The sequence below is a fragment of the Arthrobacter sp. B1805 genome, from assembly GCF_002929745.1.
Taxonomy (GTDB): Bacteria; Actinomycetota; Actinomycetes; order Actinomycetales; family Micrococcaceae; genus Arthrobacter_D.
The window spans coordinates 280,726-336,547 of sequence record NZ_PJIQ01000001.1 but is presented as its reverse complement, the minus strand read 5'-3'; the positions used below and the strand labels follow the sequence as shown (position 1 = coordinate 336,547).

Genomic DNA, 55,822 nt, shown 5'->3' with positions numbered 1-55,822 from the left:
CAGGTGCGCGTCCCGCCACCGAATCCGCGTGCCTCCATCGCGGTCGCGAGTCGGGTGGCCCGGCGGATCGCCTGCACGATCAGCCCGAAGGACTGTCCCAGCAGGTTGCGCGTCCGGGCGACGATCGAGCTGTCGGACCCGATGCCGCGCGCGTGGCGCGCCAGCCCCAGCGTCTCCCACTGCTCCACGAGCAGGCCCGCGAGCCGTAGCGATGCCAGGCCGCCCAGGACGAAGCGGTGGGGCAGGTGGAGCTTCTGGGCCAGTGCGTCGGCGAGGTCGGTGGGGTCCGTGGTGAGGAGGATGAAGATTCCCGGCAGCGCGAGCGCCAGTGCCCTCAGCCCGACGGCGATTCCGGCGGTGACGGATCCCTCGGTGAAGAGGAACGGACCGACGTCGAGCAGGACACCGCCGGTCTTCTCGGCGAGCAGTGCCGTGCCGTAGGCGCCGATCACCGCGGCGACCAGCAGGGGCCAGATCCTCCGCGCCAGGCCCCGCACACTGATGCCCAGCATCGGCATGAGCGCGAGTTCGCAGGTCAGGACCACCGCCGCGCTCACCCAGTCGATGCTCACGAGGAGGGCAAGGGTGATGGCGACGGCAGCGAACAGCTTGGAGACGGGATTGGCCCGCACCAGCGTCTTCCCGGTCAGCACGGGTGTCAGGTAGTCGTTGCTCACTGCGCCACCAGCCGTCCCGCGCCATCCGCGATGCGCAGGGTCGCGCCGCCGAGCTCCGCGATGTACTCGGTGTCGTGGGTCACCGAGAGGACGGCGACGCCGTCGTGGATCAGTTCCCGCAGCAGGGTGACGAGCTCTGCCCAGGTTCCGGCGTCCTGCCCGAAGGTCGGTTCGTCGAGGATCAGGATCCGCGGTGCCGTGGCGAGCATCGTCGCCACGGACAGCCGGCGCTTTTCCCCACCGGACAGCGTGAAGGGATTGGCTTCCAGCAGGTGGGTGAGTCGGAGACGCTCGGCGATGTCGGCAGTGCGGCGTGGATCGTAGCCTCCGCCGACCCTCCGCGGGCCGAACTCGAGTTCCTCGGTCACCGTCGCGGTGAGGAACTGGTGCTCCGGCTCCTGGAAGACGGTTCCGATGCGCTGCACGAGCTGCGACGAGCGCCACCGGAAGGGGTCGGCGCCGGCCGTGCCGGCGAGGGCTTCCGACGCGTCGAGCCTTCCCGAGCGCGGGCGGAGCAGACCGCCGAGGGTGAGGGCCGCCGTGGACTTCCCGGCGCCGTTCGGCCCGGTGATGCTCAGGGCTTCCGCAGCCCTCACCTCGATTTCGAGGCCCTCGACGGCGGCTGGTCCCCGCTTCGTCCGGGCGACGGTCAGGTCGCGGCTGGACAGCAGCACCTCCCCGCCTGTGCCCGGCAGGGGGCCGCCGACGGGCGGCTGCCAGCCCGGGACCCACACGCCCGCGGCGGCCAGGCGCTCGCGCGTGCGTTCCTGACCCAGCACCGCTGCGGGCGCGCCGTCCGCGAGGACCCCTCCCCCGGCGTCGAGCACGATCACCCGGTCGACGACGTCTGCCCACACCGCGACCCGGTGCTCCACGACGACGAGCGTCGCCCCGGTGCGTTCGAGGACACGGACGACGGCGTCGCGCACCTCGAGCACGCCGTCGGGGTCGAGGTTCGCGGTGGGTTCATCGAGCAGGAGCAGCCCCGGTTCCATCGCGAGGACGGCAGCGAGCGCCAGGCGCTGCTTCTGCCCGCCGGACAGCGCAGTGGTCGGGTGGTCGAGTGGAAGGTCCAGCCCGACGTCGTCGAGCGCGCGTCCCACGCGCTGCCAGATCTCGTCGCGGGGCACGGCGAGGTTCTCGGCGGCGAAAGCGACCTCGTCACCCACCCGCGCCAGGACCACCTGCGTCTCGGGATCCTGCAGCACGAGCCCTGCCCGTCCCCGTGCGGCGGCGGGCGCGGCGTCGTCGAGCAGCAGCTCGCCCTCCTGCTCGCCTTCGTCGCTGGAGCCGAGCACCCCTGCGAGCCCGTGCAGCACGGTGGACTTGCCGGCGCCGGACGCGCCGAGAAGCAGCACCCGCTCCCCCGCCTGGATGTCGAGGTCGAGGCGGCGAGCCGCGAATGCTCTGCGGCCGGCATGGCGCCAGCCCCAGCCCCGGGCACGGACGTGCACTGCTCCCGGGGCCGGAGCGTGCGCTGGTGTCACACGTCCGCCGTGCGGCCGGCCGCGAACGAGGACAGCACCCCGGTCTTCGCGAGTCCGCGCATCGCCAGCCAGGAGAGCAACCCTGCGATGACGACTCCCGAGATCGCGGCGAAGAGCGTGTACATGAGCTTGAACTCGATGGTCCAGAGCGCGTTGTACATGATGTTCTCGCTGATCGCGAGGGCGAGGCCTGCGACGAGGCCGGCGAGCAACGCCACGGGCAGGTTCCACTTCCGGTACAGGAACAGCAGGAAGACCAGTTCTGCCCCGAGTCCCTGGATGAGCCCGGACACCAGGACGAGGATGCCGAACTGCGTGCCGATGAGGGCCGACACCGCTGCTGCCAGCACTTCGCAGTAGAGCGCGGCACCGGGCTTGCGGATGATGAGTCCGCCCAGCACTCCGGCGATGAGCCACCCGCCGGAGTACAGGCCCGCCAGGGGCGGGAACCCTGCGGTGAGCAGGCTGATGCCGGAGTAGCCCGCGGACCAGGCGAAGAAGAGGACGCCGACGGCGACCGCGATGACCGAGGCCACCACGATGTCGACGACGCGCCACTGGCTGGAACGCGGAGTGGTGCCCTTGAGGGCTGTTGATGAAGTCATGATGATTCCTCCTGAGGTACAGGAGGGGATAGTGCAGGGCTGCCGCGAAGGCAGCGCACAGCACTCTGAGAACTCGACTCCCTTCGCCGGTACTAGCCGGATCAGGTTCGAGGGTCTGCGGCGGTCCGCACTCTCAGCGCCCGCTCCGCAGCTCGCTGCGGATCGGCGCTCCCCTGTCGTTTGTTGGTTGAGCGCTACCGATCCTACACCTGCCGACTACTACCTGCATGGCTCCTGAGCCGCGGTTAGGCTAGGCGCAGGACTATCGAATCAGAAGGAGAGACCATGCAAGTAGTGTTCAAAGTGCTCGGTGTGGGCATGAGCGTCGGTGCCGGATACGTGGGGACGAAGCTCGTGGACTTTCTCTGGGAGAAGATCACGGGCGAGGCGCCCCCCAAGAGCAAGGACGGGCTGGAGAACACCCTGCGCTCCGCCCTGGTCTTCGCCATCATCTCCGGAGCCGTCAGCACCACCATCCAGGTGCTGACCAACCGCTCCACGCAGAGGGCGATCGAGCGGTTCGCCAAGACCCGCGACCTCACCTGATACGCGTCATCGGGAGGAGAGGTACGCGCCGTCGTGCCTCTCCTCCCTTTTTCATGCCTCCGTGTCCGACCGCCGCGAAAGTCCGGCAGGTCACCGGCGGACTCCCTCGAGCGTTGGTTCGGTGAGGGATAGTGCGTGTCCTGCTCCCGTACGGGCAGTGCGCTCGCAGGGATGACACCGTTCGCATGCCGTTCCTACTCAGGGATGACGCGCCGGCCGCACCATCGGCCTAGCATTGAAGGGTCGGAAGAAGGAGGAGACATGCGGTTCGTCCACAGCAGGGCCCTCTGGTTCCTTGCCACCATCCTTGTCGTGACCCCGATCCTCGTCGCAGCGCACACCGAAACCGGCCGGGCGCTGCAGTCCGCGGTCCTGTACAGCCTCGTGACGGCAGCGGCCATCGGGAGCTTGAACGCTTCGCTCCTGGGCCGGAAGCAGCCCGCCCGCTCGTAGCCGGTGGACTGCCGCACCGGCGGAAGCAGGACGGAGGACCGCCCGCTACCGAAGGCGACCAGTTCAGCACCGCTGTCAAGGCGGCGTCCGTCACTGTCGGGGATGGTGTGATCCGCGGCAGCAGGGCGCACACTGGAGGAACTTGGCTGTCACCGGATCACGGTACGCGCGATTCAGTCGGAGACATTGCCGGACTTTGAACATGGCGGTGGGTTTCCCTCTCGCGGTCAAGAAGCCGGCCGCCTGAGGGAAACACTAAAATTGCCCCTCCTCCATAGTCCTCTGCCGATCCTGCATCCGGACTCACCTGTTCGGCAATCTGGCGAGATCGCCCCGGCGGACGTCCCTGCGGCGTCAAGCATGTCGTCCTCTTCATGCGGCAGGAATGACAGGTCGTGTGGCGGCCTGGGCTCGGTCGACGTAGGCACAGGGTTCGGGGCCGCGGGGAGATGGGACCGTAGCGAGCTCCTGCGACCAGGTCAGCAGCGCGCGAGAACATCGGCCGGCCCCCTAGCAGGAGGGAACCGGCCGTCGTCGTCCTGCTGGTTGGAAACGGACCTAAGCTTCGGACACCTGCGCTGCAAGATTGGCCAGCGTCGAGTCCAGCGCCTCCTGCGACACCTCAGGGAAACTCAGCTTCTTCAGGGTTTCCTTGTCAGTGACGCCGGACCAGTCGTAGGTGACGGACACCTCGGTGGCACCGGGACCGGCTGTCTCGAACCGCCAGACCCACTCCCAACCCGGAGGCTCCTCCCCCGCCGGCGCGGTTTTCCATGCGAGAAGCTTGTTCTCGTCATAGCCCACCACATGGTTGTCCGTCTGATAGTCGCCGCCCATCTTGTCCCAGCTCTGGTTCATGGTGAACACCTGGCCCACGGCGGTGATGCGGTCGGACTTGCTGTCCGACTGCACCATCCCGGAGCCATCCAAGGCAGCGTGGTGCGCCGGATTCGAAAGAAACATGAAGATGGCGTCGGCCGGTGCATCGATCGTGCGGCTTGCTGAGATACTTGTGTCGTTCATCGGACGTGCTCCTTCGGATTGTGGGCGACGGGTTTTACTTCGCGTCGCCCGGCGAAGACTCGTCGAGGATCGAGCCTGCCATCGACTCTATGCCCTCGCGCGTCGTGCGTGTCCTGCACCCGCGCTGCCTTCGGTCCTGTTTGTCCTGCAGAAGGCGGACCGACGCCGCTCCACAGCAGGCGTTCCGATTCCCTTCCCGGGTCGGAGGCGTGCCCCTCGCCGCGGGTGGCGCTGGTGGTGTCGGCACCACGAAATCCGAAGAACACGACCGGTACCGACACCGCAGACAGAGTCAAAGCCCTTCCGCACCTGGCTGATGGGGGGACAGCCAGGACCGTTGCCACTATAGGACAGATGCAGACCAGTCTGTCTACTGGTGGCGCTCATCAGGTAGTAGGTACTCCATCGCTTCACGCGTTCGGTCAAGCAGCGCGGAGGCCCCATCAGGTCCTGGCAGCAGCTTCCAGGGACTCTGCTGGTGAATGTAGGGTGATCAGCATTTCGCCGAGCTTCCGGATCCTGGTTCCGCTGTCGGGGTCTACGCCGACTCCCGAGACGACGGCTCCCTGCATGAGGACCAGCCAGCAATAGGCGAAGTCCTCAGGATCGGTGAGGCCCATTGCAGTCGCGGCGTCCTCGACGCTGGTGCGGATCTCATTGAGGTAGGCCATGCTGGCCGCACCGATGGGGTGCTGCGGGCCCGTCTCGAGGAGTGCGCGAATGTAGGGGCACCCCGTGAAGCCAGAAGCGTGGAACCACTCGTCGAAGATGTCGAAGATCGCCAGCAGTTGTTCCTGCGGCGTACTGCCCCGCCGCTGGGACTCAGCCGCAAGGTACCCGGCGGTGAACACCTGCTGCCTGCGTGCGAAGAACGCCAGAACCAGGTCGTTCTTGGACGGGAAGTGGCTGTAGAAAGTGGCCTTGGCGACTGCCGCGGTGGAGATGATTTCGTTCACGCCGACTGCGCGAATCCCCCGCTCCACAAAGAGGTTGTAGGAGGCCGCGAGGATCCGCTCACGCGCATCCTTCTCCGATGCCGTGACCTTCGTGCTCATTCGGGCTCCTTAGAGGGTGAACTCCCTTCTGATCTTACGATAGACAGACTTGTCTGTATGTCGTCTAGAATGAGGTTCCGGCTATCCCCCCAACGGCCGGGAATACGCGGAGACGGTTCAGACCAGGTCCGCGGTGCTGGCACCGGTGGTTCTTCTGGGACCATTCGGTGCCAGCACCATCCGCCGTCATACCCATGGAAATGGTGGATCGCGTTGGATCACGAGTTCCCCGCGAGGACGGCCCCTGCACCGCCGGGCGGGATGGGCAGGCGTCTGCCTCCCCCGGGCCTTCTCATGCCGCCGGGAGAAGGACATACTGACGGCATGAGCATCCTCGACACAGCGCAGATCCTCGACGCCGGCCTCGACGATTGGCGCAAACTGGCACAGGCGCTGCACGCCCGCTTCCTGACCCGCGACTTCTCCGCGGGCTTGGCCCTCGTCTCGGCGATCGGTGAACTCGCCGAGGAGGCGAACCACCATCCGGACATCGTGCTGACGTATACACACGTCGACGTGAAGCTCATCAGCCACGACGCGTCGGGGGTGACGGATCGGGACGTCGACCTGGCCCGCGGCATCAGCGCCCTGGCCCGCGAGCGCGGCATTCCGGCCGACCCTTCGGCCTCCGTCGTCGTCGAACTCGCCCTCGACACCGCGGACGTAGCGGCAGCCGGACCGTTCTGGGCCGCACTCCTGACGGGGGATGCAGGCGCCGTGGACGGGGACGACGTCGCCGACCCGACCGGCCGCGTCCCCCTGCTGTGGTTCCAGCACACGGATGCGCACGAAACCCCACGGCAGCGCTTCCATCTCGACGTCTGGGTCCCGCACGACGCCGCTGAGGCGCGTATTGCGGCTGCCGTCGCCGCCGGCGGCACCATCGTCGACGCAGCCCAGGCACCCGCCTTCACCGTCCTGGCCGATCCCGAGGGCAATCGGGCCTGCGTCTGCACCGTCCTTGAACGCTGAGAATCCCGCTCCGGTGACCGCGGTGGAGGCTGCGGACCACCGGAACGACGAGGTCGAGGTCCTCGTGGTGGGAGCCGGACCGACGGGACTGATGCTGGCGAACTGGCTCGTGAAGCTCGGAGTCCGCGTCGCGATCATCGACGGCAAGGACGGACCCACGGTGGAGTCGCGTGCGCTCGGCGTCCAATCGCGCTCCATGGAGATCTACGACCAGCTCGGCGTCTCCGACCTCGTGCTGGGGCAGGTTGTCCGCGCGGAGTCCATGCGGCAGGGTTTCGGGCCCGTCGCTTTCGCGCCGGTCCCGCTGACCGACCTCGGCAGGGGGATCACGCCGTACCCGGGGATGTACATACTGGAACAGAGCGCCAACGAGCGGATTCTCGCCGACAACCTCCAGGCGTTGGGTGGTTCGGTCCGTTGGCGGCACCGGCTTGTGGAGCTGCACCGGTCGGAGTCCGCCGTGCGCGCGGTCGTCGAGAGCGCGGATGGACCGCGAACCATCAGCGCGCGGTTCGCCGTCGGGTGCGACGGCGCATCATCCGCCGTCCGCTCGCTGAGCGGTATCCCGTTCGAGGGCACGACCAGCCGGCAGACGTTCTACCTCGTCGACGCGGTCGGGGTCCGCGGCCTCGCCCCCGCTTCCGTGAACATCCGTCAGGGAACCGCCGAATTCCTGCTGGCCTTCCCCATGAAGCCGGACGATGCCGGCAGGAGCGGCCAGCGCCTCATCGGGGTCGCGAGCGACGACGACGTCGCCGCCGTCACTGAGGAGTTCGCACGGTACCGATTGGCCGAAGCGTTCGGCGTGACCTATGAGGACTACCGCTGGTTCTCCACCTACCGGTTGCATTACCGCATTGCCGCACGCTTCCGTGCCGGACCGATCTTCCTCGCCGGCGATGCAGCCCATGTCCATTCGCCCGTTGGGGCACAGGGCATGAATACCGGCCTCCAGGACGCACACAACCTGGCGTTCAAGCTCGCCGACGTCGTCGCCGGCCGCACTTCCCCGGCATCGCTCGACCGCTACTCGGCAGAACGCAGGCCCGTAGCCCTGCACCTCCTGAGGACCACGGACAGACTGTTCCGCGGCGTCGTATCCCGTTCCCCGGTGGTGACCGTGGTCCGGAGGTTCGCACCGCGCGTGGCGCTGCCCATCGGCGTCGCCGTCCTTCCCCATCTGCCGATCGGGCGCCGCCTCGCCGGGTACCTCGGGCAGATCCGCATCCGCTACCCGATGGAGGAGTATGCGCGTCGACGGCGCCGTCACCCCGTCGTCGGGCGCCGCCTGCCCTGGACCGGAGCGAACTTCGGGGTGCTTCGATCTGCCGAATGGCAGGTGCACGTCTATGCGGCGGATGTAGGGCGCATCCACGAGGCGGACGCCGTCGCACGCCACCTCGGTCTTGCACTGCACGAATTCACGACCACGGGCCGGACTGCACTCAAGCCCGGCATCCTCTACCTCGTCCGGCCCGACGGCTTCGTGGCCGCCGCGTCGCTGCCCGAGGACGCGGTTGATCGATTCGCCGCGTCGGCAGGAGTAGCTTTTCCGAAGGACCACCAGAAAGGACGACGGGAATGACGAACGACGCCATCGATACGAGCGCAGCACCATCGGGTACGGGATGCTCCGAGTGCGAGAGCTCCGGCGGATGGTGGCTGCATCTGCGCCGCTGCGCCGCTTGCGGGCACGTCGGGTGCTGCGACAGCTCGCCCGCGCAGCACGCGTCGGCCCACGCCGCCGGCAGCGGTCACCCGATCGCCATGTCCTTCGAGCCGGGGGAGGACTGGTTCTGGGACTATCGGAGCCAGGAATTCCTCGACGGTCCGCCTCTGACCGAGCCCACCAGTCGGCCGTTGGACCAGACCGTGCCAGGTCCTGCGGGCCGAGTTCCCGCTGACTGGCGGCGCCGCATCCACTGAGGCGACCGGCGAGCGACCGGCTTACGGACAGGTGGCGTCGCCCAACCGATACGATCCGAAGACGAACGGGGCAACCAACCGCCGCCCCGTCACCTTCCCTTCGTCAGGAGAACGCAATGTCCTCGTTCGGTGAGGTGCTCGCTCCGCGCCGGTTGGGCAGCAGCTTCAGATGGTTGCTCGCGTCCACCTGGACGAGCAACATCGGTGATGGGATCGCCCTCTCGGCCGCTCCCCTGCTGATCGCTTCGGTGACGTCATCGCCGCTCCTGGTCGCGTCCGGGGCCATGATGCAGGTCCTGCCGTGGCTCCTGTTCGGACTCCTGGCGGGCTCGATCGCCGACCACCATGACCGGCGCCGACTCGTGATGCTTGCGAACGGTGTCCGGGCCGTCATCGTCCTCGGCCTCGTGACCGTTCTCGTGACCGGTCACGTGAGCATCTGGGTGGTGCTCGTCTCGGCTTTCCTCTACGGAACGGCCGAAGTCTTCGCGGACACGGCCGGCAGCACGCTGCTTCCCATGACAGTGCCGTCGGCCGATCTCGGAATCGGCAATGCCCGCATGCAGGCCGGATACCTCGTAGCCAACCAACTCGTCGGGCCGCCGCTGGGCGCTTTCCTCTTCGCTGTCGGCTCGTTCTGGCCGTTCACCGTGCAGATCCTCTGCGTGAGCCTCGCCGTTGTCCTCGTCTCGAGGATGGCGAGAACGCCTCCTCCGCAGCAGGACGTACCTGCCCTCGTCGACGGCGTCAAACACCGGCCTATCCGGGAGGGTCTTTCCTGGCTGCGGGACAACGCGCCCGTCCGGACGCTGATCCTCATCGTCCTGATCTTCAACGTGACGTGGGCGGCCCCCTGGTACGTCCTCGTGCTCTACGCCACGGAGTACCTGGGCCTCAGCGCCGTTGGCTACGGCCTGCTCGCGACCTCGGCAGCTCTCGGCGGACTCGTGGGAATCAGCTGTTTCGGCTGGCTCGAACGGCGCGTTCGTCTGGCAACCATGATGCGGGTCTGTCTCAGCCTCGAGGTGGTGATGCACCTGGGCTTCGCTCTCACGACGTCGGCCGCCGTCGCCTTCGCCATCATGTTCGGGTTCGGCGTCTACGCCTTCATCTGGGGCACCATCTCGACGACGGTCCGCCAACGCCTCGTCCCCCTGTCCCTGCAGGGGCGCATTGCCTCTGTCAACATGGTGGGCGTCTTCGGTGGGCTCGTGATCGGGCAGCTGCTCGGCGGTCTGATCGCCCAGGTGTGGGGACTGACCGGGCCGTGGTGGTTCGCCTTCGCGGGCTCCGCCATCACCCTGGCCCTGCTGTGGAAGGCCATCTCGAACATCTCCGCAGCGCCACCCGCTCTGGAATCAGGGGCCGCGACCGGTTAGAGCCTGGGCTGGAGATCCACCGGTTCGCGGGCGGATCCACGCCGGTTCCCCTGAGTCGACCAATGCGGTTTCCTCTTCCTAGAGTGGAGGCATGACCCGCTCTCCTGAGACCTCGTCCGACTGCGATAGACCCGGCGCCCGGCGGAGGCCGGGCCGGACAGCTCTTCTCGAGGTGGCCCGATGAACGGTGAGCTGGGCTTGAACATCGCACTGGTCGTGGTGTTCGTCCTCATCGGTGGCGTGTTCGCCGCGACCGAGATGGCGTTGGTGACGCTCCGCGACAGCCAGGTCAACGCGATAGCCCAGCGTGGAAAGCGGGGCGAGAAGGTCGCCGCGCTGGCTCGCAATCCGAACACGTTCCTGTCCGCGGTGCAGATCGGGGTGACAGTCGCCGGGTTCGCGTCGGCCGCGTACGGGGCTTCGTCGATCGCTCCGTCCGTCGCACCTTGGTTGGTGTCACTCGGGTTGGCTGAACCGGCCGCCCTCACCCTTGCCACGATTCTGCTCACTCTGGTTGTTGCCTACCTGTCCCTCGTCCTTGGTGAACTCGCACCGAAACGCCTGGCGATTCAACGCAACGCACAGTTCGCCTACGCAGTGGCACCAGTGCTCAGTGGGTTCGCGGTCCTGATGCGGCCGGTGATCTGGTTGCTGTCGGTCTCGACGAATGCGGTCGTGCGCCTTCTTGGCGGTGATCCGCACCGCACGAGCGAGGAGATGACGGAGGAGGAACTCCGAGACATCGTGACCAGCCATGAGGGACTGCCCGAGGATGAACGCCGTATCCTGGACGACGTGCTCTCGCTGCGCGACCGCCAGATCAGCGAAGTCATGCGTCCACGGCCCGAAGTCGTTGCCATACCAAGCAGTGACACCGTCAGTGAGGCCATCACCCGCATCCAGGAACTGCCGTTCTCCCGGTACCCGGTTGTAGACCAGTCCATCGACGACATCACTGGCTTCGTGCATGTGCGTGATGTGTACGACGCCGCTGCCCACGACCCGAGTGCGCCACTCGAACAGGTTCTCAGACCGATCCCGTACCTGCCCGCTACTGCTCGTGTCCTGCCCACACTCACGAAACTCCGTGCCCGGAACACGCACATCGCCGTCGTCATCGACGAATACGGCGGCACCGACGGCATCGTTACTCTGGAGGATCTCGTGGAGGAAGTCGTCGGCGAGATCTTCGACGAGTACGACACCGACGCCGCACCTGTGCGGCTCGCTGACGGTGGAGGTCTCGTGGACGGGCGACTGAACCTGCAGGATTTCGCCGAGACCACCGGCATCGAGCTTCCCCGCGGCACCTGGGACACCGTAGCCGGTTTCGTCCTCGACCGCCTCGGCCGACTCGCGACTCCCGGAGACACCGTTGAGGTAGACGGCGCGACCCTCCAGGTCACCAGCATCGATCGACGACGGATCGCCGAGCTCCTCGTCCTCCCGGTTGAAACACAACATCACGACGAGCAAAACGTTAGCTGAGCGTACGAAGGCGAGGACGAAGAACGTGCCGATCCTGATTTACCATCCAGCGATACGATTGCGGCATGAAGACGGACGAAAAGACCCTGACCCGGGTCTACCGGATGCCGTTCTCCGCGGTGTATCCCCACTACGTCACGAAAGTGGAGAAAAAGGGCCGCACGAAAGCGGAGTTGCACCAGGTCATCAGGTGGTTGACCGGCTTCGATGACATCGATCTCGAGCGTCATCTAGAGCGGGAAACTCCGTTCGAGGCATTTTTCGCCGATGCACGCCTGAACTCCAATGCGCCGCTGATAACCGGCGTCGTGTGCGGGGTGCGGGTCGAGGACATCGAAGACCCTGTGATGCAGAAAGTTCGCTATCTCGACAAGCTGGTCGATGAGCTGGCCCGAGGCAAGAGCATCGAGAAGATCCTGCGATCCTGATCCCTGCTACGACCGCGGATCTCACGCTGGGCGAAGGCCCCATCATCTATGCTGGTCGTCGTCAGTTCGAGCATGCGGGGGTCCCCCATCCAGGAAAGCTTACGTTGAGCCGTCTCTAGCGGGACGCGGCCGCTGACCAAGTCAATGTCACTTAATCAACGTCTGCCGGTTGTCGCTGCAAGACCGACCACCCCTCCCTTGCTCAGTCCTGCCGCATGCAACTCCCGCCAGGACGTCGAGAAGTTCGAACAGACCGGCGAACAATGTGTAGCGAAATTCAACACACGCAGGCTGGAGTAGACCGTAGATTCTGGTACGGAGTATCGCTACGCCGAAGAGGGTCCCAGGAGCCAGGTAGGAGCGTCCCCGCAGCGCGTCGCAAATACCTTTGTTCTAGGTGCATCCCGTACCCGGGCAAGTAGATCCACTCCCAGAAACGAGGAGCGCCGACGTGATGACCAGCAGAAGCCGCTCCCGCAGAAGGGTAGCGTGAGCGCTGCATGCTACCCTTCCACTAGTGTGAAGGTTGGTCTGGAGTTTAGGTTCGATTGCAGGAGTGGGTATGCGTATAGGCGAATTGGAACAGAGGTCTGGGGTGCCGGCTCGGATGCTCCGGTACTACGAGGAGCAGGGTCTGGTGACGCCGCGCCGCCTCGACAACGGATACCGGGAGTACGACGAATACCTTGTGGACCGCGTGGCGAAGATCCGCGGGCTCATCGATTCAGGGATTCCGACCAGGATCATCGGTAACATCCTGCCGTGCTTGAACCAGCCGCAAAGAGTCGTCGTCGACGACGCTGACCCGGAACTCCTGGAGATCCTGCGAGAGGAGCGGGACCGGATGGCCCACAAGATCGACGTCCTGTCGCAGAACCGGGACGCCATCACCCGCTACGTCCAGGCACTCGAAGCCGCCGGTAGCAAGCACGGCACTCGCGAACGGCAATCGGCGCAGCAGTAGGCGCACGATTTGACCTTGTCACTAATGAGAAGGTTGCACTATGGGTAGGTGACTTCTTCCTCTTCAAAAATGATCCTCGGTCTGCAGCTCGGCAATGGGTACGGAGCTCATGGGTCGGCTTGGCGTGGCGCCGGCGTGAACCCAGCCAATTACAGTGACTTCGACGCCCAGGTGCGCTACGCCCAGGCGGCCGAACGGGGCAAGTTCGCGTTCCTGTTCCTGCCCGACTTCCTCGCTTACAAGGCAGACGGTGTGCAGGAAGCACCGATGCTCACTCTGGAACCCATGCTGACCCTGGCGGCCATCGCCCGGGCAACCGAACGCATCGGTCTTGTAGCAACTGGTTCCACCACCTTCAACGAGCCCTACAACCTGGCACGCCAGTTCAAGGCCCTGGACGTGATGAGTCACGGCCGGGCCGGATGGAATGCCGTGACGACCAGCGACCCAGACTCCGCCGCGAACTTCGGGCAGGAAATCGCGCCCCGACCGCAGCGCTACCAGCGCGCGCATGAGACGATCCAGATCACGCAGGCGCTCTGGGGTAGCTGGCAGCAGGACGCCTGGATCCGGGACACCATGAACGCCCGGTTCCTCGATCCGGAGAAGATCCAGGCCATCAACCTGCAGGGAACCTACGTCGCCTCCCGCGGGCCGCTGCCCATACCTCCCTCGGAGCAGGGCCAACCCGTGGTCTTTTCGGCCGGTGGAGGCGCGAACGGCCTCGAGATCGCTGGCCGGTACGCCAGTGCCGTCATTGGCGCGGTGTTCACCATCGAAGACGCGCGCGCCCAGCGCGAAGCCGTCCGCGACGCTGCGCGCAAGGCAGGCCGTAACCCGGATGAGGTGAAGTTCATCGCCGGAGTCATGCCGGCCATCGCTGCCACCAAGCGGGCGGCCTTGGACCGCCGTGCAGCCTTGGGTGACCGAGCCGCCCCGGCGATGGTGCCCTATCTCGGGTCCATGCTGGGACTGACGCTGGATGCGAGCCAGATCGACGAGCCACTCCGGCCCGCCCAGCTGGAAGCAGTCCGGCCCAGTCCCTTCGATCCCCGCTCCCCCAAAGTGCTCGAGGTTGCCCGAGAAGGATGGACGCTCCGCGACATCCTCGCCCACGGGGTCATCGACTACCACCCCACTCCTGTGGGCCCGGCATCGGTCACCGCGGATCACATGCAGGAATGGTTCGAAGCTGGCGCCTGTGACGGCTTCTGGGTGTCCATCGATGTCTACGAGGATGGGATCGATACCTTCGTGGACGAGGTCGTCCCCTTACTGCAGGAACGCGGTCTCTTCCACGACGACTACGAGGGTACGACCCTACGCGATCACCTCGGCGCCCCGGCCCAGTACGGCTTGGACACCCGGCTTATGGAACCCACCGAATGACGACAACTATCGGCAACCCCAGCCAAAGTCACAGCCAGGGTCAGGGCCACAGTCAGAGCTCCAGCATTGATCACGACCTCTTCCGCAGTACTGCTGGCCGATACGCCTCAGGGATCACGATCATCACCGGCCACCATGACCAAGGGCCGATTGGGTTCACCTGCCAATCGTTCTACAGTGTCTCCGTCAACCCGCCGCTGGTGTCCTTCAGCGTCATGAAGACCTCCATCACCTACCCGAGGATCCGCGACACTGGATCCTTCACGGTCAACGTTCTCGCCCGAAATCAGGAAGCACTGTCGAACCAGTTCGCTCGACGGGGCACCGACAAATGGGCAGGCATTCCGTGGAGTCCGACGACGCAGGGCAACCCGATCGTTGAAGGAAGCCTGGCATGGTTCGACTGCACGATCTGGGCCGAACACGACGCAGGTGATCACCTCATCGTGCTCGGACGCGTCATTGAACTGGGAACATCCCCTGACAGGGACCCTGACCCTTTGCTGTACTTCCAGGGCCAATACCGGGCCCTGCACGAGCTCGACCCTGCCTGATGCATGGGTGAGCTATCACCACCGATCAGTAGCTTTACGTTCCTCGGCAGCCGGTCTGTGACAGCCACGATTTGACCTTCACACTAATGGCAATGTTGATGATGGGAGGACAGACATCGCTTGAGGGAGAAACATGAAGATCGGAATCATCGGCGCGGGTTCGATTGGCTCGACTATCGCTCGGCGGCTCAGCCGTCACGGACACGACGTGACTATCGCGAACTCACGTGGCCCGGAGACGATCGCTGCCGCGGCTTTGAGCACCGGCGCACGAGCCGTCACCGCCTCGGAAGCGGCCATCGACGTCGATGTCCTCATCGTGTCGGTTCCGATGAACCGTAACGAGGACATCGCCGAGCACGTACGGCGTGCACCCGAGGCCGCGGTCGTGATCGACACCTCGAACTATTACCCGGCGCGCGACGGCATCGTCCCGGCTTTCATTGAGGGCCAGCCCGAGAGCGTCTGGTTGTCCGAGCTGTTCGGCCGCCCCGTCACCAAGGCCTGGAATGCCATCACGTCCCAGTCCTTTGACGCAAAGGCCACCGAGGCCGGCACGGCAGGCCGGGTGGCCATTCCGGTGGCGTCCGATGACGATGAGCACCGGAAGATGGCGATGTCCCTGGTGAAGCAGACCGGCTTCGATGCTTTCGACGCGGGCGTTCTCGCGGAATCATGGCGACAGCAGCCCGGCGCCCCCGTCTACTGCACCGACCGGACGCTCGATGAGATGCCACGGTGGCTGGCCGCTGCGGACAGAGACCGCGTTCCGCAGCGCCGCGATCTCGCCATGGAGGTCATTGGTGAGTACGCGGGTACGCCGGCATTCGGTGAGGGCCACCGCGTGACCGGCCCCTTCCTCGTCGCGATCAACCGCGCCTGCTACAGCTGACGCCACCAGTCCCACACCGATCAACCGCACTCCATACATACCCCCGCGCACGCACCTACGCGCACCTATGTACGTACTAGCACGCAAGCCAGGATGACGAACGAATGACTCCTCACGAAGCAACAGCAACACAGGACACCGGCACTAACGGATCAGGATCCGGCAGTCCGTCCGACAGTGCAGGCCCAGCACAGAAACCATCATGGGCTGGGGTGGCCTCGCTCAGCGTGGGTGTGTTCGCCCTCGTCATGGCCGAGTTCCTGCCGGCGAGCCTCCTCTCCCGGGTTGCCGCGGATCTGGGAGTGACCGAGGGCGTGGCAGGTCAGTCCGTCGCAATCACCGCCATCGTCGCAGCGATCTCCGGTATCACCATCCCCGTCGTGCTCTCACGCATGGACCGCCGGCACCTGATGCTCATCCTCTCGGCGCTGGCCGTCGTCTCGGACGTGCTGGTGGCGATCGCGCCGACCTACCCGATACTTCTGGCCGCCCGCGTGTTGCTTGGCATCGCGATCGGTGGTTTCTGGGCGCTGGCGATCTCCATCACGGCGCGCCTGGTTCCAGCATCGAAACTCGGTCTGGGTCTGACAATTGTGAACGTCGGCGTGACCTTGGCCACCGTCGCCGCGGTTCCGCTCGGCACACTGCTTGGTGAGATTTGGGGCTGGCGTGCAGTGTTCGCCCTGGCCGCCGGCGTCGGCATCATCGCCATGGTCATCCAATTCTTTGCCCTGCCCTCGATCCTCGCCGGCCCCTCGAGCGGATTCCGGCCCCTGATCCAGACGCTGCGCTCCCGCATGGTCCTGCTCTGCCTGTTCACCATGGCCTTGATGGGCGCCGGTCACTTCGCCGGTTTCACCTACATCCGTCCTGCGGCGACCGAGGTCGGCGGACTGGCTCCCGAGCAGCTCGCTGTCCTGCTCCTGGTGTACGGACTGGGCATTGTGGGCGGCAACCTGATTGCCGGGCCCCTGGCCGACAGAACGTTGCGCATTGCGACACTGATCTTCCCGCTCATCCTCGGCCTGGCGATGATCGCCTTCGCCGACATGGGCGGCAGCTCCGTGCTGCTCCTCATTGCCGCTGCACTCTGGGGAGCTGGCTTCGGTGCCCTGCCGACGGTTATCTCGACCTGGCTCGCACGAGCCGAACCGGCCCGCCTGGAGAGCATCGGAGGACTGCAGACAGGCGTGTTCCAGGTCGCGATCGCCCTCGGCGCGTTCATCGGCGGGCTCCTCGTCGACGGCGCCGGCGTGCAGACAGCCTTCGTCCTCGGCGGCCTCGCCTCCATACTCGGCGCCATCATCCTGGGCGCCGTCAAACCCCCGAAACTCGCATAACAACACGAGCACTGGAACGAACACCTCATGAGTAATGACACGCGCATCACCCCTGCAACAGGGCCCATCAGCATGATTGCCGACCCTCAAGAATCCGTCATCGGCTCGATCGCGACCACTCCTACTCCGACGAGGCGGTTGTCTCCAGGAGAGATCCTGACAATTTCCGTCCTGGTCTTCTCGGCCTTCGTGGCGTTCCTGTCCGAGATGGTGATCGGGGTGGCCCTGCCGCAGATCATGAACGACCTCAACATCACGGCGACGACCGGGCAGTGGCTTACCACCGGGTACGCCCTCACCCTGGCGGTCATCATCCCGACCACCGGGTACGTCATGCAGCGGTTTCAGCTCCGGACGATCTTCATCGTCAGCGTCGGACTGTTCACCCTTGGCACCCTCATCGCAGCTGTCGCACCCGGTTTCGCGCTCCTCCTCACCGGCCGCATTGTCCAGGCACTGGGCACAGCGGTGTTGGTTCCGCTGCTGATGACGACGTCGATCGGTCTCGTCGCACCCTCTCGTCGCGGACAGATGATGGCACTGGTCACCGCGGTGACCGCCGTCGCCCCCGCCCTCGGACCCGCGTTCTCGGGCCTGGTGATGTCGCAGCTTTCCTGGCGGTGGTTGTTCATCATCATCCTGCCGCTGTCGGTCCTTGGCCTGCTCATAGGCGCGATCAAGATGCCGAACCTCACCACTCCACGGCGCATCGGCTTCGACGCACTGTCGCTGGTGCTCTCCGCGATTGGATTCGGCGCCCTGGTGTACGGTCTGGCAAGTGCCGGCGAATCCGGTGGCGAGGGATTCCCTGCGCTGACCTGGATCTCGCTCCCGCTGGACCTGGTGGGTATCGGAGCGTTCGCGTGGCGGCAAATCCGTTTGCAGCGCCGCGGCGCCGCCGTCCTCGACCTGCGGATCTTCACGTACGCCTCGTTCACCAGGCCTGTCATCGTCTTCGTCTTCCTCGTGATGGGCGCCTTCAGCCTCGTCACAGTCCTTCCCTTCATGCTCCAGGAGTCGCTCGGGCTCGGTTCGTTGGAGACCGGGCTGCTCATGGTGCCCGGGGGTGCGACGATCGCGATCGTGTCGGTCCTCGTCGGCCGCTACTACGACCGCCTCGGAGCCCGAGGTCTCGCGATCCCCGGAGTATTCATCGTTAGTGCTGGATGGTGGTTCATGACAACCTTCACCGAGAACACTTCGATATGGGTGATCCTGGCCACCTTCATGATCATCTCTGCCGGGCAGGCGTTCGCCTGGGTTGCCATCTTCACCATGTCGCTCGGCTCACTCCCGAGCAATCTCACCGGCCACGGCAGCGCCGCGCTCAACACCATCCAGCAACTCGGCGGCGCCGCCGGCCTGGCAGTCCTCATCGGAGTCCTCAGCTCCACCGCCGGAGGGACCGATCCTGCTGCGATCGCAGCTGGTGCACGTGCTGCGTTCACGGTCGGTACCGTCCTCGCTGTCATCGCGCTCGTGCTAGCCCTCTTCCTTCCACGGCATGGAAGCACCACGAACGAAGACTGAACAAGCACGAACAACGCACCACGACCCGCCGCGGTCCGGCTGCCGGTTATCGGCCCAACCCGATGTGCTGCGGCCGGACGGGCTGTTTAGATCGTGTCTTGAGAATGCGGTACTTGATGGGGTCGACGCCGCGCGGGTAACCATTGACCTCTACCGGCGCATCGCGAACCTGGACGCCCAGCAATAGGGTTGCCACCCAGCAGGGACAGACCGGTACCTGGATCCACGCGCGAGTACCATGCTGGTGTTGGAAACGGCCAAGCGGACGAAGGCAATGACGAATCGGCACTCCCCCGACACCCGGCTCCTGGTAGAACTCACAAGCCATGCCGACGACCTATCGGAAGCCGCTCACTCGCTGAGCAAGGCGCTGGACAGCGGCGAGGGCTCCGACGTGAGGGAGCCACTGACTTCCCACGCGGTCACAACCTACATGCACCCCACATCCACTCCAACGTCCGCACCCGCCTGGACCAGATGGCCAATTTTCCTGGCGTACCGGCCGAACTCCTCGCCACGCACGAGATGATTCGGAAGTACGGGAACCCGACCGTCGCGCACTCCCAGTTCGATCTGGTCATGCCCCTACCCGTCGCTCTTTTGGGTGGGGCCGATCAGAGATTCCAAGTGTGGGGCATGACAATCGTTCATCCGATGCCTGAAGCGATAGCCATACGGTTCGCCGACCTCCTCACGACGATGGAATCGGTCGTCGACACAGCCATGCAACCCGTGACCGAACGCCTTCGCACGTGAGGAACTTCCGGGATCAGGCGCTTCGGGCGCCGTCCTGTTGTCGTCGTTGGTATTCGCGCCGACTGTACGTAGCTTCACGGATAGCGTCGTCACTGTCGAAGTTGGACCCCAAAGCTCCCGCCGTGATGCCCAATGAGGCGGCCAGCCAGGACAGGCGCGCGTAATCGACCAGAGTGACCGGGTGTCCGAGTTGAGTCTGGAGGTACCCGGAGTCGATGATTGCTAACGCCCCGAACAACAACAGGGTGTGGAGCACCATGTACATCAGAGCGACGCTGAGCCCTACAGTGATCACGGTTGCTGCATTGTCCAGCGAAGTCCGCCCGTGAAATGCCGCGTTGCGTGGTGTGGTCCACAAGCCATTGCGCAGGATGAGCCACCCGCTGAGCGCAGTGATCGCTACCAGGCTGATCAGGGCCAACCGTATCGGATGCAGCGCATCGGCCATCGACCAGATTGAGGTGTAGAAGATACCGAAAGCCCCGGTCGCCGCAGCGGCGGCCACACAACTCGACAACGCGGACAATAGGCGCCCGGGCCGATTGTTGCGCACCATCCCGGCCAGTAGCCTTCCCCGGTTCACCCTCCCAGGGCGGGTGATATAGGAGATATCGTCTGGCCCGGACGGACCCAGTCGATGCAGCGCCCCGAATCCGACCGCGTTGCGGGCAGCCGGCAGGGAAGGGAAATCTCGGGATCCCTCCCGGAGGGAGGAGATCACCGTCGTCAGTAGTTGACAAGTCTTGCTCGTGAGTCGAAAGGCCCCGAGTGCAGGAAGCGAAATCAGTGCCGCGCGGGCGCTGGAGCTCAGTTCACACAGCATTGGTTCCTGAGCTTGAGTGCGGGGCAGGTCGGTGAGGTACACGATGTAATCCCACTCGTGGACGCTCCGCAGGCGTTCGGCTTGCTCCATCAGCGAGATGTTTCCGTCGCTGGTGAGCGGCAATGTCTGCCGGCTCACCTTCACCTCCCACCGCACCTCGGTATCAACATCTCGGGCAAGCTGCCCACTGAGGTCCACTGTCAGGGCCTCGGCAACTTTCTCAGGCAGCCCGGGGTCGGCCATCAATCCGATCCTTGCGGTCTGCGTGTCCATCTGTCCATCATCGGGCATCGAAGCCGATGCCCGCCCCTGACCCATCCCGCCATAGCGCCACCCGTCAGGTCATGACCATGCCTGAGGCTGACATCGTCGACGTCCTGATGATGCTCCGGTGAATCGGCGCGGGAAGTATCTCTCGGTTGTGCCGGCTCTGTTCGAGCAGGCCCGTCGAGTACCGCACCCCGCTCACGAACAGAGATTCCCGCCCCGAAATCACCTGTCTGCGTTGGTGCAGCAGGGTTCTCGACATAACGATTCACGCACATGTACAGAGCCTTGGGCTGCGAGGCCTACGTCGCTCGTGATCGTTGTGCTGACAGGGGATCGCGGGGGTTTTCAACAAGTCGAGGGGGACTTCCGACCATGTCCAGACGTCCGCCTGCACCTCTCTGCGCTCCTTGCTGTGAACGCTCGCTCGCTACGCTGGATGGCAGCCCGGATGCGGTATCCGGCAATGATGACGCTTCACCCGGATCGCCGAACTACGTCAGAAGGAGCATGATCGTGAGCAGCAACCCGCGGAAAGGGGCTACCACCAGTGCCCCCCAGCGTCCAAGCAGGGCAGCGGGAGTCACCGCTGCAGGGAAGTCACGGCTGGCGCTGCCGGTGTTCATTCCAGCGTCGGCGGTGATCGTAGTCTTCGTCGCTTTTGCCCTCATCGCACCGGACACGGCCTCCTCGCTTTTCGCGGGCATCCAGGACAACGTCATCGGCGCATTCGGCTGGTACTACGTGGCCTTGGTGGCCTTCTTCGTCGTGTTCTCCCTCTGGGTCGGATTCAGCCGTTACGGTGACATACGCCTCGGCAAGGACGAGGACAAGCCCGAGTTCTCCACTATGTCCTGGTTCGCGCTCCTGTTCGCGGCAGGCATGGGTATCGGTCTGGTGTTCTGGGGGGTGGCCGAACCGCTGAATCACTTCGCTAGCCCTCGTCCTGGAGTCACCGGTTCCGACATCCAGTTGGGGCAGCAGGCCATCACGCAGACTTTCCTCCACTGGGGACTTCACGCATGGAGCATCTACGTCGTCGTTGGCCTCTCGATCGCCTACGCCGTGCACCGGCGTGCCCGGCCGATCTCGATCCGCTGGACCCTCGAACCACTCCTGGGTGATCGCGTCAGGGGTGGTTGGGGCCACGCGATCGACGTCGTTGCGCTAGTCGGAACCCTGTTCGGAGTCGCGACGTCCCTCGGACTCGGTGTCCTGCAGATTTCCTCCGGCTTGGAGAGTGCCAACATTCTCGCTGCTACCGAGGCGACGCAGGTGGGGCTGATCGTGTGCATCACCACCTTGACCATCGTGTCGGTCGTTTCCGGTGTCGGGAAGGGGATGAAGTGGCTTTCCAACATCAATCTCGTGCTCGCAGCGTTGCTGCTGCTCGTGGTGCTCTTCGCCGGTCCCACCCTCTTCCTCCTGCGTGAGTTCGTCCAATCGATCGGCAATTATCTGCAGAACGTCGTTGGCCTTACATTCAACACGCTGGCGTTCTCCGGCGCGGAAGGTGAGGCCTGGCAGGCGTCCTGGACCACCTTCTATTGGGGTTGGTGGATGTCGTGGGCGCCATTCGTCGGAATCTTCATCGCCCGCATCTCCAAGGGGCGGACGGTACGCGAGTTCGTCGCCGGTGTCCTCCTCGTCCCCACGACGCTCGGATTCCTGTGGTTCTCCGTCATGGGTGGGTCCGCGATCTACCGCGAGATTTTCGGGCAGGGCGGCCTGATCGCCGATGACGGCTCCGTGGACACCGAGAACGCGCTGTTCGGGCTTCTCGGAGACCTTCCCGGCGGTCCGGCGTTGCTGATCGGCGCCATTCTCCTCATTGCCATCTTCTTCATCACCTCGGCCGACTCGGGAGCCCTGGTGATGAGCATGATCTCCACGGGCGGTGACTCGAACCCTCGGAACTGGATCCGCGTCTTCTGGGCTGTCCTTTCAGCGCTGGTCGCCATCGCCCTGCTGTTGGTGGGCAACACCGGACTCAGTTCCATCCAGACCGCGGCCATCCTCACCGCCCTGCCATTCAGCGTCGTCATGCTCCTCATGTGCGTCGCTACCGCCAAAGCATTCCATGGCGAGCACCGGGCCTGGCAGACCGCGCAGCGCAAGGCCGCTGCCGCGGCAATGGCGGACCGCGTCAGCGACCAGGTCAACGAGTCGATGTCGGATCAGGTTGAACGGCAGGTCCAGGAACACCTCGCGGACTACTCCCGGGAGCACGAACCCACAGACGCACCCAGCAACGCCGACACGAGATGAAGGACATCAAGCGTGACCGCGAGCTACACCATGGCCCTGCCCAGCTCGCCTATCCAGGGGAAGGCGACCTCGTCGCGCGGGAAGCTCCTTCCCCCTGGAGCCGCGACGACCCCGATGGTTGCGGCTCCCAGCTATCACAGCTGTCACCGCTGTGACCGCGGTTGTCGTGTTCGCGGGCTATTAGGCCATCCGGTCGGTCACCAACGTCGAATCCTTCGACCTGAGCGCCGGTGGCGATCGCTCCGAGGTAACGGCGGATTATCGGACGGACCGCCTGCAGATCTTGGTACTGGGATCCGATACCAGGAGCGGATTGAAGGGTGACCACGGCTCCGAGGACGACTCTGAGGGGTATGGTCAATTGGACGTCATGATGCTGGTCGACATCTCCGAGGACGATACCGATGTGAACGTCCTGAGTTTCCCGTGCGACCTACTCGTGGATATTCGGTCCTGCACCGATATGCAGAGCGGCCAACACTTCGAGGCACGCTCCGACGCGATGATCAGTAGCGCTATGCAAGACGCCGCACCAGGGTGCGCCGTCGATACGGTGAACGCCGTGACCGGGATCGAAGTGGATCACTTCATGCTGGCAGATCTCGACGCCGTGACAGAGCTTTCAGATGCGGTGGGAGGCGCTGATGTGTGCGTCACTGAGGCCATTGATGAACCTAAATCCGGGCTCAAATTGCCTGCGGGAGCTTCCAGCGTCCAGGGTGAGCAGGGCCCTGGCTTTCCTTTGTGCCCGAGCAGCCTTCGGTGACGGATGTGATCTAGGCAGGATTCGGGCCCAGCATGCCTTCCTTGGTTCGCTGACTCGGAAGATGAGTGACGAGGGAACGCTGCGCAGTCCTCAGCTCCCGTGACGCCCGCCGATGGCACGGCCGACGCAGACGTATCTCCTACGCTGGTCGAGACCCTGCACGACGCCGGCTTCAACGGCACGCAGTACCTACCCGCGCCGTCGACGCCCAGCACAGCGTATGGACGCCCAGAACGGCGTGGAGTCGCTCAGCGCTCAGGACGTGACCGGAACCATCAACCAGACAGCAGATCAGGTGTCCTGCCAGGACACGAACCCTTTCGGTTAAGCGAAGAAAGAGGTCTCGGCTGGGCTGGGACGGGAGGCCGGCGCCGCAGAGGACGCTGCCGTGACTGAAATCCTCTTCCTAGCGCTGCACCCGGGAACGGACACGCTGGAGCACAAGCAGAGCGGCAGAGGCAACGAGGACGACGAGTCCTACATAGAGCAGGAACTTCAGGGTCTCTACAGCAACTCCAATAACCAGCAGAACGAGAGCGATGAGGGCCAGAACGATCAACAGAGGTTTCATACGTCCAGTATGTCCATGCTGCTAGGCCTTTCCCGAATCGTGGGCTTTGTGCCACGCCTCTTCAAGAATGTCGCGTCCGGCGCATGGACCCATGCCCCTCACCCATGCGGTCCTCTGTCGTTTCCAGGTCGGAGCAACAGTGTGGTCGGTGGACTGTTCATCTCGTCTACTGTCGTGCCCGCCAGTGAACTTTTGGGACGGTCCACTTTGCTTGACTGTTACCTCGCACTGTTCCTCTTGATGGCATGACATTCATCGACGGGCCGTTGCCCGAGAGCTCGCACCTGCGCCAGGACATCAACGTTCCCGAGGAAGCGACAGTCACGGAAGCCGATGCAGCTTCGGCGACCAGCAACACGTCGTCCCTGAACTCCGGCCAACAGGTAGCTGGCCTGAGCCCTGTTGACGAGTACCGTCAGGGCGCGAAGGGCGGAGGAGAAGAAAATAAGGGTCAGGCGGCCCCAGAGGAAAGCTAGCTTCTGCTGCAGCTTGGGGCGGTAGGTTCCGGGCGTGCGCCCGATTCACGGGCGACGCCGTCGTCCTGCTGCTGACCTTCATGATCAGTGTCGAACCCGATCGGCCGGTCCTCGACGGCCGACAGCGTCCCACGGGCGCGAGCAGTAGCTAGGTCGATAGCCAGCGGTGCGTCCCGGCCGGGCTTACACGTCCGTCGATTGAAGCAGCTTGTCGGGGTTGCGCACGAGGTAGATGCCGGTGATCTTGCGGTCGTTGTCCAGGGCCACGGCCAGGGTCAGCTCCAACCGGTTCCCGGCGTGGATCAGCACTCCGAGCCCGCCGTTGAGGTTGCCGATGTCTACGCGCATGTGCGGAACCGGGGTCTGAGCGATCTTCAGCAGGAAGGCTGCGATTGGCTCGGCTCCGGTGACCGGTTTGCGCGCGGCTACAACCTTGCCTCCGCCGTCGGAGAGCAGTACCGCCTCCGGGGCCAGCACGTCCATCAATGCTTGAAGATCTCCCGTGATCACGGCAGCTAGAAATGCCTCAAGTACCTCAGCACTGTCTTCGGTTGTAGGTGCGGTGTGGTCGGTTGTGGTGAGGCGGCTGCGCGTCCGGTGGGCGATCTGGCGAACAGCAGCCTGGGTCTTGCCCACAGCGCTGGCGATGGTCTGGTAGGGCAGGCCGAAGACGTCGTGGAGCATGAATACCGCCCGCTGCTCCGGAGTGGCCTGCTGCAGCAGTACGGTCAGGGCGTAGCTGAGTTGCTCCTTGACCAGCAGCTGATGCTCCGGGCTGTCCTCGCGTGCCACTAACGGTTCCGGAAGCCAGGGCCCCGGATAGTCCTCCCGACGTCGGATCGCCGTCCGCACCGCGTTGAGTGCGGTGCGCGTGGCGATCGTGGCCAAATATGCTCGTGGATCACGCACTGCAGACACGTCCACTTCGGCCCAGCGCAGGTACGTCTCCTGAACGACGTCATCAGCGTCAGCTCGGGTGCCGAGGACCTCGTAAGCGATAGCGAAAACCATGGGGCGGTGGGTGACAAACAGTTCGCCCTGTATCGTCATTGTGAGCACGGGTCTCAGCTTAGGGCCACAGGCGGCCCCGACAGCCACGTGTAGGACCCCGGCTCACGAGCTTCTTTGGCCAGCCAGGCGACGGTCATCCGGCAAACCTGTTCCTTGGTCCAGCCGCCGCTTCGGCCGTTCAGGAACCAGCGGCGGGGCGTGTCATCGCGGCGCACGGACTGGACGTACCCGCGCCCGGCGCCCAGGTCCAGGCACTGCATGAGATAGCCGATGTCGATTGCCGGCGGTGCCGTTCCGGCCAGGCGAGCAAGCAAGCTTCCGGCCGCATGAGCTCCCAGCGGGATCGCAGACGCGCACGAGGCGCGCAGATGCCCCCCGGCTGCCCCCTGCACAGCGACTGCATCTCCGGCCCCGAGTATGCGCTCGTGCCCGGGCACGCTGAGGGTCTCATCCACCAGCAATCGGCCGTCCTCGGCCACGGGCAGGCCGCTGTCAGCGGCCAAACTGGGTACAGTCAATCCAACTGTCCAGATTGTCGCCCCGGCAGCAGGCTGGACGTTCCCGCCCGCGTTGACGACAGCTCCTGTGGACGGATCCACTGTTCCATTTTTGACCGTAATGCACAGACGCTCCATGCGACGGGCGACTGCCGGGTGCCCGGTCAGCGGATGCGCTGGACCCGACGGGGCCACCATCGTCATCACCAGATCCGGACGAGATACTGCCACCGCGCAGGCGACTTCCACCCCAGTTGGCCCGGCGCCGGCGATCGTGACCGTCGACCCGGAAGGTAACTCGGCAATCGCCTGCCCGGTGGTTCTTGCGGCCGCATAGTTGGTCACTGACAGAAGCGGTGTGGCCTGCTCCCCGCTCCCAACCGCATAAATCAACCAGTCGAACCGGAGTTCCTTCCGGTCCGCCAGAACGATCGTCCGCTTGTTGACGTCGATGAACACCACCCGGGCCTGCACATGCCGCACCTGCCGGTGCAGCACTTCAGCCCACTCCACACCCACTGAGCCTCGGATCCCAGCGGCTACCTGGTGCAGCCGGATCCGCTCGGTGAACTGCACCCCTGGGTCCACCGATGTCACCTCCAACCCGCGTACGGCACTGCTACCGGCCAGGCGGTTGGCTGCCATCACCCCGGCATACCCACCGCCGACGACTACGACGTTCACCATCTCAAACATGATGCTCTGCTTCCTCTAGAACTTCTGACACCATCAAGACACCGCCCGATCGAACTTTGTGACACGTTGCCACCGGGAAGAGTTGGAACCTCCGGCCCGGGTCCGCGGGCGGACTCGACGCCGATTGAGGCCGACAGCGAGCAGAAGCAGCGCAACGCCAAGGTAGGCCGCCAGGCCAGCGACGCGCTTCGCCACTGTGGCGGCACCTCCCAGCTGTGCAGGCAGATCCCCGACCGTAGGCCACGTCGAAAGGATGGTCCACACTGCGACGTTCTCGCCGTAGTCGAGCACGGTCATCGCGACTGCGGGGATCAGCAGCAGACGCCACCCGCGGCCAGGCAAGCGCCGGACCAATAGGGCCGACAGGAGCAGCAAGGCCAAGCCACAGACCAGCGGGTACACGAGGTCGAGCAGTTCCAACCGGACGTAGGCGGCCCGCCCGTCAGCGCCGCAGGACATCACCAGATCGCGTGCATCCGCAGCGGTCCAATGGCCCCCTACATCCAAGGCGCTGCGCCCGCCGCAGGCTTGCGGAACCGCGCCGACCAGGCCCGGCCAACCGAACATGGCCAGGGCGCTGACCCCGAAAAGAACCCAGACAGCTACGACCCTTCCCCCGTGGCTCATCACAACCCAGGCATTCATCACCTGCAATGCTACGATTTCGTAATACTTTCTCATAGGAGGAATGGTGCGAGATCGCAGCAATACTGTCAAGGGTGCCGGTCCGTCGAACCTGCTCTTCGACACCTGGCTCACGGCCCGCGCTGCAATAGCACTGCTGGATGATGCGCTGGCCGGCACTGGTCTTGATGCCGAGGACTTCGCCGTCTATTCCGTCCTGCGCCAAGCCGGCGAGATCAGCCCGGGCGAACTCGCTCGATGGATGTCCACCCCGGCAACAACCGTGTCCAGCTACGTCAAGCGACTGGTCGCGCGCGGCCACGTCCAGCAGGTTCCACACCCGAAGGATCGTAGGTCCTACCGCATCACGCTCACCGAAGCAGGACAGGACGCTCACGCCACGGCAGGCCGGCACTTCCTGCCCGCCCTAGCCGCCGTAGAGGCAGCCCTCCCCCAACCCACTACCGATGTACAGCAGGCACTACAGAACCTGCACACCGCGATCGCCGCGGCCAGCGGAAGGGCCCTGTGACGAGGCGACCGCATTCGCCGCACCAAAAAGAAATCACTGGTGGTACTCCTGTCTGGCGGGCGTGCCCTGTGCCGCGACTTGCTGTTCTACCCTCGACATTCGGTGGTGATACTCTCCGATAGTGAAGATATCTGAACTGGGCCAGCGAGCGGGCATCCCGCTGTCGGCCCTCAAGTACTACCAGCGTGAGGGATTGTTGCCTGAGGGCATCCGGTCCTCCCCGAACCAGACCAGCTACGGCGAAGCGCATGTGCAACGAGTGCACCTCATTCGGGCTCTGCTGCAGACAGGCGGGCTCTCGGTCGCTGCCACCAAAGACGTCATCGCCGTGCTCGATGCTCCAGACGCGCCGATCGCCGAGACTTTTCGCGTGGCTCAGCACGCCATGGGCACTCCGCGCACGACGGAATTGACCCCGAGCCCTGCCGCGCGGGAGAGAATCCTGGCTCTTGCTCGGGAGCAGGAATGGTGCATCGCCAATGACAACCCGGGTATCGACACGGCGGCGCGCGCGCTGGAAGGGCTCGAAGCGATCGGGTTCGACGCACCGGCCGACTATCTCGGTGCCTACGCGGCTGCGGCTGCCGAAGCCGCAGGCGCTGACCTGCGCGCTCTCGCCAGCCTCGATGAACCCGACAAGGTGGCGGAACTGATGGTCGTGGGCACGGTGCTCGGTGACCCGCTCTTCGCCGGACTCCGGCGCCTCGCTCACGAGGATGCCACCACAGCACTGTTCCCTGTCGATGACACGAATGGAAAACAGCCATGACCACGACCGCATCCCATGTGGTTCTAGGAGGCAACGGCGTCATCGGTCGCGAGACCCTCCGCGCCCTGTGCGAGCTCGGGGAAAGGCCGGCCTCCGTCGGTCGGCGCCCATCCACCCTGACCGGAGTGCACCCAGTTGTCATCGACCTCCTCCGCGCCTCCGACGTCAGCCGAGCCCTGCGCGGTGCTGATGTCGCGTACCTCACCGCCGGCCTTCCCTACTCCTCGCGAATCTGGGCGGAACAATGGCCGGTCATAGTGGACAACACCATCGCCGCAGCCACAGAGCACGGCACGCATCTGGTCTACTTCGACAACGTCTACGCCTACGGGCTCGTCGACGGAGTCATGACCGAGACGACCCCGCGTGCGCCGCAGTCCAGGAAGGGCCGCGTACGCGCCGACGCCTTGAAAGCTCTCGACCATGCGGCCACCCGGGGGCTCACCGTCACCGTAGGCCGAAGCGCCGACTTCTACGGACCAGCCGCGTCGACCAGCGTGTTCAACACCTTTGCTCTCGACAGGATCCGCGCGGGCAGGACCGGTACCTGGCTGTTCGACGCCGACCAACCGCATTCCCTGACCTATACCCCTGACATCGGCAAGGCACTGGCCATCCTCGGTACGACGGCGGCGGGGTGCGGCCAGACCTGGCACCTGCCGACCGCACCGGCTCTCACCGGTCGCCAGTACATCGAGCTCGCGGCGGGCACCGAGGCACGCACTGCCGTGATGGGCAGTGCGACGATGCGCCTCGGCGCCCTGTTCAACCCCGCCGCTCGCGAGGCCCTCGAAATGGCTTACCAGAACACCAACCCCTATGTGTTCGACTCGAGTTCCTTCGAACGGAGCTTCGGGGTGTCCCCGACACCGATCGCTTCGGGCATCGCAGAATCACTCGCCGCCACCCGGACGAGGTGACTTCCATGCTCCGTCGAGCGTACGACTGGCACCGCCCACTGATGAGCGTCGTGGTCCTCATGGCCGTCTGCGCGGTAACCAGCATCGTGGGCCTCATGGTGGACTCCCGCGAGATTCTCGGCGCACCCGCGTGGGCCAAGCCGCTGAAATTCTCACTGTCGATACTGCTCTACAGCCTGACCTGGGCGTGGTTCATCGCTCGCTTGCCCCGGTGGCGCCGACCGGCGCACATCCTCGGCACCGTGATCGCCGTGACGCTTGTCATCGAGCAGGTATTGATCACCTGGGCTGCCGCCAGCGGCACCACGAGCCACTTCAACGTCTCCAGCGCGCTTCACACCGCCGTGTGGGCGACCATGGCCGCGGCCATCACGACCATGTACCTCTGCACCCTCGTCACCTCGGCAGCCGTCTTCTTCCTGCGCCTGCCCACGGCGTCGGCCACCTTCGCGGTGCGTGCCGGGATCGTCGTCGCACTGGCCGGAATCGGGGTCGCTTTCCTGATGACCAGCCCCACCGCCGCCCAACTGAGCGATCCGGCCGGAATCATCGGAGCCCATGCGGTCGGCGTCGCCGACGGCGGGCCGGGCCTTCCCCTCCTGGGTTGGAGTATCCAGGGCGGCGACTACCGCGTCGCGCATTTCATCGGGATGCACGCGCTCCAGGTCCTCCCGCTTCTCGCCCTCGGGCTCGACGCCGCAGGAAGGCGCGCACGTCCCCTTGCTCCGCCGCAGGTCCAGCTGAGGCTGGTCATCGCCGCTTCGGCAGCCTATTCGGCAGCACTGGTCTTGCTGACGCTGCAGGCCGCCGCTGGGGAATCTGTCGTCCGACCGACCGGTCCCTTCCTGGCCGGAGGCTGGGGAATCGTGATCGCGTTCGTCATAACAGCCGGCATCGTCTTAGCCAGGCAATCCGCAGCGCCGAGCGACCTGCCGGGTCAAGCACCGCCCTCCGTGCTGAGCGCGAGGGTGGAGAGCTGAGCAACTAGTCGACTGGAGCAAGAGTTCACGCGAATTCCTCACGCCAGCGGCTGGTGCTGTAGAGCCGCCACCGGCAACGCGCAGGCCATCATCGACCCGCTGCCGTGAACGATTGTCCTTCAGCCGACACCTGCCCGGTATTTCCCCGCGCGCCGCTCCAACCGGTCGGCCGTGGGCAGATCGTTCACCCGGGCCAGCTCGTACTCGATGGCGGCAGCCATGCGCTCACAGAACGCCCGCCCTTCGTCCGCGGCGTCGGGCCGTTCGTCGACGAGGTGGTCCACGACTCCCCGCTCGAGGAGCACACCGACTTTCACACCCTGACTCTCGGCCATGTCAGCGGCCCTGTCCACGGTTCGGTACATGATGGCGCTCGCGCCCTCGGGCGGAAGCGGCGAAAGCCATGCATGCTGGGCCGCGATGGTGCTGTCCGCCGGCAGCAGTGCGAGCGCACCACCACCTGCGCCCTGCCCGAGCAGCACCGAGACGGACGGTGAGGCGAGGCCGATGAGGTCGTGCAGAGAGCGGGCGATCTCCCCGGCCAGCCCGCCCTCCTCCGCTTCCTTGGACAGGTCCGCGCCGGCGGTGTCGATGACCGTGAGCAGGGGCAACCCGAGCTCCTCTGCGAGCTTCATGCCGCGGCGGGCTTCCCGGAGGGACGCCGGGCCCATGACCGAGTCACCCGGATGGCGCGGCCGCTGGTGACCCAGGACCACACAGGGCTGGTTCCCGAAACGCGCCAGCGCCAGGAGGAGGCCCGGATCCTTTTCGCCCTGCCCCGTCCCGTTGAGTGGCAGGACGTCGCGGGCACCATGAGCGAGCAGGCGGCGGAGGTCGGGCCGACGGCGATTGCGGGAGATGAGGATCGACTCCCACGCGGTATGTGCACCAGGCCGGACAGTGACCGTCGACGGTGGCTCGGGCGGCTCCGAGGCATCCGCGAGGAGGATGGTGAGCGCTTTGTCCACGATGCCCGCGAGCTGTTCGGGCGGGACCACGGCGTCGATGAGTCCTTTGTCGAACAGGTTCTCGGCGGTCTGCACTCCGGACGGGAACGGCTCTCCGTACAGTGCTTCGTAGACTCGGGGACCCAGGAACCCGAGCAGGGCTCCGGGCTCGGCGACAGTGACATGGCCGAGGGATCCCCAGGACGCCATGACCCCTCCCGTCGTCGGGTGACGCAGGTACACCAGATAGGGCAGGCCCGCTTGCCGATGCCCGCGTACGGCCCCGGTGATGTCCACCATCGAGAGGAAAGCGGGAGTCCCCTCCTGCATCCGGGTTCCACCCGACGCGGGGCCGGCCAGCAGGGGCAGTCTCTCAGCCGTAGCCCGGCGGATGGCCGCAGCGATGCGGTGGGCGGCGACACTGCCGATGGACCCTGCCAGGAAGGTGAACTCCGACACGATCACAGCGACCCTGCGCCCGTGAATGAGGCCCTCCCCCGTCAGCACCGACTCGTCCACCCCGCTCTTCTCCCGGGCGTACCGCAATTCGTCCTCGTACGCCGGGCTCGCACCGAGGTAGGACTTCGGTCCTGGGTCGTCCCACGAGGTGAAGGACCCGGCATCGAGCACGGCGCTGATGAGCTCGCTGGCCGAGAGATGGCGCACCCGGCTGTCCGTGCTCAAGCCTCCGCACCCCCGGGGGTCGGCTGGGCGAGCCAGGCGCGGATGGCGTCGCCGTCGCCGTCGAGCAGGGGTGGTGAGGTGTGGCTGGTGAGCGTGGTCTCGGCTGCACCGTCGAAGAAGCGCAGCGGCGGCCCGGGCAGGGCGATGTCCCCGAGGACGGGGTGCTGCACGGTGAGCAGAAGGCCCTGCGAGTGGACCTGGTCCCACGCGTACACCTCATCGAGCGTCCGGACCTTACCGGCGGGGATCCCGGCTTCATTGAGCTTCGCGAGCAGCGGCTCGGCCTCGTAGGCCGAGAAGGCGTCCTCGACGACGCCGATCAGCAGGTCGCGGTTCCGCACCCGGTCGGCATTCGTCGCGAACTCCGGCCTGCCTGCATCGACGCCGAACGCCTCTGCGAAGGTTGCCCACAGTTTCTCGCTGCCCACGCTGATCTGGACTTTGCCACCACGGCAGTTGAAGAGCCCGTACGGGGCGATGGAGGGGTGGTGGTTGCCCTGCGCCTGCGGCACCTCGCCGGCGACCGTGGTGCGCGTCCCTTGAAAGGCATGGACGCCGATGATCGCGGCGAGCAACGAAGTGCGCACCACCTGCCCGCGGCCCGTCCGCTCGCGCTCGAGCAGGGCGGCGACTGCTCCGTACGCGCCGTACATGCCGGACAGCAGGTCCGCGATGGGCACGCCGACCCGCTGCGGATTGTCGGGGTCCGGCCCGGTGACGGACATGAGCCCGGCCTCACCCTGGACGATCTGGTCGTACCCGCTGCGCTTGGCCTCCGGGCCGTCATGTCCGAAGCCGGTGATGGAGAGGATGACGAGCCCCGGGTTGAGCTCGAGCATGGCGTCCGTGGAGAACCCGAGACGGTCGAGGACCCCGGGTCGGAAGTTCTCGACGACGACGTCCGCGCGACGCAGCAACTCGGTCAGGACGGACCTCCCGTCGTCACTCTTCAGGTCGAGGGCGATGGACTCCTTGTTCCTGTTGCAGGACAGGAAATAGGTGGCCTGCCGATCATTGTCCGGCCCCACGAAGGGCGGACCCCACCCGCGGGTGTCGTCCCCGGTGCCCGGGGTCTCGACCTTGATCACGCGCGCCCCCAGATCGCCTAGCATCATGCCCGCGTGCGGGCCGGCCAGGGCCCGGCTGAGGTCGACGACGAGCCGTCCTGCCAGCGGGCCCCCGCGTGTGCCCTCGGGTGCGGTTCTCTCGGTGGTCATGTTTCCTCCGGGTTCAGTCGAATCGGTGTGTGACAGCTCGGCTCACAGCCAGCCCGGCACCACGAGGATGAGCCAGGCGATGATCGGACCGGCCACCACGACGATGGCGCCGTAGCCGAGGATCTGCTTGTAGAAGCGGTCCTTGTCCGTGCCCTCGGGCGCGTTGGCCAGCACGAGTGCGCCGTTGGTGGAGAACGGTGACACGTCCACGATCGTGGAGGACACCGCGAGGGCGCAGACCACGCCGACGGCGCCCACGGCACCGGTCTCGAGGAACGGAATGGCCAACGGGATGAGTGCCGCGAGGATGGCCGTCGAGGACGCGAAAGCGGAGACGACGGCTCCGATGTAGCAGATCAGCAACGCCGCGAGCAGGGGCATGCCGAGGCCGGCGACGCCGTCGGACACGTACTCGATGGTGCCCGCGGCCTCCAGGACGCCGACGAAGGTGAGCATGCCGCAGATGAGCAGGACGGTGGACCAGGCGATCTTGTTGACGGCGCCGCTCTGGGCCTTGGGGGAGATCAGCGCGAGGATGACCGCGACGGTGATGGCGACGAACCCGACGTCGACCTTGAAGCCGAGGGCGATGACGGCGAGGGCGATGAGGCCGAGGACGGTGGCCGTCTGCGAGATGCGGTCCTCGCGTGTTCTGGTGGCGACGACGCCATCGCCTGCGGGATCGCGTGGACCGTAGGTTCCGCTGCCGGAGCCCTTGTAGGCGACGTCGGCCCTGCGGGCACCGGGGCTCGCCTTGAGCCGTGCCTCGGCTGCTTCCTCGACGAACTGGGAGATCCGCGAGGACATGAGCTTGCGTCCGCCGAGGACGGTGAAGAGTACGACGGCGATGAGCACGTTGAAGATGAAACTCGACAGGAACACGGCCAGCGGGCTCGACTCGAAGCCCGACTCACCGACGATGTCGTTGACGATCACGCCGTACACCGCGATGGGCGAGAAGCCGCCGGCCTGGGCGCCGTGGACCACCATCATGCCCATGAGTAGCGGCGAGATCTTGTGGCGGGCAGCGAATCCGAGCGCGACGGGCGCCATGATGGCGACGGCTGCGGGGCCGAGGGCACCGACAGCGGTGATGACGGCCGTGATGAAGAACATGACCCAGGGGATGAGGGCCACACGGTTGCGGACGAGTTTCACCGCTCCCTGGACGAGCAGATCGATGGTGCCGTTGTTCTGCGCGATGGCGAACAGGTAGGTCACCCCGACGAGGGTGAGGAACAGCCCGCCGGGGAACTCCGCGATGATGTCGTCGGTCTCCATGCCCAGGAAGACAGCACCGAGCAGGAAGGCCCCGACGAAGGCGAGGGCTCCCATGTTGATGGGCAGCAGGGTTGCTATCAGGAACATCGCCGCGAGGATGATGATCGATAGGAGGGGAGCGGACATCGTTATCCTTCGGCAGCGGGGGTCATGTCGGTCCTGTGACGTGTAGCACAGGTTCAGTGGCCTAGCCTGTAGGAGAGCAGGCGCGCTTGTCAATCCGCTGCTAGTACCATTGGTCCACTATGAATCGGGGAGATCCAGGATGACCGATGCCACTGGCCCTCAGCTGCTGGGGCGCCTCGCCCGCCCGCGGCTCTACGAGCAGCTCGTCGAACAGCTCCTGGGTTACATCGAGTCGGCCAAGCTACGGCCCGGAGACCTCCTTCCGGCCGAGCGCGAACTGGCCGAGCGGCTCGGCGTCTCTCGGGCCACGCTTGCACAGGCACTGGTAGCCCTGGAAGTCCTTGGCGTCATCGACGTACAGCACGGCACCGGAGCCGTGCTGCGTCACCGCGCCAGCGTCGCGAGCGTCATCAAGGGACTCCGTGAGCACCGCAGCCGCCTCCCCGACATCGTCGAGGCGCGCAGCACCCTTGAAGTGAGGCTTGCGGCACTCGCGGCAGAGCGGCGCACCGATGAAGACCTCACCGCGATCGACCAGGCGCTCGAGACGATGCAGGCGGAGATCGACGACGGCGACCGCGGCGCCCACGGCGACGAACTGTTCCACCAGGCCGTCACCGGCGCCGCACACTCCCCCGTCATGGCTCAACTGATGGCGTTCATCGGGGAGATGGTGCTCGAGACGCGTCTCGAATCCCTCGCACAGCCCGGCCGGCCCGAGCAGTCCCTGACGTCGCACCGCGATATCGCCGAAGCCATCCGGGTTCAGGACGCGACAGCCGCGGCAGCAGCGATGCAACGCCACATCGAGCTCGTGTCCGATGTCGCACTGCTCGAATAGCCCGACCATGGCGTGAAGCATTGGGCGCCGCGGGTCGCCACGGACGGATTCCTACGCGACCCCTTCGCGAGGAAAGACTTGGTCCAGGTAGGCGCCGAGCAGCCGCGGGCTGAAGGGCTTCGGCATGAAGTGGTTCGATCCCGCAGCAAGGCATTGATCAGCGGTGAGCAACGGCGGCCGGGCGGAGATCGTGAGGATATGTGCGTCCGTCCGGGCCCTGAGGATGGAACACAGGTCGATGCCATCCATGTCGGGCAGGTTGAGGTCCAGCGTGATCAGCTGCGGATCCGCCTCGGCGAGGAGCCGCTGCCCCTCCGCACCGGTGATGGCCTCGTGCACCGTGAACCCGCGCGAGGACAGGACGATGACGAGCAGTTGGCGGATATCGGCGTCGTCCTCGATCACGAGGACGGTCCGTTGCCGCCCGTCTGCCTCAGCGCTCAGCCCCATCGACATCGTTTCCCCCGATCAGCAGCAACCTTACCGTCCGGTGCCCGCCCGCTCCACCCCGCCAGCACCGCGGCTCGCTAGAGGTGACGGAGGTAGCGGTCCGGGGAGTCGAGGAAGGCTTGCCAGTTCCTGACGAGGTCCAGGTCCTCCCACTTCACGCTGCGGAGGCCCCACGGCCCGACGTCGAGGATGCGGGCGCCCGGCAACCGCGCGAGCAGTGGCGAATGGGTGGACATGACCACCTGGGACGTACCCGACGCAAGGAGCTCCTGCAGCGCGGCAAGGAGAGCGAGGCAGCCGGAGAACGAGAGTGCGGACTCGGGCTCGTCGAGCAGCCACAGGCCGGGCCCGTTGAAGCGATCCCCGATCAGGGACAGGAAGGATTCGCCGTGCGACATCTCGTGGAAGGGCACGTCCATCCGGCTCATGCTGGGGTTCGCCTCCAGATAGCTGTAGAACCCGTGCATCGTCTCGGCGCGGAGGAAATAGCCCCGGCGGGACGTGCCCGGGTTGCGGATCAGCTGCAGGTGATCGGCCAGCGGAGACTCGGTGATCCGAGTGCTGTGCCTGGCACCGGTCGAGCCGCCTTCGGGCGACAGGCCGTAGGCGAGCGCCAGGGCCTCGACGATGGTCGACTTCCCCGACCCGTTCTCGCCCACGAGGACCGTGGCCGGGCCGAGGTCCAGTCCCTCGTCCAGCAGTTGACGGACGGGCTGCAGGGTCGCGGGCCAGGCGTCGCGGCGCGCCGCATGGAGGGGATGCTCGACGACCCGACGGACGGGAAAGCGCTTCAGCTGCACCCGCCCAGTCTTGCAGGCGCCGGCCACATTCATGGGCGACAGGAAGGGCGGCTCAGGGCACCCCGTCCGCTTCCTGTCCGGCGTGGCCGCCGTTCCGCTGCCGGTGCGCGCCCGGGCCATGATCGACCGCCGCCCGGGCGACGACGTCGTCCAGCTCGTCGAGCGTCAGCAGGTCCCTGCGAAGATGCCGGGTCCGATATCCTGCGCGGCCCACCATGTGCGCCGACACCGGACTCGTCAGCAGTTGGAACACCCAGCACAGCACCAGCAGCGGCACCAGCACCCAGCTCTCGAACTCGACGGCGAGTGCGAGGAGGAGAAGGAGCAGACCGAGGACCTGCGGTTTGGTCGCGGCGTGCATGCGGGAGAGGAGGTCGGGGAAGCGCACGAGTCCGACGGCGGCGGCGAGGGACAGGAGTGCCCCGCTGATGAGGAGGACGGAGACGACGACGTCGTTGACCACGGTGCTACTTCCTGTCCGTCACGAAGCGGGCCACGGTGACCGACCCGATGAATCCGATCACCGAGACCGTGACGAGCAGGATCAGGTTGTCGAGGTGCCGGTTCACGATCATGTTCAGCACGAGGGCGGCACCTATGATCGCGAGGACGACGTCGAGCGCGAGCACACGATCGAGGATCGAGGGACCACGCACCGCCCGGTACAGCGCCAGGGTGGCCGCGAGGGACAATATTCCTCCTGCTACATATGCCACGATCATCACTGTTCCGCCCTCTCTCTCCGAAGCGCCGCCAGGTCCTGGCCGCTTCCCATGATGCGGATGAGCCATGCCTCCGTCGCGCGCACGTCGCGGCGGACGGCGTCGGCGTCCTCGGCCGAGGCGATATTGAGGCAGTGGAGGTAGAGCGTCGACGTCGAGCGATCCACCTCGAGCACGAGCGAGCCCGGGATGAGCGAGATCGCGTGGCCCGTCGCCGTGACGAGGAAGTCCGAGTGGCTGCGTAGCTGAACGGCGACCACGGCGTTCCGGAGCGTCGGTCCCTTGCTCACGGCGAGCCAGAAGACCTGCAGGCTCGCGGTGACCAGCTTGACGAGGAATCGCCCGAGGAACGGCACCACCCACAGGACGTTGAACCGGCCCGTCAGCTCGACAGGCGGGAGGTAGAAGAAGTTCACGACGGCGTACGCGATGATCGCGCCGAAGACCAGGGTGCCCGGGCCGAAGTCCTGCCAGAGCGCGCCCCAGACGAGGACGAGCCAGATGACGAGCGGCAGTTCGGTGATGAGCGGAATGCGCTGGCGGCTCATTCGTCCGCCCCCGCCCCGAGGACCGCCTCGATGTACGGTGTGCGGTCCAGCATCTCCTGCGCTGCATCGTCGCTCAGGGCGAACAGCGGTCCTGCGAGGAACGTCAGGGCCAACCCGAGTGCCACGAGCCCGATGGTGGGGCCGATCATGGTGCCCGGCAGCAGCGTCACGGGATCCTTGCCCGCGAATCGTCCGGTGCCCTCGCCCGTGACGTGCCGCGAAGTACCCACACTGGAGCCGTCCGCCTTGCTGGCCAGCAGGATCGGATCGGGGTCCTCCGCGTCGGCGGGGTTGCGCCAGAACGCACGGTTCCACACGCGCGCCATGACCAGGAGCGTCAGCAGGCTGGTGAGCACTCCCCCGGCGACCAGCACATAGGCGAGTGGCGTGCCGAGGTCCACGCCCGCCTGGATGAGCCCGAGCTTCCCGAGGAATCCGGAGAACGGCGGGATTCCGGCGAGGTTCATGGCCGGCAGGAAGAACAGGATGCCCAGGAGGGGCGACAGTTTCGCAAGCCCTCCGAGGCGGTCGACGTTCGCCGTGCCTCCACGGCGCTCGATGAGTCCCGTGACGAGGAAGAGGCTCGTCTGCACGGTGATGTGGTGGGCCACGTAGTAGACCGCCGCGCCGAGACCGATGCGCGAGGAGATCGCCAGTCCGAAGACCATGTAGCCGATGTGGCTGACGAGCGTGAAGGACAGGAGCCTCTTGATGTCCGACTGCGCCAGGGCGCCGAGGATCCCCACCACCATCGTCAGCAGCGCGACCACCATCAGGAGGGAGTTGATGCGGTCGCCCGGGAAGAGCAGTGTCTCGACGCGCACCATCGCGTAGACGCCGACCTTGGTCAGCAGCCCTGCGAACACCGCCGTGACGGGTGCGGGCGCCGTCGGGTAGGAATCCGGGAGCCAGAAGGACAGCGGAAAGACGGCGGCCTTGATGCCGAAGGCCACCAGCAGCATCAGGTGCAGCACCATCTGTGTGGCTGGGTCGACGTCCTCGAGCTTCACGGCGAGGTCCGCCATGGAGATGGTGCCGGTCGCACCGTAGATCATCCCGATGGCGATCAGGAACAGCATCGAGGACACCACGCTGACGACGACGTACGTGACGCCCGCCCGGATGCGCGGCGCCGTCCCGCCCAGCGTCATGAGGACGTAGCTCGCGGTCAGCAGGATCTCGAAGCCGACGTACAGGTTGAAGAGGTCACCCGTGAGGAACGCGTTCGACACCCCGGCCACGAGGATGAGGTAGGTGGGATGGAAGATCGACACCGGCCCGTCCTCGTCGCCGTCGGCCATGCCCTGGCCCGCCGCGTAGATCAGCACGGACAGGCTGACCGCGGACGAGACCACGAGCATGAGCGCCGAGAACTGGTCCACCACGAGCACGATGCCGAACGGCGGCTCCCAGCCGCCGAGCTTCACGGCATGCGTTCCCGCGCCGGGCGCGGCCAGGAGCATCACGACCTCGATGAGCAGCGTCACGCTGAGTGTCGTGATGCTCACGGCCCGCTGCGCACGCGAGTGCCGGATCAGGATGAAGGTGACCGCAGCTCCGAGGAACGGCAGGACGACGGCGAGCGGCGCGAGGTCGGCGGCGATCATCGAACTCCCCGTTCCGCCGGCCCCGTGCCGGCATCACGGCCCGGGCGCGCGGAGGCATCCTCGTCGTCGTTGAATTCGGTCGTGTCGGCTGCGATGTCGGCGTCGTCCTCGTAGTCGTAGCTGTCCTGGTCGGCGACGCGGCGATCCTCGGGATCGTCCTGGACGTCGTCCTCCCGGCCGAGCACCCACGAGCGGTAGATGATGCCCAGCATGAACGCCGTGACGGCGAACGTGATGACGATCGCCGTCAGGATCAGGGCCTGGGGCAGGCTGTCGGTGTACTCCTCGGGGGCCGTTCCCGCGACGTAGAGCGGCGACTTCCCGCCGTCTCCGCTCATGGCGAGGATGAGGATGTTCGCTCCGTTGCCCATGAGGATCAGGCCGAGCAGCACCCGTGTCAGGCTGCGCTCGAGCAGCAGGTAGATCCCGGCGGCGAAGAAGGCGGCCATGAGCACGATCAGGGTGATGTCGACGGTCACCGCGTTCATGGCCGGACTCCTTCGACGGCGGGCGGCACGAGTGCATCCGGCCCGGGGGCCTCCTCGACCGGCCCTTGGGACTCGCTGCGCTCGTCGATCTCGGACCCGAGGCTGCGCAGGACGTCCAGGACGAGCCCGACGACGACGACGTAGACGCCGATGTCGAAGATGGTCGAGGTCACGAACTTCACGTCGCCGAAGACCGGCAGCCGGAACTCGAGGATGTAGCTCTCGAGGACCGCTCCGCCCACCAGGAGGGGCGCGGCGGCCGTGAGCGAGACGGTCGCGAGCCCGATGCCCAGCAGCGCACCCGCGCTGACGGGACTTGCCTCGGCGAGTTCGAACCGGCCGCCGGCCAGGTAGCGGATGGCCAGGGCGAGGCCCGCCATGAGCCCGCCCGCGAATCCGCCGCCGGGCAGGTTGTGGCCGGCGACCAGGAGGTAGATCGACAGGACGATCATGGTGTGGAACAGCAGGCGCGTGACGACCTCGAAGACGATCGACCGCCGTTCGGGTGCAAGGGTCCTCCCGGCCACGAGCCAGGGGTCGCGTGAGACGTCGGCGAAGCGGGCAGCGAGGTCGCGCGCGGCACGCTCCCGGCCCCCGGCGTTCAGCGGCTCCTGCCCCCGGTCCACCGAACCGTCCTCCACGCCGTCGGCCCTGCGCCGCTTGTCCCCCCGGCCACGGATGAAGATCAGGCTCGCTATACCGGTGGCGGCGATGGCCAGGACGGTGATCTCACCGAAGGTGTCCCACGCGCGGATGTCCACCAGCAGGACGTTGACGGCATTGGCACCGCCGCCGTCGTCATAGGCCATCTCGGGGTACGCGACCGAGATGGGTGCTGCGTTCCGGGACGCCATGGCCGACATCGCGATGATCGCCATGATGCCGCCGAATGCGATCCCGAGGCTCGCGCGGAGCAGCCTGTGGCGGCTCTCGGCACGGTTCCAGAGGCGGGCCGGCAAGGACCGCAGGGCGAGGACGAAGGCCACCAGCACGATGGTCTCCACGAGCATCTGGGTGAGGGCGAGATCGGGCGCCCCGTGGAGGGCGTAGATGATGGCCATGCCGTAGCCCGTGATGCCGACCATGAGGACCGCCATGAAGCGCTTGTTCGAGCGCAGCGCCGCGAGGATGCCCACGAGGATGACACCCGCGACGACGACCTGCGCCGGGGACTGCGCCACCCGGAAGTCGGAGGGTAGCGGCGCGTCGAAGATGATCAGGGCCGTCAGGGGCGTGACGACCGCTGTCGTCAGGATCACGAAGAGGTAGAAGGACAGCGAGCCGCGCTGCGTGCGGCCGGTGATCCAGACGGCGACGTCGTCGAGGACACCGATCACGGAGCGGTACACCACCTCCGCCTCGCGGGAAGCCGGCAGGCGACCCTGCAGCCGTTCGAACGGTGCGCGCACCAGGTACAGGGCGGTGCCCGCACCGATGGTGAGTACGGAGAGCAGCAGCGGGAGGCCGAAACCGTGCCACAGGGCGAGGTGCGGGGTATCACCGCCCGACGGGAAGAGCGTGGCGTAGGGCTGGATCACGGCATCGAGCGGCACGGGCCACAGGCCGAAGACGACCGAGGCGACGGCGAGCACGGCGGGCGCGAGTAGGAACGTCGCCCGCACACGCTCGAACGGCGTCTGCGGCTTCCCGTGCTTCAGCGCGAAGGCACCCCAGACGAAACGGGCGCTGTAGGCGAAGGTGAGGATGGACCCGATCACGATTCCGCCCAGCAGCAGAGTGCCTGCGACACCGTCCTCGGCGCGATGCGCGAACGCCTCGAACACCGATTCCTTGGCCACGAAGCCCAGCAGGGGCGGGACACCCGCCATGGAGCCGGCGGCGATGACGGCCACCGCGAAGAGGACCGGCGAGGCGGCGCCCACTCCTGACAGCACCCGGAGATCGCGAGTCCCGGACTGGTGGTCGATGATGCCGACCACCAGGAAGAGCGTGGCCTTGAAGAAGCCGTGAGCCAGCAGGAGCCCGAGCCCGGCCACGGCGCCGTCGGGCCCGCCCAGCCCGACAACCATCGTCAGGAAGCCGAGCTGACTCACGGTTCCGTAAGCGAGGACGAGTTTCAGGTCGAACTGGCGCAGCGCACGCCATCCGCCGAGCAGCATCGTGGCCATGCCGAGCACGAGGATCACGGGGTGCCACAGCGCTGTCTCGCTGAAACCCGGGGCGAAGCGGGCCACGAGGAACACTCCGGCCTTCACCATGGCGGCGGTGTGGAGGTACGCGCTGACGGGTGTGGGTGCCGCCATGGCGCCGGGCAGCCAGAAGTGGAACGGCACGAGCGCGGACTTGGTGATCGCCCCCACCAGGACCAGAGCTATGGCGACGTCGACCAGGGTCCCACGCGCGGTGAGCGCCTCGGCGTCGGCCGTGATCTCCGACATGCGGTACGTCCCGGCCTCCTCACCGAGCATCACGAGGCCCACGAGCATGGCAAGGCCACCGAAGGTCGTGATGATCAGGGCCTGCAGCGCCGAGCGCCTGGCCGAGAGCCGGTGCCGCGAATAGCCGATGAGGAGGTAGGAAAGGATCGTCGTGAGTTCCCAGAAGATGAACATCAGGATCAGGTCATCCGCCGTGACCAGCCCGACCATGGACGCCGCGAAGGCGAGCAGTTGAGCCCCGAAGGCGCCGACATCGGGGTCGTCGCTCTTGAAGTAGCGCGCGCAGTAGAAGAGCACCAGGGCCCCGACGCCGAGAATCAGGATGCACAGCACGGCGGCGAGGGCGTCGAGCCGGAAGGCGAGCTCGAGCTGCAGGCTCGGAATCCAGGGAACCACGATCGACGGTGGCGCACCGGGCCGGCCGTGGAGCGCGCCCTGGTCCGCAGCGAGGACCCGCGGCAGCTGCACCATCAGCCAGGCGAAACCGGCTGCGGGCGCTGCGGCAAGGACGAAGAAGGCGGACCTGCCGAGCCGGGAGAAGATGACGGGCGCCCCGAGTGCCAGCGCGAACATCGCTATCAGCACGGTGAGCATGTCAGTCTCGATCTTCCACTGGGGGTCGGTCGGGCTACCACCAGTCTATCGAAGCAATTGGTTCGACCTTCCACCTCCCGCCCGCACGGTCCCCACGTGACGCAGGACATACGGCGCTAGCATTCACCGTATGAGTACCCACCAGCACCTTCCGCACCCCGCGGAAGCACCCGCACCGCTTCCCACCGGCGCCGGGCGGATCTTCAGCAAGCCCGTCCTCGCGTGGGCATCCTGGGACTGGGGATCGGCCGCGTTCAACGCCGTCATGACGACGTTCGTCTTCACCGTCTACCTCACCTCCGAAGCCTTCGGTGGAGAGGAACGCGCCTCGCAGGTTCTCGGCTGGGGGCTCGCGGTGGCCGGCCTGCTGATCGCCCTCCTCGCGCCGGTCACCGGCCAGCGCTCGGACAGCGGCGGCCGCCGGAAACGGTGGCTCGGCGTGAACACGCTGATCGTCGTGGTGCTGACGGCGCTGTGCTTCTTCGTGTTCCCGAGCCCGGAGATGCTGATCCTCGGGGTCGCACTCATCGCCGCAGCCAACATCTTCTTCGAGTTCGCAGGCGTCAACTACAACGCGATGATGACCCAGATCTCGACCCCGTCGACGATCGGCCGCATCAGCGGCTTCGGGTGGGCCATGGGCTATGTGGGCGGGATCGTCGCCCTCGTGCTGGTCCTCGTGCTGTTCATCCAGCCGGTGGTGGACTGGCAGGGCGCCTCCAGCGACGACGGCCTGAACATCCGGCTGGTGGCCGTCTTCTCGGCCCTGTGGTTCGCCGCATTCGCCCTGCCGGTGCTGCTGGCCGTTCCCGAGGTGCCGCGCAGGGCCAGGGCCGCCCAGCTCGGGTTCCTGGCCTCCTACGGCCTCCTCGTCCGGCGAGTGAAGGCGATCTATCGGGAAAGCCCCCACACGATCTTCTTCCTGCTGGCCAGTGCCATCTTCAGGGACGGCCTCGCGGCGGTCTTCACGTTCGGGGGAATCCTCGCGGCCGGGGCCTTCGGATTCTCCGCGAGCATGGTGATCGTCTTCGCCATCGCCGCGAACGTCATCGCTGCTGCAGGGGCCGTGATCGGCGGTTTCCTCGATGACCGCATCGGCCCCAAGCGGGTCATCATCGGCGCCTTGGTCGGTCTGCTCGTCGCCGGTACGGCCATCCTCCTGCTCGGGACGGAGACCCACTCCTTCTTCGGGACGCGATGGACGTCCGATACGACGTTCTGGGTGTTCGGGCTGCTGCTCACCCTGTTCGTCGGGCCGGCACAGGCATCCTCGCGCGCCTACCTTGCACGACTGGCACCTGTCGGTGACGAGGGCGAGCTCTTCGGCCTCTACGCCACGACGGGCCGCGCCGTGAGCTTCCTGGCACCGACCCTCTTCGCACTCTGCATCGGGATCTTCGGCTCGCAACTGTACGGAGTGATCGGCATCCTCGCGGTCCTGCTCGCCGGGTTGCTCGTCCTGCTGCCGGTCAAGCCGCCCGCCCGCGTGGTGCGCGCCGTCGTCCCCGAGGCCTAGGTCCTCGCTCCGAGCAGGTCGGTGTGGCCCGTCCGGGTCAGATGCTCGTCCGGTGGAAGTTGAGGTGGCTGCGTGACGCCGTCGGTCCGCGCTGGCCCTGGTACCGGTTGCCGTACTCCCCGGACCCGTAGGGGTACTCCGCCGGCGACGTGAGCTTGAAGAAGCACAGCTGCCCGATCTTCGAGCCCGGCCACAACTTGATCGGCAGGGTCGCCATGTTCGACAACTCGAGGGTCACGTGGCCGGAGAAGCCGGGGTCGATGAACCCTGCCGTGGAGTGCGTCAGCAGGCCGAGACGACCGAGGGACGACTTGCCCTCGAGGCGCGCGGCGATGTCGTCGGGCAGCGTCACGGTCTCGTACGTGGAGCCCAGCACGAACTCACCTGGATGGAGGATGAACGGCTCCCCGGGGGCTACCTCGACCAGGCGCGTGAGGTCCGGCTGATCCTCGGCGGGGTCGATGTAGGCGTACTTGTGGTTGTCGAAGAGCCGGAAGTAGCGGTCGATGCGGACGTCGACACTCGAGGGCTGCACCATCGCGGGATCGTGCGGTTCGAGGACGATCCGCTGAGCGGCCAGTTCTGCTCGGATGTCGCGGTCTGAGATCAGCACCGTCCAAAACTACCAGCCCGCCGCACGGCTCCGGAGCTGCCGGTCAGCGCCCGATCTCGGTGCGCACGGCGAAGAGTTCGGGAAAGAAGGTGAGCTCGAGCGCGCGCTGCAGGAATCCGACGCCGGAGGAACCACCCGTGCCCGCCTTGAAGCCGATCGTCCGTGCCACGGTCTTCAGGTGACGGAACCGCCAGAGCTGGAAGTTGTCCTCGAGGTCCACCAGTTCCTCGCACGCCTCGTAGATGTCCCAGTGGCCGGCGGCGTCCTCGTACACCTGCTTGTAGACGGCGACGAGCGCAGGGGTGAACTCGTGGGCGGCACTCACGTCACGGTGCAGCAGGCTCTCCGGAACGGCGTAACCACGGCGTGCCAGGAGCGCGACGAACTCGTCGTACACGCTGCTCTCACCCAGGAGCTCCGTGAGCAGCGCCTGCGCCGCCGGATCCGCGTCGAACACCTGGATCATGGCCGCGTTCTTGTTGCCCAGCAGGAACTCGACGGCGCGGTACTGGTAGGACTGGAAGCCGCTCGAGGAACCGAGATCGCCGCGGAACTCCGCGTACTCGGACGGTGTGAGTGTCGCCAGTACCGACCACTGCTCGGTCAGGGAGCGCTGGATGTGCTTGATGCGGGCGATCCCCTTCATCGCCGCGCGCAGGTCGTCCGCCCGGAGGTGGACGCGCACGGCGCGAAGCTCATGCAGCACGAGCTTGAGCCACAGCTCGGATGTCTGGTGCTGGATGATGAACAGCATCTCGTCGTGATGCTCGGGCGAGCTCACGGGATGCTGCGCGTCGAGCAGCTTGTCCAGCTCGAGGTAGGAGCCGTAGCTCATCTTGTCCGAGAAGTCCCGCTCGATGCCCTGCTCCAGGTCGCGGGTGTTCCGCTCAACACTCATGCGGCCAAGACTACGTGCCGCGGAATGTCGGTTCTCAGGTCTACGTTGGGACCAATCCAAGGAGGTCTTCATGCAGCGCATCCACTGCAGCATCGTCCCACCGCACCTGCTCACCCGTCTCGCCGCCCTCAGGGATCCGCGCCTCTCGGTGGCGGCCAGGGCGGCACGACACGCGCTGCAGGAACTCGATCCCCTCCTGCAGGTCCGCTCGGAGGCACTACGGGCTCCCGTCCGTCGGGGAACGGCGATCGCCGGGACGCTCACCCGGAGGATCTACGACGCCGGCGGCCAGGAGGAGTTACCCGGGCGGCTCGTACGGGGCGAGGGCGCGTTCGCGACCGGCGATCCCGCGGCGGACGAGGCCTACGACGGGCTCGGGTCCACGTACCAGCTCTTCAGCGAGGAGTACGGCCGCTCGTCGATCGACGGAGCGGGCAAGCCCCTCGAGGCCACGGTCCACTACGGGACGAATTACGACAATGCCTTCTGGGACGGCGAGCGCATGGTCTTCGGGGACGGGGACGGCGAGATCTTCGGCCGGTTCACCGCATCGCTGACCGTGATCAGCCACGAGCTCACCCATGGCTTCACGCAGTACTCCACCAACCTCGTCTACCAGGGCCAGTCCGGCGCGCTCAACGAATCGCTCTCCGACGTCTTCGGGGTCCTCGTGGAGCAGCGGAACCTCGGGCAGGACGCCGACACGGCGTCCTGGCTCGTGGGAGCCGGGATCTTCACGCAGCAGGTGGAAGGGACGGCACTGCGGTCCCTCAAGGCGCCGGGTACGGCCTACGACGACGACGTCCTCGGCAAGGATCCCCAGCCCGCAGTCATGGCGGACTATGTGCAGACGGCGTCGGACAACGGCGGAGTCCACATCAACTCCGGCATCCCGAACCATGCCTTCTACCTCGCGGCGACCACGCTGGGGGGTCGCGCCTGGGAGGGGGCGGGCCGCGTCTGGTACGACGCCGTGCTGAGCGGCAGCATCCCGCCCGACTGCGATTTCCCGACCTTCGCGACAGCCACGACCGAGGCCGCTGCCAGGCGCTTCGGAACCGGGAGCCGCGAGGCCGACGCCGTGTCCGGAGCATGGTCGCAGGTAGGGGTGCTGCGGTGAGGATCGAGATCACGCGGACTGGCGGATTCGCCGGGCTCTCCCGCACCTGGAGCCTCGAGGTGAGCCGGACGGAGGCGGAGCAGCGGTGGCTGCCACTGGCGGAGGCCGAAGCAGGCGGAACTGCAACAGGCGGAACTGCAACAGGCGGAGCTGCAGCGGACGAACCCGCGGCCCACCAGGGCTCGGCCGACGTTCCCGGGCCACCGGCTCCCGGTCAGCAGCGCGACCGCTTCACCTACCGGATCGCTATCGGCTACACGGAGGTCCATCTTCCGGAGGGCCGACTCGAGGAGCCGTGGCGCGAACTGATAGAGCGCGCCAAGGGTGCCGGGACGGCGGACTCGCGGTCGAAGGACGCCGAATCCGGGAAGCCCGGAGAACTGTTGTAAGGTGATGGAGCGGTTTCAACTGCCGCGCGGGCGTAGCTCAATGGTAGAGCGCTAGCTTCCCAAGCTCGATACGCGGGTTCGATTCCCGTCGCCCGCTCCAGCACTTGCCTGGGGTGTTCCTCATCGCCTCGGTGTGCGCAAGGACACCTTCCGCACCGGGTACGAGCCCCGTGATCGGCAGTATCCTTGAGGCGATGATTCGCACAATGTTCACTTCGAAGATCCACCGCGCCACGGTGACGCATGCCGACCTGCACTACGTCGGCTCCGTCACCGTCGATCTCGATCTGCTCGAAGCCGCGGACATCCTGCCCGGCGAACTCGTCTCGATCGTGGACATCACCAACGGGGCCCGGCTCGAGACCTACACCATCGCCGGCGAGCGGGGAACCGGTGTCATCGGCATCAACGGAGCGGCCGCGCACCTCGTGCAGCGCGGCGACCTCGTCATCCTGATCGCCTACGCCCAGATGACGACGGAAGAGGCTCGGGCCTTCGTGCCCACCATCGTCCATGTCGACGCCCACAACCGGATCGTCGAGCTCGGCTCCGATCCCGCTGAGGCCATCGCGGGCGACGTCGAACGCCCTCCCTTCGCGCTGGACAACTCCGCCGTCTCCGCCTGAGGCGCGTCTCCACCGACGCCTCCCCTCCGCACTTCCGCGCCCGGGCCGCGCCTGCCTCCGCGCCTCCCCTCCGCGCCTCCCCTCCCTGCCCCGGCCGCGCTGCCTCCGCGCTTCCCCTCCGCGATTTCCGTCCGCGCCTGACGCACTTGCCGCGCCCGGCGCGCCTAGCACTGCTGGCGTGCTGCCTCCTCGTTGCTGGATCGTAAGCACCCTGCCTAGCGGTTTGGGTCGGCAGGGCTTAGGGTCAAAAAGCAAGCTTGCTTAGGCTGTCGATTCGATCGAACCGTCAGCCGGGTTGTCTACGAGGATGTGGAGGCTCGGTACGAATGCCGACTAGTCGAAGAACACGCAGTGCGAGGAGCCGTCCGAAAGCCGCCGTGCTGGCCGGCGTCCTGATGAGCACGCTGGCCATGAGTGGTTGCGGACCGGCGCAGGCGGACAACGGCCTGACCTGGTACATCAACCCGGATGCCGGCGGTCAGGCGGCCATCGCGCAGAAATGCAGCGAGGAGTCCGGCGGGCGCTACAGCATCGAGACGTCGCTCCTTCCGAGTGATGCCGCTTCGCAGCGGGAGCAGCTCGCGCGCCGCCTCGCAGCAGGGGACACTTCGCTCGACATCATGAGCCTCGATCCACCCTTCATCCCCGAACTGGCCGAGCCTGGTTTCCTGGCGCCGGTTCCCGAGGAGCTCGCGGAGAGCGCCTCGGAGAACGTCGTCGAAGGCGCGCTCGCGGGCGCGACCTGGAAGGACGAACTGGTGACTGTTCCCTTCTGGGCCAACACGCAGATCCTCTGGTACCGGAAGTCCGTGGCCGAGGCAGCCGGCCTGGACATGACCAAGCCCGTCACCTGGGACCAGATCATGGAAGCCGCCAAGAGCCAGGAGAAGGCGCTGGGCGTCCAGGGCGCCCAGGCCGAGTCGATGACCGTCTGGGTGAACGCGCTCGTCGAATCGGCGGGTGGATCGATCATCGTCGACCCCGAGGCCACGGCCGACACCATCGAGCTGGGCCTCGATTCCGAGGCCGGGGCCGAGGCCGCCCGGGTCATCTCGACGATCGGGAAGGACGGGCTGGGCGGCCCGGGGCTGCCCACCCAGGACGAGAATGGCTCACTCATCGCCTTCCAGGGTGATTCGGGCTCCTTCATGGTGAACTACCCGTTCGTCTGGCCGGCCACGACGGCCGCCGTCGAAGCCGGCACGCTCGACCAGGAGGTCCTCGACGACCTCGGGTGGGGCATCTTCCCCCGGATGACCGAGGACCAGGAGTCCGCTCCCCCGCTCGGTGGCATCAACCTCGGTGTCGGCGCGGAAAGCGACAATCCCGAACTCGCCTACGAGGCGATCGAGTGCATCGTCGCGGTGGAGAACCAGTCGGAGTACTTCGTGACCAACGGCAACCCTCCGTCCAACACGGAGGCCTACGAGGACCCCCGTATCGAGGAGTCCTTCCCGATGGCCGAGACCATCAGGGACTCGCTCCAGCTCGCAGCACCCCGTCCGCAGACCCCGTTCTACAACGAGGTCTCCACCGGCATCCAGCAGACCTGGGCGCCACCTGCCGCAGTCGACCCCGAAAGCACCCCGGGGTCCTCGAGCACCTTCATCACTTCGGTCCTCAGAGGGGAGCAACTCCTGTGACCTCCGCCATTCCGGCCAGGACGACGACGGCGTCGTCCGGTGAACCCGGTCCGCGCCTCGACGCAGCGAACGAGAAAACCAACGGCAAGACCAGGAAAGCACCGAAGCAGTACAGCGACCGGGCGCGGGCAGAGCGTCGCCTCGGCTGGATCCTCGCCGGTCCGGCCTTCATCATCATGCTGCTGGTGACCCTGTACCCGATCCTGCAGGCCCTCTACGAATCGCTGTTCCGCTTCCGCCTCACCGCTCCCAGCGAGCGCGAGTTCATCGGCCTCGGGAACTACGCCGTGATCCTCTCCGACCCTGTGTGGTGGTCGGACCTCTGGACGACGGTCCTCATCACGATCGTCACCGTGGCCGTGGAACTCGTCCTCGGTTTCGCCCTCGCCCTCGTGATGCATAAGGCGCTGAAATCCGTCCGCGGACTGCTGCGCACCGCGATCCTCGTCCCGTACGGCATCATCACCGTGGTGTCGGCGTTCGCGTGGTTCTACGCGTTCGACATCAGCTCGGGGTACGTCAACAGCTGGTTCAGCTGGCTCCCGGGGATCGACGAGGACCTGAACTGGTTCGCGCAGGGCCCCACGGCCCTCTTCGTCATCATGGCCTCGGAGATCTGGAAGACCACACCGTTCATCTCGCTGCTCCTGCTCGCGGGCCTCGCACAGGTGCCCGATGAACTCAGCGAAGCGGCGAAGGTCGACGGCGCCACCTGGTGGGAGCAGATGCGCAAGGTCATCATCCCCAACATGAAGGCGGCGATCATGGTCGCCGTCCTCTTCAGGGCACTGGACGCCTTCCGCATCTTCGACAACGTCTTCATCATGACGAATGGCGCCTACGGAACCGAAGTGCTGTCGCTCCTCGCCTATCGCCAGTCGATCAGCAGGCTCGAGATCGGCCTCGGCTCGGCCGTCTCCGTGCTCCTGTTCCTGTGCGTCCTGCTGATCTGCTTCGTGGCGATCAAGCTGTTCAAAGTCGATCTCGCCGGATCGCAGGGAGGAAAGTAATGACGAACACCAGCACCAGGAACAAGGTCCTGTGGGCCGTCGCAACGGTCCTCGTCCTCATCTACGCACTGTTCCCCGTCGTCTCGATCCTCGCCACCTCCTTCAAGACACCGAGCGACCTGACGAGCGGCAAGTTCCTGCCGTCGTCGGGCACGGCCACGACGAGCAACTACGAGCAGATCCTGGTCGGCGACGCCCAGGGCCTGTTCCTCTCGGCCCTGCGCAACTCGATCGGCATCTCGCTGATCGCCACGTTCATCGCCGTCGTGCTGGCCACGCTGTGCGCCTATGCGATCGCCCGGCTCGACTTCCCCGGCAAGAAACTGGTCCTGACCACCGCGCTGGCGGTCTCGATCTTCCCGGTCATCTCGATCGTGACGCCGCTGTTCAACCTCTGGCGCACGATCGGCCTCTACGACACCTGGCTCGGCCTCATCATCCCGTACCTCTCCCTCACCCTCCCGATCTCCATCTGGACCCTCGCGGCGTTCTTCCGCCAGATCCCGTGGGAGCTCGAGCAGGCCGCCCAGGTCGACGGGGCGACGACGTGGCAGGCGTTCCGGAAGGCGATCGTGCCGCTGGCCGCTCCCGGGGTCTTCACCACCGCGATCATCGCCTTCTTCATCGCATGGAACGACTTCGTGTACGGCATCTCCCTCACGTCGACCGAGGCGGCGCGGCCGGTTCCCGCGGCGCTCGCGTTCTTCACGGGTGCCTCGCAGTTCGAAGCGCCCACCGGGGCGATCTCGGCGGCCGCGATCATCGTCACCATCCCGATCGTCCTCCTCGTCCTGCTCTTCCAACGCCAGATCGTCTCAGGCCTGACCTCGGGCGCCGTCAAGGGCTAACGCCCCCGGTTCAAGTAAAGGATCCGCACCATGGCTTCAATCACCCTCAACCACCTGGTCAAGAAGTACGGCGACGGTTTCCCCGCCGTGAACGACGTCAGCATCGACATCGCGGACGGCGAGTTCATCATCCTCGTCGGCCCGTCCGGCTGCGGGAAGTCCACGCTCCTGCGCATGATCGTGGGCCTGGAGGACATCACGGACGGCGACCTCCTGATCAACGGCCAGCGCGTGAATGACAAGGCACCCCGCGACCGCAACCTGGCGATGGTGTTCCAGAACTACGCGCTGTACCCGCACCTGACCGTGTACGAGAACATCGCGTTCCCGCTGCGCCTGGCCAAGGGCAAGCACTCGGAGGACCAGGTGAACAAGCTGGTCACCGAGGCGGCCGCCACGCTCGAGCTCACGGACCACCTGCAGCGCAAGCCCGCCAACCTCTCCGGTGGTCAGCGGCAGCGCGTTGCCATGGGCCGCGCGATCGTGCGCCAGGCCGACGCGTTCCTCTTCGACGAGCCGCTCTCGAACCTGGACGCCAAGCTCCGTGGCCAGATGCGCTCGGAGATCTCGCAGATGCAGCGCCGCCTCGGCGTCACCTCGATCTACGTCACGCACGACCAGACGGAAGCCATGACCCTCGGTGATCGCGTGGCCGTACTGAAGAAGGGCGAGCTCCAGCAGATCGCCTCGCCCCGCGAGCTCTACGAGCAGCCCGTCAACCTCTTCGTCGCCGGCTTCATCGGTTCGCCGTCGATGAACTTCCTGCCCGCGACGCTGGAGGGCAACGTCCTGCAGACGGCCCTCGGCGCCATCGAGATCCCGGCGGACAAGGCGCGGAAGGCCTCGGGGAAGAAGGTGGTCCTGGTCGGCGTCCGCCCGGAGTTCTTCGAGGACGCGAAGCTGGTGGAGGACCACAAGCGCTCGAACGGATCGACCTTCACGGCGACCCTGACGCACACCGAATGGCTCGGCAACGAGCAGTACGGCTACATCAACTTCGATCCCGCACCGGAGATGCGCGAGCTCCTCGACAACCTGGCGCGGGAGATGGACGCGGACGAACTCCGCCCGCAGGTCGTCGTCACCCTCGATGCAGCGAGCCGTATCCGCGGTGGCCGCGAGGCGGAGCTCTGGCTCGATACGCGCAAGCTCCACCTGTTCGACGCGGAGTCGGGCGAGAACCTCACGCGCGACGCCGAGGCGGGCGCCGAACTCACCCGGGAGGCCAACGAGGAGCGCGCCGAGGAGATCGCGACTGCCCAGCAGGCGGACCTGGACGGCAACGGCAACGGCAGCGGCTTCAGCAGCGGCACCTCGAACCGCGTCGCCACCGGCACGGTAGACGCCGGGGCGGGCGCGTCCGGTGGAGCCACTGCTGCCGGCGGGAAGCACGCCGCCGGCTGACGGTACGGCAGTGCCCGCTCCTCCGGGCGGGACATCCAGCACGGGACCGGCACCCAGGAGGGTGCCGGTCCCGCTGTGTAGTGTGGCCCTATGGTCGATCACGACGGCGCCGCCCAGGTCGCCGACATCACTGCCGGATACGTCTTCGACGGACCCACCCTCCACCTCGGGGCGGCCCTCGTGGACGGAACACTGCACACCGACGCGCAGGTGCGCCTGCCCCTCGCGATGATGAACCGCCACGGGCTGATCGCGGGTGCGACCGGTACCGGCAAGACCGTGACGCTGCAGGTCCTGGCGGAGCAGCTCTCCGCGCAGGGAGTCCCGGTCTTCCTGTCCGACATCAAGGGTGATCTCACGGGGCTTACCGCGCCGGGGACGGCGTCGGAGCGGCTGACCGAGCGCACCGCGGGCGTCGGCCAGGACTGGACCCCGGCTGGTTTCCCGGTGGAGTTCCTCACTCTCGGCGGCGACGGCGACGGCATTCCGGTGCGTGCCACCATCACCTCGTTCGGGCCCCTGCTGCTCAGCCGCGTCATGGACCTGAACGAGACGCAGGAATCGAGCCTCCACCTCGTCTTCCACTATGCGGACAAGAATGGATTGGAACTCTACAACCTCGCCGACCTGCGGGCAGTGATCGGATTCCTCACCTCCGACGAGGGCAAGGACGCGCTCGCGGAGCTCGGCGGCCTGTCCAAGGCGACGGCCGGCGTCATCCTGCGCGAATTGGTCACCCTCGAGGCGCAGGGTGTGGATGCCTTCTTCGGCGAGCCGGAGTTCGACACGGCGAACCTGCTCAGGACGGCCTCCGACGGCCGCGGCATCATCACCTCGCTCGAGCTCGTCACGGTGCAGCAGAAGCCCCGGCTGTTCTCCACGTTCCTGATGTGGCTCCTCGCCGACCTGTTCGCCGAACTGCCGGAGGTCGGCGATCTCGACAAACCGCGTCTCGTCTTCTTCCTCGATGAGGCACACCTGCTGTTCACGGGATCCTCGAAGGCCTTCCGGGAGTCCATCCAGGCGACCGTGCGGCTCATCAGGTCCAAGGGCGTCGGTATCTTCTTCGTCACGCAGACACCGAAGGACATTCCGGGCGAGGTCCTGGGGCAGCTCGCCAACAGGGTGCAGCACGCGCTGCGCGCCTTCACGCCCGACGACGCCAAGGCCCTCCGCGCGACCGTCTCCACCTTCCCCAAGAGCCCCTACGACCTCGAGGAGGTCCTGACCTCCGCGGGCATCGGCGAAGCGGTCGTGACCGTCATGAACGAGCGTGGCGCCCCGACTCCGGTCGCCTGGACTCGCCTTCGCTCCCCCGAGTCCACCATGGGGCGGGCACCGGAAGGAACAGTCCCCCCCGTCGTCGCCTCGTCGTCCCTCCTCGATCGATACAGCACGGCGATCGACAGCCACTCCGCCTACGAGGAGCTCACCGGGCGCCGTGCATCCCCGGAAGCGCGAGGCCCGGTCTCCGCCGGCACGACGGCGCCCGCCCCCGCCCCGGTTCCCGAGGAGCGCGACGCCGAAGCGCGCCGTATCGAGGAGGACATTCTTGGCGTGCCTTCCCCGCCCTCCCGGAGCGACCGGAAGGACCGGAATGGCCGGAGCGAGCGCCCCAGCACGGCGGACCGGCGACGCGGCGCGGACAACAATGAGATGGCCGACCTCGCGCTCAGGGCCGCCGGCGTCATCGGGAAGGAACTGGCGCGGGGGCTCTTCGGAACGAGCCGCCGCAAGCGCCGGTGGTAGCGGGAGCGCCGGAGCTGCACCCGGCGAATGGGGTCACCCGATGATCGTGATCGAGATCGTGAGCTCCACCCTCACAGCGCTTGGCCTGGGGCTGCTCATCGCCGCCCTGGTGATCCGGCTGGTCTACGGCTCCTGGACCCGGACCCAGGCGATCACCTTCGAGCACGAGGGCCATCCCTACCTCCGCTGGCACGACCACCGGTACCGCATCGTCGAGGCGCTGTGGTCCAGCGAGGTTCGACGTCGGAAGAACCATGCCGCCACCCCTGCGCCCTTGCCCGGCGAGGAGGTCCCGATCTACTACCACGCGCGCCGCCCCGTCCACTGGTCCCTCCAGCCGCCCTACCGGGGGACGCGGGCCGTCGCCGCCGTCGGGCTCGCGTGCACCGTCGTCGGGGTCCTCCTCGGCTTCCTGCCCGGCTGAGGAAGGCACAGCCGGTACGGTTGAGGTGTGCAAACCACCTCCGTAGTGAAGGTCCTGGCGGCGTGGCTGCTCGGCCTCATGCTGGTCGTCGCAGGCTTCATCGCGACCGTGTCCGTCCTCAACGGGCAGCTCTACAGCCCGGAACACCAGGTGCGCCTGTACCTCGACGCATTGCGTGACGGCGACGGGGAGAAGGCCCTCGGCCTCCTCAACG

The 55,822-nt window shown here is 66.4% G+C and carries 57 protein-coding genes, 1 tRNA gene and 1 riboswitch (2 of these 59 running past the window's edge); of the genes, 35 read left to right on the top strand and 23 right to left on the bottom strand.

Annotated elements, in window-relative coordinates; all coding sequences use genetic code 11:
- The 3 genes in view from CXQ96_RS01725 to CXQ96_RS01715 are tightly spaced (each overlapping or abutting the next) and all read right to left on the bottom strand, a layout consistent with a single transcriptional unit that may run on beyond the window.
- A protein-coding gene (locus CXQ96_RS01725) for an energy-coupling factor transporter transmembrane protein EcfT (protein WP_104116288.1) crosses the window boundary here: on the bottom strand, positions 1–677 show its 5' portion. It extends 121 nt beyond the left edge of the window; 677 of the gene's 798 nt are visible here — the first part of the coding sequence; the start codon lies at positions 675–677; its stop codon lies off the left edge, out of view.
- On the bottom strand, positions 674–2,164 hold the full coding sequence (locus CXQ96_RS01720; protein ID WP_104116287.1) for an ABC transporter ATP-binding protein: 1,491 nt from the start codon (positions 2,162–2,164) through the stop codon (positions 674–676). The genes CXQ96_RS01725 and CXQ96_RS01720 overlap by 4 nt, the downstream gene beginning before the upstream one ends.
- The gene (locus CXQ96_RS01715) at positions 2,161–2,769 is read right to left on the bottom strand and encodes an ECF transporter S component (protein WP_104116286.1); all 609 of its coding nucleotides are present in this window, start codon (positions 2,767–2,769) and stop codon (positions 2,161–2,163) included. Before CXQ96_RS01715 ends, CXQ96_RS01720 begins: the two co-directional genes overlap by 4 nt.
- Before the next feature lie 61 nt (positions 2,770–2,830).
- Positions 2,831–2,954: riboswitch (TPP riboswitch) on the bottom strand.
- Positions 2,955–3,054: 100 nt separating this feature from the next.
- On the opposite strand from CXQ96_RS01715, the gene CXQ96_RS01710 reads away from it, so the two are divergent.
- Positions 3,055–3,315 carry a DUF4235 domain-containing protein gene (locus CXQ96_RS01710; RefSeq protein ID WP_104116285.1) on the top strand — a complete coding sequence of 87 codons (261 nt, stop codon included), beginning with the start codon at positions 3,055–3,057 and terminating at the stop codon, positions 3,313–3,315.
- Between the two features lie 261 nt (positions 3,316–3,576).
- Complete coding sequence (locus tag CXQ96_RS01705; protein WP_104116284.1) at positions 3,577–3,768, top strand: hypothetical protein; 192 nt, start codon at positions 3,577–3,579, stop codon at positions 3,766–3,768.
- Positions 3,769–4,326: 558 nt separating this feature from the next.
- Here the strand turns inward: CXQ96_RS01705 and CXQ96_RS01700 are convergent.
- Complete coding sequence (locus CXQ96_RS01700) at positions 4,327–4,791, bottom strand: SRPBCC family protein (protein WP_104116283.1); 465 nt, start codon at positions 4,789–4,791, stop codon at positions 4,327–4,329.
- 443 nt (positions 4,792–5,234) lie between these two features.
- On the bottom strand, positions 5,235–5,846 hold the full coding sequence (locus CXQ96_RS01695; protein WP_104116282.1) for a TetR/AcrR family transcriptional regulator: 612 nt from the start codon (positions 5,844–5,846) through the stop codon (positions 5,235–5,237).
- A 324-nt stretch (positions 5,847–6,170) separates the two neighbouring features.
- Here CXQ96_RS01695 and CXQ96_RS01690 point away from each other — a divergent pair, with 324 nt between their 5' ends.
- From CXQ96_RS01690 to CXQ96_RS01630, 13 genes are all read left to right on the top strand, one after another.
- Positions 6,171–6,818 (top strand): 4a-hydroxytetrahydrobiopterin dehydratase, encoded by a 648-nt coding sequence (locus tag CXQ96_RS01690; RefSeq protein WP_104116281.1) that lies wholly within the window; start codon positions 6,171–6,173, stop codon positions 6,816–6,818.
- Complete coding sequence (locus CXQ96_RS01685; protein WP_219816063.1) at positions 6,808–8,403, top strand: FAD-dependent monooxygenase; 1,596 nt, start codon at positions 6,808–6,810, stop codon at positions 8,401–8,403. Before CXQ96_RS01690 ends, CXQ96_RS01685 begins: the two co-directional genes overlap by 11 nt.
- Positions 8,400–8,744, top strand: coding sequence for a UBP-type zinc finger domain-containing protein (locus CXQ96_RS01680; protein WP_104116280.1), 345 nt, complete (start codon positions 8,400–8,402; stop codon positions 8,742–8,744). The genes CXQ96_RS01685 and CXQ96_RS01680 overlap by 4 nt, the downstream gene beginning before the upstream one ends.
- Before the next feature lie 116 nt (positions 8,745–8,860).
- Positions 8,861–10,123, top strand: a complete 1,263-nt coding sequence (locus CXQ96_RS01675; RefSeq protein WP_104116279.1) for an MFS transporter — start codon at positions 8,861–8,863, stop codon at positions 10,121–10,123.
- A 180-nt stretch (positions 10,124–10,303) separates the two neighbouring features.
- Positions 10,304–11,611, top strand: coding sequence for a hemolysin family protein (locus CXQ96_RS01670; RefSeq protein ID WP_104116278.1), 1,308 nt, complete (start codon positions 10,304–10,306; stop codon positions 11,609–11,611).
- A 65-nt stretch (positions 11,612–11,676) separates the two neighbouring features.
- Complete coding sequence (locus CXQ96_RS01665) at positions 11,677–12,039, top strand: DUF2200 domain-containing protein (protein WP_104116277.1); 363 nt, start codon at positions 11,677–11,679, stop codon at positions 12,037–12,039.
- 562 nt (positions 12,040–12,601) lie between these two features.
- The gene (locus tag CXQ96_RS01660) at positions 12,602–13,003 is read left to right on the top strand and encodes a MerR family transcriptional regulator (RefSeq protein WP_104116276.1); all 402 of its coding nucleotides are present in this window, start codon (positions 12,602–12,604) and stop codon (positions 13,001–13,003) included.
- Between the two features lie 69 nt (positions 13,004–13,072).
- Positions 13,073–14,392: an NtaA/DmoA family FMN-dependent monooxygenase gene (locus CXQ96_RS01655; protein WP_104116275.1), complete on the top strand. Its 1,320-nt coding sequence runs from the start codon at positions 13,073–13,075 to the stop codon at positions 14,390–14,392.
- Positions 14,389–14,946: a flavin reductase family protein gene (locus CXQ96_RS01650; protein ID WP_104116274.1), complete on the top strand. Its 558-nt coding sequence runs from the start codon at positions 14,389–14,391 to the stop codon at positions 14,944–14,946. The genes CXQ96_RS01655 and CXQ96_RS01650 overlap by 4 nt, the downstream gene beginning before the upstream one ends.
- Before the next feature lie 133 nt (positions 14,947–15,079).
- Entirely contained in the window at positions 15,080–15,838 is a 759-nt protein-coding gene (locus CXQ96_RS01645) for an NADPH-dependent F420 reductase (RefSeq protein ID WP_104116273.1), read from the top strand.
- 212 nt (positions 15,839–16,050) lie between these two features.
- Positions 16,051–17,178: an MFS transporter gene (locus tag CXQ96_RS01640; protein ID WP_219816062.1), complete on the top strand. Its 1,128-nt coding sequence runs from the start codon at positions 16,051–16,053 to the stop codon at positions 17,176–17,178.
- Positions 17,179–17,205: 27 nt separating this feature from the next.
- Positions 17,206–18,708: a DHA2 family efflux MFS transporter permease subunit gene (locus CXQ96_RS01635; protein WP_104116271.1), complete on the top strand. Its 1,503-nt coding sequence runs from the start codon at positions 17,206–17,208 to the stop codon at positions 18,706–18,708.
- A 477-nt stretch (positions 18,709–19,185) separates the two neighbouring features.
- The gene (locus CXQ96_RS01630; RefSeq protein ID WP_104116270.1) at positions 19,186–19,464 is read left to right on the top strand and encodes a hypothetical protein; all 279 of its coding nucleotides are present in this window, start codon (positions 19,186–19,188) and stop codon (positions 19,462–19,464) included.
- Between the two features lie 13 nt (positions 19,465–19,477).
- Here the strand turns inward: CXQ96_RS01630 and CXQ96_RS01625 are convergent, their stop codons facing one another.
- The gene (locus CXQ96_RS01625; RefSeq protein WP_104116269.1) at positions 19,478–20,560 is read right to left on the bottom strand and encodes a hypothetical protein; all 1,083 of its coding nucleotides are present in this window, start codon (positions 20,558–20,560) and stop codon (positions 19,478–19,480) included.
- Between the two features lie 612 nt (positions 20,561–21,172).
- On the opposite strand from CXQ96_RS01625, the gene CXQ96_RS01620 reads away from it, so the two are divergent.
- The gene (locus CXQ96_RS01620) at positions 21,173–22,822 is read left to right on the top strand and encodes a BCCT family transporter (protein ID WP_258058769.1); all 1,650 of its coding nucleotides are present in this window, start codon (positions 21,173–21,175) and stop codon (positions 22,820–22,822) included.
- A 313-nt stretch (positions 22,823–23,135) separates the two neighbouring features.
- Positions 23,136–23,588 (top strand): LCP family protein, encoded by a 453-nt coding sequence (locus CXQ96_RS01615; RefSeq protein ID WP_258058722.1) that lies wholly within the window; start codon positions 23,136–23,138, stop codon positions 23,586–23,588.
- Between the two features lie 406 nt (positions 23,589–23,994).
- On the opposite strand, the gene CXQ96_RS18280 is transcribed toward CXQ96_RS01615, so the two are convergent.
- Entirely contained in the window at positions 23,995–24,159 is a 165-nt protein-coding gene (locus tag CXQ96_RS18280; protein ID WP_181036323.1) for a hypothetical protein, read from the bottom strand.
- 245 nt (positions 24,160–24,404) lie between these two features.
- On the opposite strand from CXQ96_RS18280, the gene CXQ96_RS01610 reads away from it, so the two are divergent.
- Entirely contained in the window at positions 24,405–24,635 is a 231-nt protein-coding gene (locus CXQ96_RS01610; RefSeq protein ID WP_104116267.1) for a hypothetical protein, read from the top strand.
- Positions 24,636–24,818: 183 nt separating this feature from the next.
- On the opposite strand, the gene sigJ is transcribed toward CXQ96_RS01610, so the two are convergent.
- The 3 genes from sigJ to CXQ96_RS01595 are packed head-to-tail and all read right to left on the bottom strand — an operon-like array spanning position 24,819 to position 27,520.
- Positions 24,819–25,685 (bottom strand): RNA polymerase sigma factor SigJ, encoded by an 867-nt coding sequence (sigJ, locus tag CXQ96_RS01605; RefSeq protein ID WP_104116266.1) that lies wholly within the window; start codon positions 25,683–25,685, stop codon positions 24,819–24,821.
- Between the two features lie 14 nt (positions 25,686–25,699).
- Positions 25,700–26,839: an NAD(P)/FAD-dependent oxidoreductase gene (locus tag CXQ96_RS01600; protein WP_104116265.1), complete on the bottom strand. Its 1,140-nt coding sequence runs from the start codon at positions 26,837–26,839 to the stop codon at positions 25,700–25,702.
- A gap of 33 nt (positions 26,840–26,872) precedes the next feature.
- Positions 26,873–27,520, bottom strand: coding sequence for a hypothetical protein (locus CXQ96_RS01595; RefSeq protein ID WP_104116264.1), 648 nt, complete (start codon positions 27,518–27,520; stop codon positions 26,873–26,875).
- A 10-nt stretch (positions 27,521–27,530) separates the two neighbouring features.
- Here CXQ96_RS01595 and CXQ96_RS01590 point away from each other — a divergent pair, with 10 nt between their 5' ends.
- From CXQ96_RS01590 to CXQ96_RS01575, 4 genes are all read left to right on the top strand, one after another.
- Positions 27,531–27,995 carry a MarR family winged helix-turn-helix transcriptional regulator gene (locus CXQ96_RS01590; RefSeq protein ID WP_181036322.1) on the top strand — a complete coding sequence of 155 codons (465 nt, stop codon included), beginning with the start codon at positions 27,531–27,533 and terminating at the stop codon, positions 27,993–27,995.
- A 121-nt stretch (positions 27,996–28,116) separates the two neighbouring features.
- Entirely contained in the window at positions 28,117–28,764 is a 648-nt protein-coding gene (locus CXQ96_RS01585; RefSeq protein WP_104116262.1) for a MerR family transcriptional regulator, read from the top strand.
- Entirely contained in the window at positions 28,761–29,684 is a 924-nt protein-coding gene (locus tag CXQ96_RS01580) for an NAD(P)H-binding protein (RefSeq protein ID WP_104116261.1), read from the top strand. The genes CXQ96_RS01585 and CXQ96_RS01580 overlap by 4 nt, the downstream gene beginning before the upstream one ends.
- Positions 29,685–29,689: 5 nt before the next feature.
- On the top strand, positions 29,690–30,664 hold the full coding sequence (locus CXQ96_RS01575; protein ID WP_181036321.1) for a hypothetical protein: 975 nt from the start codon (positions 29,690–29,692) through the stop codon (positions 30,662–30,664).
- A 119-nt stretch (positions 30,665–30,783) separates the two neighbouring features.
- Here the strand turns inward: CXQ96_RS01575 and CXQ96_RS01570 are convergent, their stop codons facing one another.
- Genes CXQ96_RS01570 through CXQ96_RS01560 form a run of 3 tightly spaced genes read right to left on the bottom strand, consistent with a single transcriptional unit; the run spans position 30,784 to position 34,919 of the window.
- Positions 30,784–32,295, bottom strand: coding sequence for a carboxyl transferase domain-containing protein (locus CXQ96_RS01570; protein WP_104116260.1), 1,512 nt, complete (start codon positions 32,293–32,295; stop codon positions 30,784–30,786).
- Complete coding sequence (locus CXQ96_RS01565; RefSeq protein ID WP_104116259.1) at positions 32,292–33,512, bottom strand: CaiB/BaiF CoA-transferase family protein; 1,221 nt, start codon at positions 33,510–33,512, stop codon at positions 32,292–32,294. Before CXQ96_RS01565 ends, CXQ96_RS01570 begins: the two co-directional genes overlap by 4 nt.
- Positions 33,513–33,554: 42 nt before the next feature.
- Positions 33,555–34,919: an SLC13 family permease gene (locus CXQ96_RS01560; protein ID WP_104116258.1), complete on the bottom strand. Its 1,365-nt coding sequence runs from the start codon at positions 34,917–34,919 to the stop codon at positions 33,555–33,557.
- Positions 34,920–35,058: 139 nt separating this feature from the next.
- Here CXQ96_RS01560 and CXQ96_RS01555 point away from each other — a divergent pair, with 139 nt between their 5' ends.
- Complete coding sequence (locus CXQ96_RS01555; RefSeq protein WP_104116257.1) at positions 35,059–35,760, top strand: FadR/GntR family transcriptional regulator; 702 nt, start codon at positions 35,059–35,061, stop codon at positions 35,758–35,760.
- A 51-nt stretch (positions 35,761–35,811) separates the two neighbouring features.
- On the opposite strand, the gene CXQ96_RS01550 is transcribed toward CXQ96_RS01555, so the two are convergent.
- The 8 genes from CXQ96_RS01550 to CXQ96_RS01515 form a co-directional block, all read right to left on the bottom strand.
- Positions 35,812–36,210 (bottom strand): response regulator transcription factor, encoded by a 399-nt coding sequence (locus CXQ96_RS01550; protein WP_181036320.1) that lies wholly within the window; start codon positions 36,208–36,210, stop codon positions 35,812–35,814.
- Positions 36,211–36,287: 77 nt separating this feature from the next.
- Positions 36,288–37,010: an AAA family ATPase gene (locus CXQ96_RS01545; RefSeq protein ID WP_258058721.1), complete on the bottom strand. Its 723-nt coding sequence runs from the start codon at positions 37,008–37,010 to the stop codon at positions 36,288–36,290.
- A 52-nt stretch (positions 37,011–37,062) separates the two neighbouring features.
- Complete coding sequence (gene mnhG, locus CXQ96_RS01540) at positions 37,063–37,473, bottom strand: monovalent cation/H(+) antiporter subunit G (RefSeq protein ID WP_104116254.1); 411 nt, start codon at positions 37,471–37,473, stop codon at positions 37,063–37,065.
- 4 nt (positions 37,474–37,477) lie between these two features.
- Positions 37,478–37,732 carry a monovalent cation/H+ antiporter complex subunit F gene (locus CXQ96_RS01535; protein WP_104116253.1) on the bottom strand — a complete coding sequence of 85 codons (255 nt, stop codon included), beginning with the start codon at positions 37,730–37,732 and terminating at the stop codon, positions 37,478–37,480.
- Positions 37,732–38,280 carry a Na+/H+ antiporter subunit E gene (locus CXQ96_RS01530; protein WP_104116252.1) on the bottom strand — a complete coding sequence of 183 codons (549 nt, stop codon included), beginning with the start codon at positions 38,278–38,280 and terminating at the stop codon, positions 37,732–37,734. The genes CXQ96_RS01535 and CXQ96_RS01530 overlap by 1 nt, the downstream gene beginning before the upstream one ends.
- Complete coding sequence (locus tag CXQ96_RS01525; protein ID WP_104116251.1) at positions 38,277–39,887, bottom strand: Na+/H+ antiporter subunit D; 1,611 nt, start codon at positions 39,885–39,887, stop codon at positions 38,277–38,279. Before CXQ96_RS01525 ends, CXQ96_RS01530 begins: the two co-directional genes overlap by 4 nt.
- Positions 39,884–40,375 (bottom strand): Na(+)/H(+) antiporter subunit C, encoded by a 492-nt coding sequence (locus CXQ96_RS01520; protein ID WP_308662320.1) that lies wholly within the window; start codon positions 40,373–40,375, stop codon positions 39,884–39,886. Before CXQ96_RS01520 ends, CXQ96_RS01525 begins: the two co-directional genes overlap by 4 nt.
- Positions 40,372–43,368: a Na+/H+ antiporter subunit A gene (locus tag CXQ96_RS01515; protein WP_104116250.1), complete on the bottom strand. Its 2,997-nt coding sequence runs from the start codon at positions 43,366–43,368 to the stop codon at positions 40,372–40,374. The genes CXQ96_RS01520 and CXQ96_RS01515 overlap by 4 nt, the downstream gene beginning before the upstream one ends.
- A 130-nt stretch (positions 43,369–43,498) precedes the next feature.
- Between CXQ96_RS01515 and CXQ96_RS01510 the strand changes: the two genes are divergently transcribed.
- Positions 43,499–44,884: an MFS transporter gene (locus CXQ96_RS01510; RefSeq protein WP_104116249.1), complete on the top strand. Its 1,386-nt coding sequence runs from the start codon at positions 43,499–43,501 to the stop codon at positions 44,882–44,884.
- Positions 44,885–44,921: 37 nt separating this feature from the next.
- Here CXQ96_RS01510 and dcd read toward each other — a convergent pair whose 3' ends face one another.
- Positions 44,922–45,497, bottom strand: coding sequence for a dCTP deaminase (dcd, locus tag CXQ96_RS01505; protein ID WP_104116248.1), 576 nt, complete (start codon positions 45,495–45,497; stop codon positions 44,922–44,924).
- A 43-nt stretch (positions 45,498–45,540) separates the two neighbouring features.
- Positions 45,541–46,395 (bottom strand): tryptophan 2,3-dioxygenase, encoded by an 855-nt coding sequence (kynA, locus tag CXQ96_RS01500; protein ID WP_104116247.1) that lies wholly within the window; start codon positions 46,393–46,395, stop codon positions 45,541–45,543.
- A 70-nt stretch (positions 46,396–46,465) separates the two neighbouring features.
- Between kynA and CXQ96_RS01495 the strand changes: the two genes are divergently transcribed.
- The 11 genes from CXQ96_RS01495 to CXQ96_RS01445 all read left to right on the top strand — a co-directional run.
- Complete coding sequence (locus tag CXQ96_RS01495) at positions 46,466–47,515, top strand: M4 family metallopeptidase (RefSeq protein ID WP_104116246.1); 1,050 nt, start codon at positions 46,466–46,468, stop codon at positions 47,513–47,515.
- Positions 47,512–47,904, top strand: a complete 393-nt coding sequence (locus CXQ96_RS01490) for a protealysin inhibitor emfourin (RefSeq protein ID WP_104116245.1) — start codon at positions 47,512–47,514, stop codon at positions 47,902–47,904. Before CXQ96_RS01495 ends, CXQ96_RS01490 begins: the two co-directional genes overlap by 4 nt.
- A gap of 26 nt (positions 47,905–47,930) precedes the next feature.
- A tRNA-Gly gene (locus tag CXQ96_RS01485) sits at positions 47,931–48,004 on the top strand.
- 94 nt (positions 48,005–48,098) lie between these two features.
- Positions 48,099–48,530, top strand: a complete 432-nt coding sequence (gene panD, locus CXQ96_RS01480; protein WP_181036319.1) for an aspartate 1-decarboxylase — start codon at positions 48,099–48,101, stop codon at positions 48,528–48,530.
- A gap of 395 nt (positions 48,531–48,925) precedes the next feature.
- The gene (locus tag CXQ96_RS01475; RefSeq protein WP_258058768.1) at positions 48,926–50,173 is read left to right on the top strand and encodes an extracellular solute-binding protein; all 1,248 of its coding nucleotides are present in this window, start codon (positions 48,926–48,928) and stop codon (positions 50,171–50,173) included.
- Entirely contained in the window at positions 50,170–51,183 is a 1,014-nt protein-coding gene (locus tag CXQ96_RS01470; RefSeq protein ID WP_258058720.1) for a carbohydrate ABC transporter permease, read from the top strand. The genes CXQ96_RS01475 and CXQ96_RS01470 overlap by 4 nt, the downstream gene beginning before the upstream one ends.
- Positions 51,183–52,031, top strand: coding sequence for a carbohydrate ABC transporter permease (locus tag CXQ96_RS01465; protein ID WP_104116242.1), 849 nt, complete (start codon positions 51,183–51,185; stop codon positions 52,029–52,031). Before CXQ96_RS01470 ends, CXQ96_RS01465 begins: the two co-directional genes overlap by 1 nt.
- A 30-nt stretch (positions 52,032–52,061) precedes the next feature.
- Entirely contained in the window at positions 52,062–53,435 is a 1,374-nt protein-coding gene (locus CXQ96_RS01460; RefSeq protein ID WP_104116241.1) for an ABC transporter ATP-binding protein, read from the top strand.
- A gap of 90 nt (positions 53,436–53,525) precedes the next feature.
- Complete coding sequence (locus tag CXQ96_RS01455) at positions 53,526–55,184, top strand: helicase HerA-like domain-containing protein (RefSeq protein WP_104116240.1); 1,659 nt, start codon at positions 53,526–53,528, stop codon at positions 55,182–55,184.
- A gap of 40 nt (positions 55,185–55,224) precedes the next feature.
- Entirely contained in the window at positions 55,225–55,608 is a 384-nt protein-coding gene (locus tag CXQ96_RS01450) for a hypothetical protein (RefSeq protein ID WP_104116239.1), read from the top strand.
- Between the two features lie 27 nt (positions 55,609–55,635).
- On the top strand, positions 55,636–55,822 hold the 5' portion of the coding sequence (locus CXQ96_RS01445; protein WP_258058719.1) for a hypothetical protein. 803 nt of this gene lie beyond the right edge of the window; only the first 187 of its 990 coding nucleotides appear in the window; its start codon is at positions 55,636–55,638; the stop codon falls past the right edge of the window.

Coding starts and splice junctions, on each gene's coding strand:
- CXQ96_RS01715 (WP_104116286.1), bottom strand. CDS start 2,769: ATGACTTCATCAACAGCCCTCAAGGGCACCACTCCGCGTTCCAGCCAG.
- CXQ96_RS01710 (WP_104116285.1), top strand. CDS start 3,055: ATGCAAGTAGTGTTCAAAGTGCTCGGTGTGGGCATGAGCGTCGGTGCC.
- CXQ96_RS01705 (WP_104116284.1), top strand. CDS start 3,577: ATGCGGTTCGTCCACAGCAGGGCCCTCTGGTTCCTTGCCACCATCCTT.
- CXQ96_RS01700 (WP_104116283.1), bottom strand. CDS start 4,791: ATGAACGACACAAGTATCTCAGCAAGCCGCACGATCGATGCACCGGCC.
- CXQ96_RS01695 (WP_104116282.1), bottom strand. CDS start 5,846: ATGAGCACGAAGGTCACGGCATCGGAGAAGGATGCGCGTGAGCGGATC.
- CXQ96_RS01690 (WP_104116281.1), top strand. CDS start 6,171: ATGAGCATCCTCGACACAGCGCAGATCCTCGACGCCGGCCTCGACGAT.
- CXQ96_RS01680 (WP_104116280.1), top strand. CDS start 8,400: ATGACGAACGACGCCATCGATACGAGCGCAGCACCATCGGGTACGGGA.
- CXQ96_RS01675 (WP_104116279.1), top strand. CDS start 8,861: ATGTCCTCGTTCGGTGAGGTGCTCGCTCCGCGCCGGTTGGGCAGCAGC.
- CXQ96_RS01670 (WP_104116278.1), top strand. CDS start 10,304: ATGAACGGTGAGCTGGGCTTGAACATCGCACTGGTCGTGGTGTTCGTC.
- CXQ96_RS01665 (WP_104116277.1), top strand. CDS start 11,677: ATGAAGACGGACGAAAAGACCCTGACCCGGGTCTACCGGATGCCGTTC.
- CXQ96_RS01660 (WP_104116276.1), top strand. CDS start 12,602: ATGCGTATAGGCGAATTGGAACAGAGGTCTGGGGTGCCGGCTCGGATG.
- CXQ96_RS01655 (WP_104116275.1), top strand. CDS start 13,073: ATGATCCTCGGTCTGCAGCTCGGCAATGGGTACGGAGCTCATGGGTCG.
- CXQ96_RS01650 (WP_104116274.1), top strand. CDS start 14,389: ATGACGACAACTATCGGCAACCCCAGCCAAAGTCACAGCCAGGGTCAG.
- CXQ96_RS01645 (WP_104116273.1), top strand. CDS start 15,080: ATGAAGATCGGAATCATCGGCGCGGGTTCGATTGGCTCGACTATCGCT.
- CXQ96_RS01635 (WP_104116271.1), top strand. CDS start 17,206: ATGAGTAATGACACGCGCATCACCCCTGCAACAGGGCCCATCAGCATG.
- CXQ96_RS01630 (WP_104116270.1), top strand. CDS start 19,186: ATGGCCAATTTTCCTGGCGTACCGGCCGAACTCCTCGCCACGCACGAG.
- CXQ96_RS01625 (WP_104116269.1), bottom strand. CDS start 20,560: ATGGACACGCAGACCGCAAGGATCGGATTGATGGCCGACCCCGGGCTG.
- CXQ96_RS18280 (WP_181036323.1), bottom strand. CDS start 24,159: ATGAAACCTCTGTTGATCGTTCTGGCCCTCATCGCTCTCGTTCTGCTG.
- CXQ96_RS01610 (WP_104116267.1), top strand. CDS start 24,405: ATGACATTCATCGACGGGCCGTTGCCCGAGAGCTCGCACCTGCGCCAG.
- sigJ (WP_104116266.1), bottom strand. CDS start 25,685: ATGACGATACAGGGCGAACTGTTTGTCACCCACCGCCCCATGGTTTTC.
- CXQ96_RS01600 (WP_104116265.1), bottom strand. CDS start 26,839: ATGTTTGAGATGGTGAACGTCGTAGTCGTCGGCGGTGGGTATGCCGGG.
- CXQ96_RS01595 (WP_104116264.1), bottom strand. CDS start 27,520: ATGAGAAAGTATTACGAAATCGTAGCATTGCAGGTGATGAATGCCTGG.
- CXQ96_RS01580 (WP_104116261.1), top strand. CDS start 28,761: ATGACCACGACCGCATCCCATGTGGTTCTAGGAGGCAACGGCGTCATC.
- CXQ96_RS01575 (WP_181036321.1), top strand. CDS start 29,690: ATGCTCCGTCGAGCGTACGACTGGCACCGCCCACTGATGAGCGTCGTG.
- CXQ96_RS01565 (WP_104116259.1), bottom strand. CDS start 33,512: ATGACCACCGAGAGAACCGCACCCGAGGGCACACGCGGGGGCCCGCTG.
- CXQ96_RS01560 (WP_104116258.1), bottom strand. CDS start 34,919: ATGTCCGCTCCCCTCCTATCGATCATCATCCTCGCGGCGATGTTCCTG.
- CXQ96_RS01555 (WP_104116257.1), top strand. CDS start 35,059: ATGACCGATGCCACTGGCCCTCAGCTGCTGGGGCGCCTCGCCCGCCCG.
- CXQ96_RS01550 (WP_181036320.1), bottom strand. CDS start 36,210: ATGGGGCTGAGCGCTGAGGCAGACGGGCGGCAACGGACCGTCCTCGTG.
- CXQ96_RS01535 (WP_104116253.1), bottom strand. CDS start 37,732: ATGATCGTGGCATATGTAGCAGGAGGAATATTGTCCCTCGCGGCCACC.
- CXQ96_RS01530 (WP_104116252.1), bottom strand. CDS start 38,280: ATGAGCCGCCAGCGCATTCCGCTCATCACCGAACTGCCGCTCGTCATC.
- CXQ96_RS01525 (WP_104116251.1), bottom strand. CDS start 39,887: ATGATCGCCGCCGACCTCGCGCCGCTCGCCGTCGTCCTGCCGTTCCTC.
- CXQ96_RS01520 (WP_308662320.1), bottom strand. CDS start 40,375: ATGAACGCGGTGACCGTCGACATCACCCTGATCGTGCTCATGGCCGCC.
- CXQ96_RS01515 (WP_104116250.1), bottom strand. CDS start 43,368: ATGCTCACCGTGCTGATAGCGATGTTCGCGCTGGCACTCGGGGCGCCC.
- CXQ96_RS01510 (WP_104116249.1), top strand. CDS start 43,499: ATGAGTACCCACCAGCACCTTCCGCACCCCGCGGAAGCACCCGCACCG.
- kynA (WP_104116247.1), bottom strand. CDS start 46,395: ATGAGTGTTGAGCGGAACACCCGCGACCTGGAGCAGGGCATCGAGCGG.
- CXQ96_RS01495 (WP_104116246.1), top strand. CDS start 46,466: ATGCAGCGCATCCACTGCAGCATCGTCCCACCGCACCTGCTCACCCGT.
- panD (WP_181036319.1), top strand. CDS start 48,099: ATGATTCGCACAATGTTCACTTCGAAGATCCACCGCGCCACGGTGACG.
- CXQ96_RS01475 (WP_258058768.1), top strand. CDS start 48,926: ATGAGCACGCTGGCCATGAGTGGTTGCGGACCGGCGCAGGCGGACAAC.
- CXQ96_RS01465 (WP_104116242.1), top strand. CDS start 51,183: ATGACGAACACCAGCACCAGGAACAAGGTCCTGTGGGCCGTCGCAACG.
- CXQ96_RS01460 (WP_104116241.1), top strand. CDS start 52,062: ATGGCTTCAATCACCCTCAACCACCTGGTCAAGAAGTACGGCGACGGT.
- CXQ96_RS01455 (WP_104116240.1), top strand. CDS start 53,526: ATGGTCGATCACGACGGCGCCGCCCAGGTCGCCGACATCACTGCCGGA.
- CXQ96_RS01450 (WP_104116239.1), top strand. CDS start 55,225: ATGATCGTGATCGAGATCGTGAGCTCCACCCTCACAGCGCTTGGCCTG.